General features: G+C 60.7%; 50 protein-coding genes and 4 riboswitches (2 of these 54 cut by a window edge). Of the genes, 18 read left to right on the top strand and 32 right to left on the bottom strand.

The window, feature by feature from the left end; translation table 11 throughout:
* The 6 genes in view from H663_RS22770 to H663_RS22745 are tightly spaced (at most 18 nt apart) and all read right to left on the bottom strand, a layout consistent with a single transcriptional unit that may run on beyond the window.
* Positions 1–376, bottom strand: the beginning of a protein-coding gene (locus tag H663_RS22770) for a carbohydrate ABC transporter permease (protein WP_053175958.1). Its footprint begins 449 nt before the window's first position; 376 of the gene's 825 nt are visible here — the first part of the coding sequence; it begins with the start codon at positions 374–376; its stop codon lies off the left edge, out of view.
* Positions 373–1,251, bottom strand: coding sequence for a carbohydrate ABC transporter permease (locus tag H663_RS22765; protein WP_053175959.1), 879 nt, complete (start codon positions 1,249–1,251; stop codon positions 373–375). The genes H663_RS22770 and H663_RS22765 overlap by 4 nt, the downstream gene beginning before the upstream one ends.
* 18 nt (positions 1,252–1,269) lie before the next feature.
* A complete protein-coding gene (locus H663_RS22760; protein WP_053176941.1) occupies positions 1,270–2,613 on the bottom strand; it encodes an ABC transporter substrate-binding protein in 1,344 nt (447 codons plus the stop codon).
* Positions 2,613–3,734: an ABC transporter ATP-binding protein gene (locus tag H663_RS22755; protein ID WP_053175961.1), complete on the bottom strand. Its 1,122-nt coding sequence runs from the start codon at positions 3,732–3,734 to the stop codon at positions 2,613–2,615. The genes H663_RS22760 and H663_RS22755 overlap by 1 nt, the downstream gene beginning before the upstream one ends.
* On the bottom strand, positions 3,721–4,446 hold the full coding sequence (locus H663_RS22750) for a cytochrome b561 domain-containing protein (protein ID WP_240620321.1): 726 nt from the start codon (positions 4,444–4,446) through the stop codon (positions 3,721–3,723). The genes H663_RS22755 and H663_RS22750 overlap by 14 nt, the downstream gene beginning before the upstream one ends.
* Entirely contained in the window at positions 4,443–5,366 is a 924-nt protein-coding gene (locus tag H663_RS22745; RefSeq protein WP_053175963.1) for an SMP-30/gluconolactonase/LRE family protein, read from the bottom strand. Before H663_RS22745 ends, H663_RS22750 begins: the two co-directional genes overlap by 4 nt.
* A gap of 195 nt (positions 5,367–5,561) precedes the next feature.
* Here H663_RS22745 and H663_RS22740 point away from each other — a divergent pair, with 195 nt between their 5' ends.
* Complete coding sequence (locus tag H663_RS22740; protein ID WP_240620319.1) at positions 5,562–6,635, top strand: LacI family DNA-binding transcriptional regulator; 1,074 nt, start codon at positions 5,562–5,564, stop codon at positions 6,633–6,635.
* Between the two features lie 736 nt (positions 6,636–7,371).
* Here H663_RS22740 and H663_RS22735 read toward each other — a convergent pair.
* On the bottom strand, positions 7,372–8,061 hold the full coding sequence (locus H663_RS22735; protein ID WP_053175964.1) for a substrate-binding domain-containing protein: 690 nt from the start codon (positions 8,059–8,061) through the stop codon (positions 7,372–7,374).
* Between the two features lie 143 nt (positions 8,062–8,204).
* Between H663_RS22735 and tsaD the strand changes: the two genes are divergently transcribed.
* Positions 8,205–9,248: a tRNA (adenosine(37)-N6)-threonylcarbamoyltransferase complex transferase subunit TsaD gene (tsaD, locus tag H663_RS22730; protein ID WP_053175966.1), complete on the top strand. Its 1,044-nt coding sequence runs from the start codon at positions 8,205–8,207 to the stop codon at positions 9,246–9,248.
* A 55-nt stretch (positions 9,249–9,303) separates the two neighbouring features.
* Here tsaD and H663_RS22725 read toward each other — a convergent pair whose 3' ends face one another.
* Both H663_RS22725 and H663_RS22720 read right to left on the bottom strand, forming a co-directional pair.
* The gene (locus H663_RS22725; RefSeq protein ID WP_133239948.1) at positions 9,304–9,783 is read right to left on the bottom strand and encodes a hypothetical protein; all 480 of its coding nucleotides are present in this window, start codon (positions 9,781–9,783) and stop codon (positions 9,304–9,306) included.
* Between the two features lie 58 nt (positions 9,784–9,841).
* The gene (locus tag H663_RS22720) at positions 9,842–10,603 is read right to left on the bottom strand and encodes an SDR family NAD(P)-dependent oxidoreductase (RefSeq protein ID WP_053175970.1); all 762 of its coding nucleotides are present in this window, start codon (positions 10,601–10,603) and stop codon (positions 9,842–9,844) included.
* Positions 10,604–10,791: 188 nt separating this feature from the next.
* Between H663_RS22720 and H663_RS22715 the strand changes: the two genes are divergently transcribed.
* From H663_RS22715 to H663_RS22700, 4 genes are all read left to right on the top strand, one after another.
* Entirely contained in the window at positions 10,792–11,901 is a 1,110-nt protein-coding gene (locus H663_RS22715; RefSeq protein ID WP_053176945.1) for an NAD(P)/FAD-dependent oxidoreductase, read from the top strand.
* 49 nt (positions 11,902–11,950) lie between these two features.
* Positions 11,951–12,793, top strand: a complete 843-nt coding sequence (locus H663_RS22710) for an acyl-CoA thioesterase (protein WP_053175972.1) — start codon at positions 11,951–11,953, stop codon at positions 12,791–12,793.
* Between the two features lie 70 nt (positions 12,794–12,863).
* On the top strand, positions 12,864–13,163 hold the full coding sequence (locus tag H663_RS22705; RefSeq protein ID WP_053175974.1) for a BrnT family toxin: 300 nt from the start codon (positions 12,864–12,866) through the stop codon (positions 13,161–13,163).
* On the top strand, positions 13,153–13,443 hold the full coding sequence (locus H663_RS22700) for a BrnA antitoxin family protein (RefSeq protein WP_053175976.1): 291 nt from the start codon (positions 13,153–13,155) through the stop codon (positions 13,441–13,443). The genes H663_RS22705 and H663_RS22700 overlap by 11 nt, the downstream gene beginning before the upstream one ends.
* A gap of 24 nt (positions 13,444–13,467) precedes the next feature.
* Here H663_RS22700 and H663_RS22695 read toward each other — a convergent pair whose 3' ends face one another.
* A complete protein-coding gene (locus H663_RS22695; protein ID WP_053175978.1) occupies positions 13,468–14,511 on the bottom strand; it encodes a quinone-dependent dihydroorotate dehydrogenase in 1,044 nt (347 codons plus the stop codon).
* Positions 14,512–14,613: 102 nt separating this feature from the next.
* On the opposite strand from H663_RS22695, the gene rpiA reads away from it, so the two are divergent.
* Entirely contained in the window at positions 14,614–15,285 is a 672-nt protein-coding gene (gene rpiA / locus H663_RS22690; RefSeq protein ID WP_053175980.1) for a ribose-5-phosphate isomerase RpiA, read from the top strand.
* A 369-nt stretch (positions 15,286–15,654) separates the two neighbouring features.
* On the opposite strand, the gene H663_RS22685 is transcribed toward rpiA, so the two are convergent.
* The 6 genes from H663_RS22685 to H663_RS22660 form a co-directional block, all read right to left on the bottom strand.
* A complete protein-coding gene (locus H663_RS22685) occupies positions 15,655–17,190 on the bottom strand; it encodes an AMP-binding protein (RefSeq protein ID WP_053176946.1) in 1,536 nt (511 codons plus the stop codon).
* A gap of 517 nt (positions 17,191–17,707) precedes the next feature.
* Positions 17,708–18,865 carry a bifunctional diaminohydroxyphosphoribosylaminopyrimidine deaminase/5-amino-6-(5-phosphoribosylamino)uracil reductase RibD gene (gene ribD / locus H663_RS22680; RefSeq protein WP_240620317.1) on the bottom strand — a complete coding sequence of 386 codons (1,158 nt, stop codon included), beginning with the start codon at positions 18,863–18,865 and terminating at the stop codon, positions 17,708–17,710.
* A 49-nt stretch (positions 18,866–18,914) separates the two neighbouring features.
* Positions 18,915–19,340 carry a type IV pilus modification PilV family protein gene (locus tag H663_RS22675; protein WP_053175982.1) on the bottom strand — a complete coding sequence of 142 codons (426 nt, stop codon included), beginning with the start codon at positions 19,338–19,340 and terminating at the stop codon, positions 18,915–18,917.
* Positions 19,337–20,557 carry a hypothetical protein gene (locus tag H663_RS22670; protein WP_053175984.1) on the bottom strand — a complete coding sequence of 407 codons (1,221 nt, stop codon included), beginning with the start codon at positions 20,555–20,557 and terminating at the stop codon, positions 19,337–19,339. Before H663_RS22670 ends, H663_RS22675 begins: the two co-directional genes overlap by 4 nt.
* Entirely contained in the window at positions 20,554–21,201 is a 648-nt protein-coding gene (locus tag H663_RS22665; protein WP_240620315.1) for a PilW family protein, read from the bottom strand. The genes H663_RS22670 and H663_RS22665 overlap by 4 nt, the downstream gene beginning before the upstream one ends.
* A gap of 9 nt (positions 21,202–21,210) precedes the next feature.
* On the bottom strand, positions 21,211–21,672 hold the full coding sequence (locus H663_RS22660; RefSeq protein WP_053175986.1) for a type IV pilin protein: 462 nt from the start codon (positions 21,670–21,672) through the stop codon (positions 21,211–21,213).
* A gap of 122 nt (positions 21,673–21,794) precedes the next feature.
* On the opposite strand from H663_RS22660, the gene H663_RS22655 reads away from it, so the two are divergent.
* Positions 21,795–22,385, top strand: a complete 591-nt coding sequence (locus H663_RS22655; protein WP_053176950.1) for a GspH/FimT family pseudopilin — start codon at positions 21,795–21,797, stop codon at positions 22,383–22,385.
* A gap of 194 nt (positions 22,386–22,579) precedes the next feature.
* On the opposite strand, the gene nrdR is transcribed toward H663_RS22655, so the two are convergent.
* The 3 genes from nrdR to H663_RS22640 all read right to left on the bottom strand — a co-directional run bounded on the left by nrdR (position 22,580) and on the right by H663_RS22640 (position 25,317).
* The gene (nrdR, locus tag H663_RS22650; protein ID WP_053175988.1) at positions 22,580–23,026 is read right to left on the bottom strand and encodes a transcriptional regulator NrdR; all 447 of its coding nucleotides are present in this window, start codon (positions 23,024–23,026) and stop codon (positions 22,580–22,582) included.
* A 10-nt stretch (positions 23,027–23,036) separates the two neighbouring features.
* Positions 23,037–24,281, bottom strand: a complete 1,245-nt coding sequence (glyA, locus tag H663_RS22645; protein WP_053175990.1) for a serine hydroxymethyltransferase — start codon at positions 24,279–24,281, stop codon at positions 23,037–23,039.
* 268 nt (positions 24,282–24,549) lie between these two features.
* Complete coding sequence (locus H663_RS22640) at positions 24,550–25,317, bottom strand: lytic transglycosylase domain-containing protein (RefSeq protein WP_053175992.1); 768 nt, start codon at positions 25,315–25,317, stop codon at positions 24,550–24,552.
* A gap of 394 nt (positions 25,318–25,711) precedes the next feature.
* Here H663_RS22640 and H663_RS22635 point away from each other — a divergent pair, with 394 nt between their 5' ends.
* Positions 25,712–28,471, top strand: a complete 2,760-nt coding sequence (locus tag H663_RS22635) for a DUF349 domain-containing protein (RefSeq protein ID WP_053176952.1) — start codon at positions 25,712–25,714, stop codon at positions 28,469–28,471.
* 155 nt (positions 28,472–28,626) lie between these two features.
* Here H663_RS22635 and H663_RS22630 read toward each other — a convergent pair whose 3' ends face one another.
* The 11 genes from H663_RS22630 to H663_RS22580 form a co-directional block, all read right to left on the bottom strand.
* A complete protein-coding gene (locus H663_RS22630) occupies positions 28,627–29,109 on the bottom strand; it encodes a GNAT family N-acetyltransferase (protein WP_053175994.1) in 483 nt (160 codons plus the stop codon).
* Between the two features lie 91 nt (positions 29,110–29,200).
* The gene (locus H663_RS22625) at positions 29,201–30,256 is read right to left on the bottom strand and encodes a threonine aldolase family protein (protein ID WP_053176954.1); all 1,056 of its coding nucleotides are present in this window, start codon (positions 30,254–30,256) and stop codon (positions 29,201–29,203) included.
* A 40-nt stretch (positions 30,257–30,296) separates the two neighbouring features.
* Positions 30,297–31,688, bottom strand: a complete 1,392-nt coding sequence (locus H663_RS22620; protein ID WP_053175996.1) for an L-serine ammonia-lyase — start codon at positions 31,686–31,688, stop codon at positions 30,297–30,299.
* A gap of 26 nt (positions 31,689–31,714) precedes the next feature.
* On the bottom strand, positions 31,715–32,980 hold the full coding sequence (locus tag H663_RS22615; RefSeq protein WP_053175998.1) for a D-amino acid dehydrogenase: 1,266 nt from the start codon (positions 32,978–32,980) through the stop codon (positions 31,715–31,717).
* Positions 32,981–33,043: 63 nt separating this feature from the next.
* Positions 33,044–33,145: riboswitch (glycine riboswitch) on the bottom strand.
* 10 nt (positions 33,146–33,155) lie between these two features.
* A riboswitch (glycine riboswitch) is annotated at positions 33,156–33,246 on the bottom strand.
* Positions 33,247–33,559: 313 nt separating this feature from the next.
* Complete coding sequence (gcvP, locus tag H663_RS22610; RefSeq protein WP_053176000.1) at positions 33,560–36,466, bottom strand: aminomethyl-transferring glycine dehydrogenase; 2,907 nt, start codon at positions 36,464–36,466, stop codon at positions 33,560–33,562.
* A 111-nt stretch (positions 36,467–36,577) separates the two neighbouring features.
* Complete coding sequence (gene gcvH, locus H663_RS22605; protein ID WP_053176002.1) at positions 36,578–36,943, bottom strand: glycine cleavage system protein GcvH; 366 nt, start codon at positions 36,941–36,943, stop codon at positions 36,578–36,580.
* Between the two features lie 104 nt (positions 36,944–37,047).
* The gene (gene gcvT, locus H663_RS22600; RefSeq protein WP_420844029.1) at positions 37,048–38,223 is read right to left on the bottom strand and encodes a glycine cleavage system aminomethyltransferase GcvT; all 1,176 of its coding nucleotides are present in this window, start codon (positions 38,221–38,223) and stop codon (positions 37,048–37,050) included.
* 9 nt (positions 38,224–38,232) lie between these two features.
* A riboswitch (glycine riboswitch) is annotated at positions 38,233–38,365 on the bottom strand.
* Positions 38,366–38,376: 11 nt separating this feature from the next.
* Positions 38,377–38,493, bottom strand: a riboswitch (glycine riboswitch).
* A 9-nt stretch (positions 38,494–38,502) separates the two neighbouring features.
* Positions 38,503–39,780 (bottom strand): TRAP transporter large permease, encoded by a 1,278-nt coding sequence (locus H663_RS22595; protein WP_053176004.1) that lies wholly within the window; start codon positions 39,778–39,780, stop codon positions 38,503–38,505.
* Entirely contained in the window at positions 39,777–40,271 is a 495-nt protein-coding gene (locus tag H663_RS22590) for a TRAP transporter small permease (RefSeq protein ID WP_053176006.1), read from the bottom strand. The genes H663_RS22595 and H663_RS22590 overlap by 4 nt, the downstream gene beginning before the upstream one ends.
* A gap of 72 nt (positions 40,272–40,343) precedes the next feature.
* A complete protein-coding gene (locus tag H663_RS22585) occupies positions 40,344–41,315 on the bottom strand; it encodes a TRAP transporter substrate-binding protein (RefSeq protein WP_053176009.1) in 972 nt (323 codons plus the stop codon).
* Between the two features lie 194 nt (positions 41,316–41,509).
* The gene (locus H663_RS22580) at positions 41,510–43,201 is read right to left on the bottom strand and encodes an electron transfer flavoprotein-ubiquinone oxidoreductase (protein ID WP_053176013.1); all 1,692 of its coding nucleotides are present in this window, start codon (positions 43,199–43,201) and stop codon (positions 41,510–41,512) included.
* 151 nt (positions 43,202–43,352) lie between these two features.
* On the opposite strand from H663_RS22580, the gene H663_RS22575 reads away from it, so the two are divergent.
* A complete protein-coding gene (locus tag H663_RS22575) occupies positions 43,353–44,135 on the top strand; it encodes an SDR family oxidoreductase (protein ID WP_053176015.1) in 783 nt (260 codons plus the stop codon).
* A gap of 10 nt (positions 44,136–44,145) precedes the next feature.
* Positions 44,146–44,568 carry an acyl-CoA thioesterase gene (locus tag H663_RS22570; RefSeq protein WP_053176017.1) on the top strand — a complete coding sequence of 141 codons (423 nt, stop codon included), beginning with the start codon at positions 44,146–44,148 and terminating at the stop codon, positions 44,566–44,568.
* Positions 44,569–44,613: 45 nt separating this feature from the next.
* Here H663_RS22570 and H663_RS22565 read toward each other — a convergent pair whose 3' ends face one another.
* Entirely contained in the window at positions 44,614–45,519 is a 906-nt protein-coding gene (locus H663_RS22565) for a metal-dependent hydrolase (protein ID WP_053176019.1), read from the bottom strand.
* 238 nt (positions 45,520–45,757) lie between these two features.
* Between H663_RS22565 and H663_RS22560 the strand changes: the two genes are divergently transcribed.
* From H663_RS22560 to H663_RS22545, 4 genes are all read left to right on the top strand, one after another.
* Entirely contained in the window at positions 45,758–46,279 is a 522-nt protein-coding gene (locus H663_RS22560; protein WP_240620312.1) for a TetR/AcrR family transcriptional regulator, read from the top strand.
* A gap of 157 nt (positions 46,280–46,436) precedes the next feature.
* Positions 46,437–47,678 carry a TolC family protein gene (locus H663_RS22555; protein WP_165803846.1) on the top strand — a complete coding sequence of 414 codons (1,242 nt, stop codon included), beginning with the start codon at positions 46,437–46,439 and terminating at the stop codon, positions 47,676–47,678.
* Positions 47,671–49,860: a type I secretion system permease/ATPase gene (locus tag H663_RS22550; RefSeq protein WP_083451322.1), complete on the top strand. Its 2,190-nt coding sequence runs from the start codon at positions 47,671–47,673 to the stop codon at positions 49,858–49,860. Before H663_RS22555 ends, H663_RS22550 begins: the two co-directional genes overlap by 8 nt.
* On the top strand, positions 49,857–51,065 hold the full coding sequence (locus tag H663_RS22545; RefSeq protein WP_053176023.1) for an HlyD family type I secretion periplasmic adaptor subunit: 1,209 nt from the start codon (positions 49,857–49,859) through the stop codon (positions 51,063–51,065). Before H663_RS22550 ends, H663_RS22545 begins: the two co-directional genes overlap by 4 nt.
* A gap of 39 nt (positions 51,066–51,104) precedes the next feature.
* On the opposite strand, the gene H663_RS22540 is transcribed toward H663_RS22545, so the two are convergent.
* Complete coding sequence (locus H663_RS22540; protein WP_053176024.1) at positions 51,105–51,695, bottom strand: peroxidase-related enzyme; 591 nt, start codon at positions 51,693–51,695, stop codon at positions 51,105–51,107.
* Between the two features lie 62 nt (positions 51,696–51,757).
* Here H663_RS22540 and H663_RS22535 point away from each other — a divergent pair, with 62 nt between their 5' ends.
* The 3 genes from H663_RS22535 to recB all read left to right on the top strand — a co-directional run.
* The gene (locus H663_RS22535) at positions 51,758–52,183 is read left to right on the top strand and encodes a carboxymuconolactone decarboxylase family protein (RefSeq protein ID WP_083451323.1); all 426 of its coding nucleotides are present in this window, start codon (positions 51,758–51,760) and stop codon (positions 52,181–52,183) included.
* A 758-nt stretch (positions 52,184–52,941) separates the two neighbouring features.
* Positions 52,942–56,682 carry an exodeoxyribonuclease V subunit gamma gene (gene recC / locus H663_RS22530; RefSeq protein WP_053176027.1) on the top strand — a complete coding sequence of 1,247 codons (3,741 nt, stop codon included), beginning with the start codon at positions 52,942–52,944 and terminating at the stop codon, positions 56,680–56,682.
* Positions 56,679–57,334: the 5' portion of an exodeoxyribonuclease V subunit beta gene (gene recB / locus H663_RS22525; protein WP_053176029.1), read on the top strand. 3,124 nt of this gene lie beyond the right edge of the window; the window shows 656 of its 3,780 coding nt (coding positions 1–656); its start codon is at positions 56,679–56,681; its stop codon lies off the right edge, out of view. Before recC ends, recB begins: the two co-directional genes overlap by 4 nt.

Genomic DNA, 57,334 nt, shown 5'->3' with positions numbered 1-57,334 from the left:
GGAATACGGGAATGGCCAGTACAGCCAGCGGCACCGTGCGCAGCAAAAGCGTGGTGTAGGCCACCGCCTGACGGCCCGGAAATCGGAACCTGGCCAGACCATAGGCGGCCATGCAGCCAAGCACGAGGGTGATCACGGTGGACACGATGCCGACAAACAGGCTGTTGCCCAGGTAGCGGTCGAGCTTGTCTTCTTCGATCACGGCCCGGTAGTTTTCCAGCGTGGGCATGAAGATGAAGTTCAGCGGCTCGGCAAAGATGTCCACTTGCTGGCGCAAGCTGGTGGCAAAAATCACCCATATGGGTGCCAGGCACAACAAAGCCAGAAAAATCAGAACGGTGTAGTGGGAGGTGGTCATCCACCATGAGCGCTTCATTGGGGCTCTCCTTTCATGGGGTTGGAAAGACGCAAAGCGCCCAGACTGAGTACCGTGACCACCAGCAACAGCAAGATGCTGATGGCAGCGGCCACACCCAGTTGCTGGCCCACAAAGGCGGTTTTGTAAATGTGCAGGGCCAGGATTTCGGTGCTGTCACCCGGGCCGCCAAAGGTCAGCACATAGATCACCTCCAAAACCCTGAAGGCATCAATGAGGCGCATCATCAAGGTGATGGCAATGACATGCATGACCATGGGCAGCTTGACCCACAGGGTTTGCTGCCACCAGCTGGCACCGTCGATGCGGGCGGCTTCTATGACGGAATGGTCCACCCCGGCCAAGGCCGCGATCATCATGATGAAGACAAAGGGCGTCCACTGCCAGATGTCAGCGATGACGATGGCCATGAAGGCCAATTGGGGGTCGGCCAGCCAGGTTTGCGCGCTCAGGCCCAGCAGTTTGAGCACGGCATTGGCCAGGCCAAATTGGGCGTCAAAAATGTAGCGCCAGGTCAAGCCCACGGCGATGGGGGCGATCATCATGGGCAAGATGAACAGGGTTCTGAAAAATGACATGCCCTTGACGGGTTTTTCCAGAGCCAGGGCCAGCGCAATGCCCAGCAGCATTTCTGCCGTGACGCAGACGGCCGCAAACAGCAAGGTGGTCAGCAAGCTGTTCCAGACCCTCGGGTTAGCGAAGGCCTGGATCACGTTGTCCCAGCCCACCCACTGGGCAGATGCCCAGGGTGTGCCCATGGACCAGTCATAACCGGCCAGCTGGAAAGCGCTCAGCACAGGGTAGAGGCAGGCCGCTGCCATGACGAGCACAGCGGGGCCAATGTAGAGGGCTGCAATCCAGCGGGAGGTTTTCATGTCAAGGGCTTGGGGCGATCAGATTTTGTAACCGGCTTGGCGCATGATCGCGGTGACCTGCGGAACCATGTCGTTGAGGGCTGCTTCAGCAGTCTTTTTGCCGGTGAGGGCTTCACTCAAGCCCACGCCCAGCGCCTGCACGTTGATGGTGTCCCACACCGGGATGATGGGGCGCCAGTCGGGTGCGCTGTATTTCAGCGCTTCCTGGAAGGTGATGAACTCGGGGTACTTGCGCACCGCATCCTGGTCGCGCAGGGTGCTGTTGCGCATGGGGGCGCCGCCCGCCATCGTCACGGCTTTGTCCTGCGCTTTGCTGGTGAGCCATTGCATGAGCAAAAAACTCGCTTCGGGGTTTTTGGCATTTTTGGGAATGGCCAAGCCCAGGCCACCGCTTTGCGAGGCGCGGCGCATGCCTTTAGGGTGCAAGGCCCAGCTGACGTTGCCCACCACTTTGCTTTTGCTCGGGTCGTTGACCAGGCCAGCAATGGAGGTGCTGTCCAGGTACATGGCGGCCTGTCCTTGCAAAAAGGCGGTGTTGCTCTCGCCCTGACCGTAGCCGGGAATGCCTGCGGGTCCGGTGGCCACAACTTCTTGCAAGAACTTTAGGGCTTCGACGCCGAACTTGTCGTTGAAACGGGGATTCCACTTGTCATCAAAGACGCTGCCGCCCAGCGGGTTCAGGTGCAGCAGCCAGGCATGCACCACCTGGTGCCCGGCTTGTCCGCGGCTGGCCAAAGCGCCAATGCCTTCCTTGTCCTTGAGGATGCGCAAAATCTTGCGGAAGTCTTCGTAGTTTTCTGGCACCGTGAGGTTGTGCTTGGCAAAGATGTCACGGCGGTACGCCAGAACGCTGGTTTCAGCGCCATAGGGGATGCCATACAGTTTGGCACCAGGCCCTGCCAAATAGCCTTTGGGTCCGCCGACCAGGCCCAGATTTTCGAGGTAGATGGGGACGATGTCCTTCATGTCGTAGGCGGGGTCGGCCAATGCCGGATTGGCAAAGAAGGGGTCCAGAGGCTGGATCAGATTCTTGGCCACATATTCGCCTTTCCACATGACGACGTAGCAGCCCAGGTCGAAGTCGCCAGTGGGCTTGGACATCTCCAGCAGTTGCTTTTCTTTCATGCGGCCGATGGCCAATTTGTCGACCTCGACCTTGATGCCGGTTTCTTTCGTGAACTGCGGCAAGATCTTGATCATCGCGTCGTAGTGCGGGTGCGCTGGCGTGCTGAACACCACGGTTTTGCCCGCGTATTTGGCGTAGCGGTTTTGCGCTTGCACGCCGCTGAAGGGCAGGGCAGCGCCAAAAACGGTGATGGCACCTGCTTTGAGTGCGTCGCGTCGGCTTGGGTATGAACTCATCATTTGTCTCCTGTGTTGTGAAGGGAAGGGGAACTGCTGGGTTTCAAAGAAAGCCCGTTGCTGGCGTTGAAGACATGCAAGGAAGCGGGCTCGACATTCAGGTGCAAGGGCTGGTGCAGCGCGGCTTTGGCATTGCCTGGCAGCACCGCGCACACGCGTTGCCCCGAAGGCAGGCGGCCCACCACCTGGCTTTCCGTGCCCAGGTATTCCACGACCTCGACGTTCATGCGCAGCGTGCCACCTTGCGGTGTGGGGCTCAACATTTGTGGGCGAATGCCGACGGTGAGCGGCGTGTCTGCCGTCAGGGCTTGCGCTAGCAGCCATGCGGGTGCAGGCACAGAAAAGTCCTGCATTTGCAGCATGGTTTGACCTTCGACGCTGTGCAGGCGGGCCTCAAAAAAGTTCATGGTGGGGGTGCCGATGAAGCCTGCGACAAAGAGATTGGCAGGGTGGTTGAACACCTCGCTGGGCGTGCCGACTTGCTGAATGCGGCCTTTGTCGAAGATCACGATGCGGCTGGCCAGCGTCATGGCTTCGACCTGATCGTGGGTCACATACAGCGTGGTTTTGGCCAGGCGCTGGTGCAGCAGGGCCAACTCTGCCCGCATGTGGCCCCTGAGTTTGGCGTCCAGGTTGGACAAGGGCTCATCGAACAAAAAGACCTGGGGTTCACGCACGATGGCGCGGCCAATGGCCACGCGTTGGCGTTGGCCGCCGGACAGTTCTTTGGGCTTGCGCTTGAGCAGGTGTTCAATGTTGAGGATCTTGGCCGCAGAGGCCACTTTGGCGTCGATGTCTGCCTGGGGGCGGCCTGCCAGGCGAAGGGCAAATGACAGGTTTTGCGCCACATCCATGTGGGGGTAGAGCGCATAGTTCTGGAACACCATGGCAATGTCGCGGGCCATGGGGTGGGCGTTGGTGACGTCTTTGCCGCCAATGATGATTTGGCCTTGGGTGACTTCTTCCAGGCCGGCCACCATGCGCAGCGTGGTGCTTTTGCCGCAGCCCGATTCGCCCAGCAGCACGACAAATTCGCCCGCCTGGACAGACAGGTTGAGTTCACTGACGACAGTGACCTCGCCAAAACGTTTGACGAGGTTGCGAAGTTCAAGATTGGCCATGTTTTTGTGGTTCAAAGGGTCGTCGAATGCCCCAGCCGATGGGGGGCAGGTGATTGCCGGGGTGACGGGGGTCCGGCCCCCAGATCGCTTGGTAGGTGTCGATGCAGCGGCCCTGCTTTTGCCATTGCCAGGCCAGGCCCAGCAAGCTCAGCCACCACAGCCCCAGCACCAGCGGCATCCAGCGCGGTGCATCGGCCAGCAGCAGGCCTGCAACCATCACACCCATGGCGGCCAGCACGCAGGCCCAGCCGAGCCACTTGTGCAGGCGCTCAAACCAGATCCTGTGCGGCGTCATGTCGTAATGGTCACCCCTGAGCTGCAAGGCCGTGGGGCCGCCTTTGCTGCCGCGCAGGAGCCCACCCATGATTTGCAGCCAGCCCAGCAGCATCAACAGCCAGCCCGCTGTGCCGTGCACATGGGCCAAGGGACTCGGTGAGGCTTGATTCCAAATGACATAAATCCCCACACTGGCCAGCGCCATGCCTGTCCATTGCAGTGCGCGGTGACCATGCCACCACCCCTTGTTGTCCAGTACGGCCGGCCAGTTTTGTGAAGGCAGCACTTTGAAATACCGGGCCAGCAAAGCACCGCCGGGCAGCAAGATGCCCCAAGCCAGCACCATCAGCCGGGCATGCCAATACACCCCCGGCTCAATGGCGTGGACGGATGCACCGCTGAGCGGCAGGGTCAGCCAGTGCCAGACTTCACTCATGCCGTGGCTCCCCGGGTGTTGAGCCTGATGCGGTACAGGGATGTGCTCGCGCAGATGAACAGTTCATCGCCGCCAGGCCCGCCAAAGCACAGATTGCCCACTTTTTCGGGCACCGGGATGCGGCCCAAGCGGGTGCCGTCCGGGTGAAAAATTTGCACACTGTCTTCGCTGCTGGTGTAGACAAAACCGTGTCGATCGACCCGAAAGCCATCGGCCAGACCGGGCGTGATGACGGCAAAGATGCGGGGATTGCGCAGCCAGGTGCCGTCCACGACATCCAGGGCCACGATGTGGTGGTGACCTGTGCCATCTTGGCGCAAGGCGGCCGAGGTGTCGCTCACATACAGCACGCGCTCATCGGGCGAGAAAGCCAAGCCATTGGGCTCCTCCAGCCAGTCGCTGGCGATGCTCAGGTTTTGCGTTTGTGGGCAGTAGCGGTAGACGTGGTTGGCACCGATCTCGGACGGGGCTTTGTGGCCTTCCCGGTCCGAGAGGATGCCGTAGGGCGGATCGGTGAACCAGATTGAGCCATCCGATTTCACCACCAGATCGTTAGGAGAGTTCAATCGTTGGCCATGGTAGTTGTCCACCACCACCTCGTCCCCAAGTGGCTCGCCCTGCGCGCCCAGCCGTGTGCGGATGATGGCGCGCTGACCATGCGAGGCGTGGAGCAAGTCGCCGCCCTGATCGAGCACATGCCCGTTGGTGAACTCTGCACTGTCTCGCCAAACCCGCAGGCCATGCTGGGCGTGCCAGGACAAGATGCGGTTGTTGGGAATGTCGCTCCAGATCAGCTCGCCGCTTCGGGGGAGCCAGGCGGGGCCTTCGCTCCAGACCGCCCCGCTGCACAATTGTTCAAGGGCACCGCTGCCTTGGGCCATCTGGGCGATTCGGGCGTCGAAAACTTGCAGCGATGTCATGCGTTCAAAGTGGATTCAGGAAAGAACGCCTATCATCGTTGAAAATTGAGTTACCGGTAACTCGTATTTACCCTAGAAAAGTATTCATAAATTTCAATCAAAAGACCATTTCGGATCATTATTGATGCGGATGTGCATGAATAATGACGTTACCGGTATCGTTACATCGGTTCACCGCAGGCACAGGAGTAGGTTTTGAGCAAACACAATTCGCGCCCAGCAGACCCATTGACCCCTGATGGCCAGGGGCAGGTCACCATGGCTGACATTGCGGCTCGACTGGGGGTGTCCAAAATGACCGTGTCCAGGGCGCTGAGTCGGTCCACGCGTCGACGCAGCGATGCCAGCGAAGACTTGCGGCAACGCATTTTGAACACCTGCCAGGAGATGGGCTATGTGATGGACCAAACGGCCCGCACGTTTTCCTCCAAGCGTTCGGGCTTTATTGCCACCCTCATCCCGGCTCTGAACAATTCCAACTTTTCGGACACCGCCCATGGACTGACCTCCGCCGTCGAATCTGCGGGCATGCAGGTGTTGATGGGCTACACGGACTACGACATGCCGACCGAAGAGCAATTGATTCGAACCCTGCTCATGAGGCGGCCTGAAGGCATCGTCGTGACGGGGGGGAGCCACACACCTCTGGCCAAAAAATTGCTTGAGTCCTCCGGTGTGCCCGTGGTGGAAACCTGGGATTTGCTGACCCAGCCCATTGCGCACAACGTGGGCTTTTCCAACGCCCAGGCGGTCGGTGAACTGGTGCGTGCACTGCATGCCAAGGGCTATCGACGCATGGGGTTTTTGGGCGGCTTGCCGCAAAGCGATGCACGGGGAGCGGACCGCAGGCAGGGCTTTTTGGAAGCGATGGCTCAGTTGGACCTGGACGCGACACGCACCCTGGCCATTGGCAGCGCCCCTGTCTCCATGGAGGCGGGTGCCCAAGGGGTGGTGCAAATGCTGTCCCGTTGGCCCGAGCTGGAGGCCGTCATTTGCGTGTCAGACCACGTCGCATTTGGTGCCTTGTCTGAATGTCAGCGCCGGGGCTGGTCAGTGCCCGGCAGATTGGCGATTGCCGGATTTGGTGGCTTTGAGATTGCACAGGCGTGTCACCCGCAAATCACGACCGTGGCGGTCGACAGCGCAGGCATTGGAAAAGTGGCTGGGCAGTTGCTGCTCAAAGCCATAGCGCTGTCCAGATCCGGGCAAAAACTGGCGCCCGAAACCGTGGTCATGCCTTACCGCATTGAACTTCGAGGCAGCACTTGACCGACGCGAATGCGGCGTCAAGCCTGCAAGCCATGCTTTGTATTGATCCGGCACGCTGAGATTTGAAATGCGTGAGAACTGTCATCTGGTAGGTCGGTACTCGCAGAGTTTGATGTTATTGGTTTCGGCACAGGCCCACGTCGGAGTCTTCGACCGCCGACCTACAACATCCTTGAGCTTTGATCTCGTAGGTCGGTACTCGCAGAGTCCGACATGATGGGTTTCGGCACAGGCCCATGTCGGGGTCTTCGACCGCCGACCTGCAACATCTTTGAGGCATGTCAACTCGTAGGTCGGTACTCGCAGAGTCCGACGTTATCGGTTTCGGCGCAGGCCCACGTCGGGGTCTTCGACCGCCGACCTGCAACATCGTTGAGCTTTGATCTCGTAGGTCGGTACTCGAAGAGTCCGACGTTATAGGTTTCGGCACATGCCCACGTCGGGGTCTTCGACCGCCGACCTACAGCATCTTTGATGTATTGATCTCGTAGGTCGGTACTCGCAGAGTCCGACGTTATGGGTTTTGGCACAGGCCCACGTCGGAGTCTTCGACCGACGACCTACAACATCTTTGATGTTTTCATCTCGTAGGTCGGTACTCGAAGAGTCCGACGTTATGGGTTGCTGCACAGACCCACGTCGGGGGCTTTGACCGCCGAAAACATCTTTGAGCATTGAAAACTTCACTGGGCCGAATCAATAAAGATCGCGCTTGCCCTGTCAAAGTCAGGCCTGTTCAGGCCGCCTGCATGCCGTGGCGGCGTTTGGTCTCGCTGCAAGCGGGAGACGCCCAAAACGCCAGCATGGTCCGCACCACCTGTGCGTGCAGGCTGGTCGCCGCCACGCTGCCCGAAAACGTGGTGGTGATCTGCACCGCATCGGGCAGGGGGCCCAGCACGGTGATGCCGGGCACGCCCAGCATTTCGCTCAGTTGCTGAAAGCCCAGCGCCACCTCGCCCTGGGCGATCAAGCTGCCCACCGGCACGCCGGGCTTGGCCTGCACGATGCGGTCTTTGATTTGGTCTGCAATGCCCCAGGCCTCGAACTGCTTGGCCAGTTGCACACCGCTTGGGCCCGTTGAATAGCCCAGCGTGCGCGCTGCCAGGATGGCCGCCTTCAGGGCCGCTTCGGTCGAGATGTCAGGGTGTTCGGCCCCCGCAGGCACAGCCACGGCCACGCCCGAGTGCACCAAATCAACCCGGCTGCCCGTCAGCACATGGCCACTGGCGACCAGCTTGTCGATGGCGTCGCTGGCCAGCACCACCGCGTCAAAGGCTTCGCCGGCTTGCACACGCTTTGCCGCATCGACCCCGCCCACCGATTCAAGCTGGACTTGAACATCGGGAGCCTGCGCCTTGAAAAGCGCCACCAAATCGGCCAGCAGCGGCTTGGTGGCCATGGAGGAAATCAGACGGAGAATGGTCATGGTGAAGCTCTGTGAAATGCGAAGGGCTGCAGGAGCAATGCACCGTGCCGATGGATTGCGAAATGTCGCGACGAGCGTGTCGCATTTACAGAGATTATGGCCAAGCGCGGGCCTGCTCCCCATGCCCGCTTAAACTCGCTGCTATGCAAATTTTGGGTATCGAATCATCTTGCGACGAAACCGGTGTGGCCCTGGTGGAAACCACCGGCAGCGACATGCCGCGTTTGTTGTCGCACGCGCTCTACAGCCAGATCGAGATGCACCAGGCCTATGGCGGCGTGGTGCCCGAGCTGGCCAGCCGGGACCACATCCGCCGGGTCTTGCCGCTCACGCGCCAAGTGCTGGCCGAGGCGGGGGGCACTTTGGCCGATATCGACGTGGTGGCCTACACACGGGGCCCGGGGCTGGCCGGGGCTTTGCTTGTGGGCTCGGGCGTGGCCTGTGCGCTGGCTGCGTCTTTGGGCAAGCCGGTGCTGGGCGTGCACCACCTGGAAGGGCATTTGCTCTCGCCGTTTTTGAGCGCCGACCCGCCTGAGTTCCCCTTCATCGCCTTGCTGGTGTCAGGTGGGCACACGCAACTGATGCGTGTGGACGGTGTGGGCCGTTACGAATTGCTGGGCGAAACCATTGACGACGCCGCAGGCGAAGCCTTTGACAAATCGGCCAAGCTCATGGGCCTGCCTTACCCCGGTGGCCCGGGGCTGTCGCGCCTGGCCGAGCAGGGCAACCCGACGGCCTACAAGCTGCCGCGCCCTTTGCTGCACAGCGGCGATCTGGACTTTTCGTTCGCGGGCCTCAAAACGGCTGTGCTCACCCAGAGTCAGAAAATCGGCCCTGCAGCCCACACCGAAGGCGCGCCCGAGCGGGCCGACCTGGCCGCATCGACCCAGGCCGCGATTGTGGAAGTGCTGGTCAAAAAGTCGATGACTGCCCTCAAAACCAGCGGTATGAAACGCCTGGTCGTGGCTGGCGGCGTGGGGGCCAACCGCGAACTGCGGGCGCAATTGAATGCCGCCTGCGCCAAAGCCAAGGTGCGCGTGCATTACCCGGAGCTGCATTTGTGCACGGACAACGGCGCCATGATCGCCATGGCAGCCGCCATGCGCCTTCAGTCTGGCGTGCAAAAGGCGCAAGCGCACTACAGTTTTGATGTGAAACCTCGCTGGCCTTTGCACGAGTTAGGGTGATGCATCCGTCCGCCTGCGAACCGCTGCATGACGGTGAGCGTTTGTCGTCTGCGCTTTACTGGTACTGTTGAAACGCCTCTTCGGGGGATAAGCGTTCGACAAAATGTGTGCAATTTTTCCAGGCCTCTTGCAGGCGCTGTGTGACCTGAATCTGGGCAGACGACCAAGCCTGGATGTTTTGTCTTTCGAGATCGGGGCTGATGCTCACCGGCGTTTCAATGCAGCGTGTTTCATAAGCTTCGGGGCGGAACTCGGTGCACTCCGTGAGATTGCCCACTTTTTTGCAAGTGGTGGTCACGGGGCCATATACCCTGACGGGATGGCATTGTTTGTGAATTTTGTAGCCCCGCCCCAAATCCATCTGAGAGGACTGAATGGCACCAGCCAATTGACGCTGTTCTGCCGACAGTTGCTGGATGTCGTTTTTGCGTTCACACACTCGGCGAGCGCGTTCAGTTGCAGACATTTTTCGGAAGTCATCCACGGTGGTGCAGGCCGATAGCGTCAAAACCAATAAAAGGGTGAAAGCTCGCATGTTCATCATTCAAGGCCCAAGGTGCCATCTTCGCTGATAAAGCTGAAGTTTATGCCGTTCAGCGAATCATCATCCCGCCATCGGCTACGATGGTTTGCCCTGTCACGTACTGCCCAGCGGGGCTTGCCAAAAACACCGCGATACCGCCAATGTCATCCGCCTCACCCATGCGGCGCAAAGGCGCTTGGCTGTTGTATTTGGCGCTCAGCACCGGGTCTTCGTGCAGCGCCTTGGCAAAGTCAGTCTTGATCAAGCCCGGCGCGATGCAGTTCACGCGGATGTTGTCCGGACCCCATTCCACCGCCAGGTTGCGAGCGAGCTGCATATCGGCTGCTTTGGACAGGTTGTAGGCCCCGATGATGGCCGAGCCGTGCAGGCCACCGATCGACGACACGATCACGATGGCGCCGTCCTGCTTGGTCTTCATGTCGGGGTAGACCATGTTGCACAGCCAGGTGTTGGCCAGCACGTTGTTGCGCATGACCTTGTCGAACACTTCGTCGCTCATACCCGTGGTGGGGCCGTAGTAGGGGTTGGTGGCCGCATTGCACACGAGGATGTCGATCACCCCCCAAGTCTCACGGGTCTTCGCGATCAGGTTTTGCAGCTGCTCCTTGCTGGAGATGCTGGCGGCAATCGCCATGGCTTCGCCGCCAGCGGCCTGAATCTCTTTGACCACCACTTCGCAGGCGTCCTGCTTGCGGCTGGAGACGACGACTTTGGCTCCTTGCTTGGCCAGCTGAAGTGCGATGGATCTGCCAATGCCCCGGCTGGAGCCCGTGACGACGGCGACTTTGCCTGTGAGATTGAACAGCGACATGAAACGGTCTCCTTGTTGAATGCTTGGCAGTCTGCCCGTGCGTGGGGCTCGTGTCTGTCTTGCGGGTGTCAGCTTGACTGCCTGTGTAGGGGCAGCTCTGCTGGCGAAACGGGGTGTGGTGGTTCACGGGCTTTTCGCTTGCAGGCAAGCTCCTTCAGAACACCGATCTCTGAGCCACAATGCTGCCCATGGAACAAATCGAAGCTGTTGTGATCGGGGCCGGGGTGGTCGGCCTGGCTGTGGGGCGGGCGCTGGCGCTCTCGGGCCGCGAGGTGCTGGTGCTCGAATCGGAAAACGCCATCGGCACCGGCACCAGCTCGCGCAACAGCGAGGTCATCCACGCGGGGATTTATTACCCGGCAGGCTCCTTCAAGGCGCGGCTGTGCGTGCAAGGCAAGGGGCAGCTCTACGCTTACTGCGCCGAGCGTGGGCTGGCGCACCAGCGCCTGGGCAAGCTGATCGTGGCCACCAGCCCCAAGCAAGTGCTGGCGCTTGACGGCATCATGGCCAAGGCCGCCGCCAATGGCGTGCACGACCTGCAAAAACTCAGCGCATCCGAAGCCCGAGCACTGGAGCCCGCACTCTCCTGCGAAGCCGCGCTGCTCTCGCCCAGCACGGGCGTGGTGGACAGCCACGGGCTGATGCTCGCACTGCAAGGCGACATGGAAAACGCGGGCGGCCTGCTGGCGCTGGTCTCGCCTGTGCAGCATATCGGTGTGCGTCAAGGCACCGCCACGCACCCGATCCGCGTGACCACACAAGACGGCACCGAGCTGGCGTGCAAGGTGCTGGTCAATGCGGCAGGATTGAATGCCGTGGCGCTGGCGCGGGGAATGGATGGGCTGGACCACAGCATGTTGCCGCAAGCCCATTACGCCAAAGGCAATTACTTCACGCTGGCAGGCCGGGCCCCGTTTTCGCGCTTGATCTACCCCGTGCCCGAAGCGGCCGGGCTGGGGGTGCACCTCACGCTCGATCTGGGCGGTCAGGCCAAGTTTGGGCCTGACGTGCAGTGGGCCGATGACCCCGCTGACCTGCAAGTCGACCCGCGCCGGGGTGACGCTTTTTATGCCGAGGTGCGCAAATACTGGCCCGCTTTGCAAGATGGTGCGCTGCAGCCCGGTTATGCGGGCATGCGCCCCAAGATCAACGCACCGCACGAAGCGGCAGCCGACTTCATGATCCAAGGCCCCACCGAGCACGGTGTGCCCGGTCTGGTGAACTTGCTGGGCATCGAGTCACCGGGATTGACGAGTTCTCTGGCGATTGCCGATGAGGTTTGCGCCCGGCTTCTTTGAGCCCTTTTGAGACAGCACAACGCGTCTTGGTGCGCCTATCATCAGGCGCATGATCACGTCCAACAGCAACTGCATGCACCCATTCGACGAAGCCATCGTCCTGCGCGTTTCAGAGCGTCAGGACGCGCCCCGCGAATTCATCGGCTCGACCCATCCAGCCTATGCCAACATGGTGGGGCCCTTTGGTGGCACCACCGCTGCGCAGTTGCTCCAGTCCGCCATGCTGCACCCTGAGCGCCTGGGCGAGCCGGTGGCGCTCACGGTCAATTTTGCGGCCCCGGTGGCCGATGGTGAGATCCGATTTGTGGCGCGGCCCGTGCGCACCAACCGCTCGACCCAGCACTGGATCATCGAAGCCCATCAGACGGAAGGCGTGGTGGCGACCGCCACTGCAGTGTTTGCCGTGCGACGCGAGACTTGGTCTGATGTCGAAGCGGTGATGCCCGCCAACCTGCCAACGGCAGACGCTGTGCCCCGCATGCCTGTCAAAGGCCTGCCCGCCTTTCCGCAGCGCTACGACATGCGCTTTATCGAAGGGGCGCTCCCAACGGCCTTTGACGAACAAGAGCAGAGCCATTCGCGTTCTACCCTGTGGGTGCGCGACGAGCCCGAACGGGCCTTGGACTTCGCCTCGCTGGCAGCCTTGAGCGACACCTTTTTTCCGCGCATCTACATCCGCCGCCGCCGCCGAGCGATGATCGGCACCGTGTCCCTCACCACCTATTTCCACGCCGACAGCGCCTTGCTGACGCAGGTGGGCTCGCGCCATGTGCTGGGCGTGGCCAAGGCGCTCAACTACCGCCACGGCTACTTTGACCAGACTGGTGAGTTGTGGAGCCCCGAGGGCCAGCTTCTGGCAAGCACGCACCAGCTGGTGTATTTCAAGGATTGATCGAGAGGGGCAGTTCACCTTAGGCGTCAAAAGCCTTGACCTTCTTATTAAACGCATCTACATTAATTCAATGGATGCCAAGCTGATTTGGGATGAAACCAAAAGGCAAATCAACCTGCGCAAGCACGGTCTTGACTTTGCCTTGGCAGGGGCGGTTCTGGATTCCCGCTATCGACTGGATATCCCGGTGCTTCGCGGCGCAGAGCCACGAACCTTGTCCATGTCATATGCCATGGGATTTTTGGCTGTTTTGACGGTGGTGCACACGGCCCGTGATGGGTCTTGTCGAATCATCAGTTTCCGCCGTGCCAGCCGTGAAGAAAGAGAGGCTTACCTTGTCTGGATCGAAAACGAATGCGATGAGCCGTAAAGACGTGATCAAGGCATTGAAGGTCAGCGAGCGCGAGGCCCCTTATGTGTGGGATGGCCAGGATGAGGACGAACGCCCCGCAACGACTGAAGAGTTGGCGCACGGCCTGGCATTGGCCCGCAAACGCGGCAGGCCAGCAGGCAGTGGCGTCAAGGAGCAGGTGGCCATCCGCTTAGACAAGGACATCCTGGAAGCGTTTCGCGCCCAAGGGCAGGGGTGGCAAACGCGCATCAACCAGGCCTTGAGGCGCTATCTGGCGGAACACCCGGCGCAGCCATGAGGCCCGCCAAGGCCTTCATTGATTTCAGCGCTTCATCTGCTGCAGCGCACTCGCCACTTCGGTGACCAGCGCTGGGCCTTTGTAGATCAGCCCGGTGTAGATTTGCACCACGTCGGCCCCCGCTTCGATTTTTGAAATTGCGTCGTGCCCGCTCAGGATGCCGCCCACGCCGATGATGGGGAAGTCCTTGCCCAAGGCTGCTCTTAGCTGATGAATCACTCGATTGCTGCCTTTGAGCACAGGCGAACCTGATAGGCCCCCCATTTCTTCGGCATGTGCCAAGCCGCTCACCGCGTCACGCGCCAGCGTGGTGTTGGTGGCGATCACGCCGTCCATGCCGTGCTTTTGCAAGGTGGCGGCGATCACGCCGACTTGCGTTTCGTCCAGATCGGGGGCGATTTTGAGGAACATGGGCACGCGGCGGCCATGCTCTGCCGCCAGTTCTTCGCGCCGCGCCACCAGGGCACCCAGCAGGCCGTCGAGCGCTTCGTCGCTTTGCAGGGCGCGCAGGTTCTTGGTGTTGGGGCTGGAGATGTTCACCGTCACATAGTCGGCGTGTGGGTAGACGCCTGCCAGCGCGATCAAGTAATCGTCGGTGGCGTTTTCAATCGGGGTGGCGGCGTTTTTGCCGATGTTGAGACCCAGCAGGCGACCCTGCTGACGGAACTTGGAACGCTTGACGTTGGCGATGAAGGCGTCCAGCCCGTCATTGTTGAAGCCGAGGCGGTTGATCAGCGCGTTGGCTTCGGGCAGGCGGAACATGCGCGGCTTGGGGTTGCCCGGCTGCGCCTTGGGCGTGACGGTGCCGACTTCGACAAAGCCAAAACCCATGGCCCCCAGACCGTCGATGCAGCGGGCGTTTTTGTCGAGCCCTGCGGCCAGGCCCACTCGGTTGGGGAACTGCAGGCCCGCCAAAGTGATGGGTTGGGCCACAAAGGGCTGGCGGTAGAGGCGGTCAAGCGGGGTGTTCTGGGTGCGGGCCAGGCCTGAGAGGGTCAGTTCGTGAGCCTCTTCGGGGTCCATCCGGAACAAAACAGGGCGGGTCAGGCAATATGGGATCAGGGACATTGGATAATTCCGGGCTGGTGCAGGGGCGCTGCGTGGGGATCGGTTGCTCCGATTGTCGCAAACCCCGGCCTGCAATTTTGACTTTCCAACCGAGCCCCTTTCATGACCCAAGACGAACTCAAAGCCCTGGTGGGCCAAGCCGCCCTGAAATACGTTGTCCCTGGCGAAATCGTCGGCGTGGGCACGGGCTCCACGGTCAATAAATTCATCGACGCCCTGGCCACCATGAAGGACCAGATCAAGGGCGCGGTGTCCAGCTCCGAGGCCTCCACCGTGCGCCTCAAGGCACTGGGCATTCCGGTGTTTGACAGCAACGAGGTCGAGAGCCTGTCGGTCTACATCGACGGCGCAGACGAAATCGACCACCAGGGCCACATGGTCAAGGGCGGCGGCGCGGCGCTCACCCGCGAAAAAATCGTGGCTGCTCAGAGCCAACAGTTTGTCTGCATCGCGGACGAGAGCAAGCTGGTGGATGCCTTGGGTAACTTTCCCTTGCCGGTCGAAGTCATCCCCATGGCCACGGCCCGGGTCATGCGCCAGTTCGCGGCCATGGGCGGCAGTGCGGTGGTTCGCGTGAAAGACGGTCAGCCGCTGGTCACCGACAACGGCCAGCACATCGTCGATGTGAAGGGCCTGAAGATCACCAACCCGGTGGCGTTTGAAAATACCGTCAGCCAGTGGCCTGGTGTGGTGACGGTGGGGGTGTTTGCGCTGCAAAAGGCACAAGTGTGTTTGCTGGGCACGTCCACTGGCGTGAAAACCTTGAACTTTTGAACGGTCACTGCGCTTTCTGTGCCAGTGTCGACCCTGAAGCCAGCGACCTACTGGGACGTCATCGTAGGTCGGTCGCTTTAGCCCCGACACAGGGCCTTTGGCGAAGGCAAAACGTCGGCGCTGAAGCTTCCAACCTATTGATCCGGCCCTCTGAAGTCTGCAGGGTGACTTCAATCTTGCACCTTGTGGGACCTCGCCTTGTTGGCAACCAGACGCTGGTGGACCACTGGCTTTTCCCTTGGCTGGCAAGCTCTCACAAAATCCTTCCAACGGGCAACGCACGGCTCAGACTTCATCGGGCCGAATCAATAAGGGGATGCATTCGTCGCTCGGTGGCACCAGAGCTGGCATGGACTTTGAAAGACCCTCTCAGGCCAGCCGCTGGCGCAGCTCGGTTTTGAGCACTTTGCCGTAATTGTTCTTGGGCAGACTGTCCACCACCACGTAGCGTTTGGGGCGCTTGAAGCGGGCGATCTCTTGCAGGCACAGCGCGTCCAGTGCAGCGGTGTCTAGCGTGTGGCTCGCTTGCGGCACCACAAACGCCACTACCACCTCGCCCCATTCAGGGTCCGGTGCACCGACCACAGCCACTTCAGCCACGCCCGGTGCGTGCAGCAGCACCTCTTCGATTTCGCGAGGATAGATGTTGGAGCCACCGCTGATGATCATGTCTTTGCTGCGGTCTTTCAGGGTCAAAAAGCCATCGGCGTCCAGACAGCCCATGTCGCCGGTGAAAAGCCAGCCGTTCTGGATGGCTTGGGCCGTGGCCTCGGGGTTGCGCCAGTAGCCGGCCATCACGCTGTCGCCCTGAATCAGCACTTCGCCAATCTCGCCCAGTGGCAAGTCGCGGCCTTGCGTGTCGGTCACGCGGATGTTCACCGGGGTTTGCGCCACGCCAATCGAGGCCAGTCGCTGCAGGTGGCGAGGGTGCTGGGTGTCTTGCAGGTGGTGGCGCGACAGGGCCGTGCCCACCATGGGGCTTTCGCCTTGGCCGTAAATCTGCACAAAGCGCGGGCCCATCACGCGCAGCGCTCGCTGAATGTCTGCCGCATACATGGGCGCACCGCCGTACACCACGGTCTTGAAGGATTGGCCACAAGCTTGTTCAGACAAGCCCGCTGCTTCGGCATGGTCCACCAGTCGCTTGACGATGGTGGGCGCGGCAAACATCGACAGCGGCCCGACTTGTTGGCCCAAGGCAAACAACTCGGCTGGATCGAATCCGCCCGAAGGCGGCACCATGTGCTGAGCCCCGGCCATCAGGTGCGGAATGGCGTAAATGCCCGCGCCATGCGACATGGGGGCTGCATAGGCAATGGTGTCTTGCGGGCTGACGGCGTCGACATCGCAGAAATACCCCAGCCCCATGGTCATCAGGTTGCGGTGCGTGATCATCACGCCCTTGGGGCGGCCGGTGGTGCCGCTGGTGTAGAAGAGCCAGGCCAGGTCATCGGCTTGCCGCTCGGTGATCGGGGTGTCGATGGGTTGTTCGGGCAGATGCCAGAAGGCATCGGCCTCGGCGCTGTCCACGTCGATCACGCGCTCCAGATCCGAGAGGTTTTCGCCGGTGTCGCGGGTGATGTCGGCCGTCACAAAGGCCCAGCGGGCCTGGGCGTTGTCGATGATCCATTGTGCTTCGCGCACATGCAGTTTGGCGTTGATGGGCACGACGGCCAGCCCCGCCCACCAGGCGGCAAACACCACTTCCAGATAGCGCACATGGTTGCGCATGAACAGCGCCACCCGGTCACCGGGTTGCAAGCCTGCGGCTTGAAACTGCGCCGCCAAGTGTTGGCAGCGATGGGCCCACTGCGCATGGGTGGCCACACATGGGGTGCCGCAGAAGATGGCCGGGCGCTCGGGGGCCATGCGGGCTTGGCGTTGCAGCAAGTGGGCGAGGTTCAATTCCATGTCTCCAGCAAAAGTGCCGCTATTTTGACCCTGAGTGCCGCATGCAGTTTGTCGCTTGGACGTCTTGATCACTGACGTGCCAAGCCCTCATGTCGGAGCTGACGCTTCCGACGAGGCTTGGGGCTCTTGTAGGTCGGTGGTCGAAGACCCCGACGCATGTTGGCAAACTGACAAGGCATGAATCAGGCACGTGGACGGCTCGGCAAACGTCGGACTCTTCGAGTGCCGACCTACGGGGATGCTTTGGTAGGTCGGTGGTCGAAGACCCCGACGGATGTAGGCAAACTGAGAAGGCATGAATCAGGTACGTGGACGGCTCGGCAAACGTCGGACTCTGCGAGTGCCGACCTACGAGGGACCTACGAGGGCTTGAGGCTCTTGTAGGTCGGTGGTCGAAGACCCCGACGGATGTGAGCAAACTGACAAGACGTGAAAGTGGATCGCAGGTGGTTTGGCAAACGTCGGACTCTGCGAGTGCCGAACTGCGGGTAGGCACTTCAGGGGGCAGTTGTCAGGCGCGGCGCAAGAGCAAACGCACATCCGGGCCGATGCGGTCCACCGCGTGAAAGGCCAACTTCACCGCGTCGCTCAGTGCCGTCAGCGCTGGCAAATTGGCCATGCCTTGGCCGGGGCCGAGCAGCTGGGGCGCGATGTAGATGAGGTATTCATCCACCAGCCCTTCACGGATGAAGGAGCCGTTGAGCTTGTGTCCGGCTTCCACATGCAGCTCATTGATCTCTCGCCGGGCCAGATCGCGCAGCATGGCGGCAAGATCCACCTTGCCGCCGGGGCCGGGCATGTCGATCACGGTGGCACCCCGTGCGATCAGTGCGGCGCGTTTGCCTGCGTGTTGTGCGTCCTGGGGGGCGGTAGCGGTGTAAATCCAGATTTGGCGGGCTTGCTCGCCTGTGCCTTGGGTGTCCAGCAGTTTGGCCGTCAAAGGCATGTCCAGGCGGCTGTCCACCACCACCAGATGCGGTTGGCGAGGCACATCGAGGCCGCGCACATTCAGCAGAGGGTCGTCTTCGAGCACGGTACCGATGCCGGTCAGGATGGCGCAGACACGCGCACGCCAGGCATGGCCGTCGGCGCGGGCCTCGGGTCCGGTGATCCACTGGCTTTGGCCGTTTTGCAAGGCGGTTTGGCCGTCGAGTGAGGCGGCCACCTTCATGCGCACCCAGGGCAGGGCGCGTTCCATGCGGCTGAAAAAACCGATGTTCAGTTCACGCGCTTCAATGGCTTCGTCTGAGCCAGGGGCCAGCGTTTCGGTCTGCACGCCCGCAGCTGCCAAGCGCGCCATGCCTTGGCCTGCCACTTTCGGGTTGGGGTCGGTCATGGCCGCAACCACGCGCCCAATGCCAGCTACGGCCAGCGCATCGCAACAGGGCCCAGTGCGGCCCTGGTGTGCGCAGGGCTCCAGCGTGACCCAAGCGGTGGCGCCTTGCACGCTGTGGCCACGCTCGGCTGCGTCGCGCAGGGCCATGATTTCGGCATGCGGGCCGCCTGCCCGCTGGGTGTGGCCTTGGCCCAGCACCGCGCCGTCAGAGGCAGTGATGACGCAGCCCACACGCGGGTTGGGCGAGGTCAGCCACAGGGCCTGACGGGCCAGATTCAGGGCGGTTTGCAGGGGGTGGGGCAGGGGGGAGAGGGGAGCGATTGAAGCAGGCACGGCGGTCAAATGATGAGGGTATTCAGGCGCTGCACCTGAAAAAAATCGATTATGGCCCGGTTACCCAAGCGGGCACAGCCGAGACGCTGCTGTGCCATTCGATGCGCTTGTCGGCCGAGGCGCTTGAAAGGACTGCGCCGTTGGCACTGTTGCCGCTGGCGGCCCAGCTCACGCTCACTTGCAGGTCTTGAATCTGGCCGTTGCCTCGCGCTGTGCTGCGCGCTTGCCGGGTGTAGCGCACGCCTTGCACCAGGATTTTTTCTTCACCGGGGCAAACGCTGGCGCGGGCATGCAAGCAGTCCATGGCCTCCTGGGCCAGGTGCTGGGCCACGGTGTGTTGGCGGCTTTCGCTGGCCATGTGCAGGGTTTTGAGGGTCAATTGCGTAGCGCCCACCAGCCCGATGCCCAGCACAGCGGAGGCGATCAGGGCTTCTATCAAGGCCATGCCTTGCTGGGTGTGGGCGCAGCGTGTCATGGCGTGCCCTCGCTCCAGCTGCCGTTGACGCGTTGCACCCGAGTCGCATCCATGCCCTCTGGCCAGTTCAGGATGTAGGCATTGCGCCCGTCGGGGCGGGCCAGCAGCGTGCCAGATCGCCATTCGGGTATGCCGGACTCCACCACCAGCTGGCCTTCAATGGTCCCGGCTTGCCAGCCGCGCATTTTTTCGTCGTTGCAACCCGAGTCGATCAAGACGCTGCCGTAGATGCGCACGCCCGTGCCGATGCGCGGGCAGCGCTGGGCGCAGGCCTTGGCCGAAAACACCAGCAGGGCCGGTGTGTCTGCCGTGCCCACGCTTTGCTGCCAGTCTGCGGGGCTGTCCACCCAGTAAATCGAGCGGGGCGGCGTGGTTTGCGCCGTCAGGCCGTTGCGCTCTTGCGCGGTGGACCAAGCTTGCAGTTGTGTGTCGGTGATGTCGCCCAGCAAACTTTGCCAAGCGGCGCGGATGCAGGGGCTGCGCGGCACCGCCACCGCGGGCCCGGTTTTGCTGCCACCGCCTGGCAAGGTGTTGGTGCTCAAGGCCAGGCAGGCGTTCTTTTCGGCAGTGGAAATGCTGCCATTGCGGTTGGTGTCCACCACGAAATGCGTCAACACCGCCGGGCCTTTGGCGGTGCTGGCGCAGGCTTCGTCTTTGCTGACCAAGGGGCACACGCGCAAGCTGGCACCAGTGGCCTCACTCACGCAGCCGTTGAGCACCAGCGCCGCCTGGGCAGACAGCACCGGTGCCGCAGCCACGGTAGGCACGAAGACGCTTTCTCGCACTTGGGCCTGGCTGTTTTGTCCGCTGATGATGGCGCTGGCATGCAAGGTGAGCACATGCGGCGACAGGACCAGGTCGCGCACCGCTGTGGCGCTCAGTTGGGCTTGTGGCATGGCCGGGTGTTGTGCAGGGTTCAGGCGCGTGCACTGCCACTGCGGCCCGCTCACGCTCGCAGGGCAGGTGGACAAGGTGTTGAACAGGGCATTGACCTCCGGGCCTGTGTGGGGCAGCGTGGCCTGTGCGCTGGCCAAGGCGGCATCGGCCGCCAGTCTGGCCTGGCTGGCGCGGGCGTGGTTGTGGCTGGCCAATTGGTCCATCAACACACTGCGGGCGCTGTAAAAACTGGCCAAACTGGCCAGGATCACCAGCCCAATGGCCACCAGCAAGGTGATGGCACCGTTTTGTCGCAACAAAGGTGACCGTGTTCTTGTCATGGGCAAAACCGCGCTTTCATGACAGCGGGCAGGTCGTTGCGCAAATGCACGGTCTGAGTCAGGCTGACTTGCCGGGTGGCATCGCCCGGCCACTGAGCCGTCAAATTCATTTGAACGCTGCGGTGCAGCCAGCCTTGGTGCAGTTCGCAGCGCAACTGCCAGCTCAGCGCCGTGATTTCCAGACTGGTCTGGTCGGTGATGGCTTGCCAGTCGCCGCTGGATTGCCAGTTGCCGTTGAGCACACATGATCTTTTGACCATCAACCGTTGGTCTGACAGCCGAAAACCCATGCATTCATCATTGTCTTTTTCGCCGTTGTGGTTGCGGTCGTGGCTGAAGTCGATCCAGTCGTCTTCGATGCTGAAGTCTTCAAAACCATCGCAAAACGTGTCTGTGCAGGCCGTGGGCGAGCGTGTTTCCCAAGCCTTGGCCGAATATTGGGCTTTGCGCAGTTCCCTCGACATCCAGTCCATGGCCGAGCGCAGGTCGTGGTGCAGATGGCTGTCTTGCAGGGCCATGCGGTGGCCGCGCAGGTGGTTGGCCAGCAGCGCGCTGCCTGCGGCCAACACCACCAAACCCACCGACAGGCCCACGAGCAGGCCTGTCAAGGTTTCGCCGCGCTCGCTTTGGTGCGTCATGGGCATGCTGTTTTTTTAGCGCCGCCAGCAGCGGGCCGGGTCGCTGCCCATCTCGGGTCCGGCGCTGAACACCGCAGTCGCACTGCCTTGCCAGCTCAGGCGCAAAGGGTTGCAGTCGCGGTCTGCGGCCTGGGCCCCCAGCGCTGCAGCTTCGATGGTGTAGCTGTCGGCCGTGGCTTCGGTGATGCTGATTTGGTAGTGCCCTTGCGCAGAACGGTCACTGGTCCAGCCCAATGCGCCCAGGGTGTCGGTGTAGTTGTCGTGGGCGCTGCGCCATCGGGCCTGGTCCATTTGCAGTTGCAGCAGGGCGGCTTGTCCATCGCCGCGCCTGGCCTGGCGCTGTTGCTGCTGGTAGGCAGGCAGGGCCAGCGCTGCCAACACGCTCATCAAAGCCAGGCTGATGAGCAACTCGGTCAGGGTCCATCCCGCGCAGTGTTGTGGGTGGTGGGCGTTTGAACCCCTGCATGGCTGGGTCATGTCGAGTCTCCCTAGTTTTTGAAATTTATGTATCCTTTTGTAGCATTTTTTAATGAGGCTTGGCAAGCTGTGCGGCAGACTTGCTGCTACCTGGCTCCAGTATCCCCATGCAAGGAGAGCGCATGACACAGCCCGTTTTTTTTCGCAGCGTTCTGACTGCCAACAGGACTCAGACCGGCCAAAGCAAGGGCTTTACCTTGCTGGAGGCCTTGGTGGTGGTGGCGATTTTGGGCATTTTGGTGGCCTTGGCGGCACCGCCTCTTGCGGATTTGCGCGAGCGGCACCAGCTGCAAGCCCAGGCCGAGGGCTTTCTGGACAGCCTGATCCTGGCCCGTTCCGAAGCCTTGCGTCGGCAGCAGCGGGTGACGCTGTGCGCACGCGCCAACGACAGCACCTGCGATCCCGCTGGTGCCTGGCAGCAAGGCTGGTTGGTGTTTGCCGATGCCAACGACAACGCGCAGCGCGATGCCGGAGAGCCGGTGATCGAGGTGCATGCCGCCCTGCCTGCCGCCATGCGCTTGACGGTGACCAACACGCTCAAAGCCTATTTTTCCTATGGTTCAGAAGGGCGCAGCATGAGCACGAATGGAGCATTCATGGCCGGCAGCTGGAAGTTTTGCAGGCCCTCGGCAGAGGTGGGCTGGCAAGTGGTGAGCAATGCGTTGGGCAAGCCCCGGCTGGAAAAATACACCCCGCAGACTTGCTCTCATTGATTCGGCCCTGTGCAGTATTCAATGAAGAAAAGTTTTGTAGGTCGGCAGCTTTAGCTCCGACAAGTGCCCGCGCCTAAGCCTGCAACGTCGGAGCTAAAGCTACCGACCTACGGGCTGACGGTCCAAACAAACGAACCTCAGCTTGCCTGATCAGCAGAGGTTGGGCTGCTGGTTCGTCAGTGCAGAGGACGCTTTCAGCGGACCTCGTCTACCAGGGTCTTGAAGTCGTCGATGTCCTCAAAGCTGCGGTAGACGCTGGCAAAGCGCACATAGGCCACTTTGTCGAGTTTTTTAAGCTCACGCATGACCAGTTCACCCAAGCGGTTGGAGGCGACTTCGCGGTGGGGTTGGTTGAGCAGGTTTTCTTCGATGCGCTCGATCGCACCGTCCACTTGTTCAGTGCTCACCGGCCGTTTGCGCAGGGCCAGGTTGAGGCTGGCGCGCAGTTTTTCGCGCTGGTATTCAATGCGCCGACCGTCTTTCTTGACGATGGCTGGAAAGCTCACCTCGGGTTTTTCGTAGGTGGTGAAGCGCTTTTCGCAGGCTCCGCACTGGCGGCGACGCCGGATGAAGCCCCCATCTTCAGCCAGCCGGGTCTCCACCACTTGGGTTTCGAGGTGACCGCAGAAGGGGCATTTCATGGCTTTGGCTTTACTTGTAGACCGGGAAACGTGCGGTCAAGGCGTTGACCTTGGCGCGCACGGCGGCGATGTTGGCATCGTCCTTTGGGTTGTCCAGCACATCAGCAATCAGGTGGGCTGTGATGCGCGCTTCTTCGTCCTTGAAACCGCGCGTGGTCATTGCAGGGGTGCCGATGCGCACACCGCTGGTCACGAAGGGCTTTTCAGGGTCGTTCGGGATGGCGTTCTTGTTGATCGTCATGTGGGCTGCACCCAAAGCGGCTTCAGCCTCCTTGCCGGTGATGCCCTTGGATCGCAGATCGACCAGCATGACGTGACTTTGGGTGCCACCGCTCACAATGCGCAGGCCGCGCTGGGTCAGGGTCTCGGCCACGATCTGGGCGTTCTTGATCACCTGGGCCTGGTAGTCCTTGAACTCAGGAGCCAGCGCTTCCTTGAAGGCCACAGCTTTGGCGGCAATGACGTGCATCAGCGGGCCGCCTTGCAGACCGGGGAAGATGGCGCTGTTGATGGCTTTTTCGTGCTCGGCCTTCATCAAGATGATGCCGCCGCGCGGACCGCGCAAGCTCTTGTGGGTGGTCGATGTCACCACGTCAGCGTGGGGCACGGGGTTGGGGTAAACGCCTGCGGCAATCAGACCGGCGTAGTGCGCCATGTCCACCATGAAGATCGCGCCGACTTCCTTGGCCACTTTGGCAAAGCGGGCCCAGTCGATGTGCAGCGAATAGGCCGAAGCGCCAGCGATGATCAGCTTGGGCTTGGTTTCACGCGCTTTGGCTTCCATCGCGTCGTAGTCGATGGCTTCGTTCTTGTCCAGACCGTAGCTCACCACATTGAACCACTTGCCCGACATGTTCAGCGGCATGCCGTGGGTCAGGTGACCGCCTTCGGCCAGGCTCATGCCCATGATGGTGTCGCCTGGTTTCAGGAAAGCCAGGAAGACAGCTTCGTTGGCCGATGCGCCGCAGTGCGGCTGCACGTTGGCGGCTTCAGCGCCAAAGATCTGCTTGATGCGGTCAATGGCCAACTGCTCGGCCACATCCACAAACTCGCAGCCACCGTAGTAGCGCTTGCCGGGGTAGCCTTCGGCGTATTTGTTGGTGAGCTGCGAGCCTTGCGCGGCCATGACGGCGGGCGAGGCGTAGTTTTCGCTGGCGATCAGCTCGATGTGGTGTTCCTGGCGCGCGTTTTCGGCCTGGATGGCGGCAAAAATTTCGGGGTCGGCTTGTTCAATCAGAATGTTGCGGTCGTACATGGCAGTCCTTCAAAAAAGATGGAACCTTGGCTTAAACAGGGGTGTTGTTGACAAGGGCTGCCCAGGCGAACGGCTGAAAACCCTGGTCTGGGCCCTGTCTAGGGCCGGTTCCGGGTTGCGCGCTTCCCAGTGGTTTGGGGTGGGTCTTCATTCAAGAGTCACCGCGGTCCACGTCAGAGTGTGCTGCCAGAAGGGTGTCTTCAGTGCAGCGCTCCTATCGCCAGTTGCGCACCCTTCAAGTGTAGCCGAGCCGATTGGCCTCAGACTTTTACAGGGGGTGTGGGCCTGACCGTGTAGCGATGGACGCGGTGGTCAGACCCCGGGTCAGGCGCTCCAGTTGCTTTTGTTCGGTCAGGACGCGATCGATGTACTGGTTGTCGTTCAGTTGACCCGAGGCCATTGCATAGCCTTGCAAAGCTTCTTCCACCGTATCGGATTTTTGTAACAGTTCTTGCAAAAGCCGGGAGCCCACGCGCAAATTGGTGAGCGGGTCAAAGGCGGCCAAACGCCCACCAAAGGGCTTGAGCGTTTCGCTTTGCGCCTGGGGCTCAATTTGCATCAGGCCCATGCCGCCTTGGCTGCCCGATGCGAAAGGGTTGAATTTCGACTCAATGGCCATCACGGCCAGGATCAAGGTGGGGGCAATCTGGCTGCGTTCACCCACGGCCCAGGCTTCAGACACCAAGGCCCCCATGGGTTCGGGCGAGACGCGGTATTTGCGGCTGAGCCAATAGGTCACGGCCAGTTGGTCTTTGGGCAGGTTTTTGACGGCTGTGGCGGTCGAGCGGCTGGCGGCATTGCTGACTTCGGGGATGTCCAAGGTGTCCGCTTGCCGCATTTCCAGCCAGCCCATCAAGGCCTCACTGGCCGATGCTTGCAAGCCGGGGCGGGCAAAGAATGTCAGTGTGACGGCCACCACCACCAGGCCCAGCAGCGCCAGGGTGTGACGGGTGATTTCGACAAAGCCCTCGCGGACATCACCTACACATGTTGTCAGGCTGAACCAAAGGCGGGAAAATTTTGAACTCGCTGTCAAAGCACGTCCTCTCATGCCAAGCCAAATGACTCAGTCACTGGGCTTGTAGGTTGGGGGCAGGAAGCTGCTGACAGTGCTGATGCACTTGCAGCTTGAACCAGGCGGGTGGTCTAGGGTTATCCCTAGCTAGGGATGGACTGGGCGAATTCTAGAAACATTTCATATCACGTCAAGCATATTAATTTTAAATATGTGTGATTTTTCAATATATAGAGGCCAAACTTCACATAAATCAGACAGAGATTGGCTTGTAGAGGCCATGAGTTGCGAGTGATGTGGAAATAAACAGCGAAAATACCGCTTTTGGCTGGATGTGCATGACGATGGCTTGTGCATCCGGTTCCATTGCTTGATGCCGTGTTCGGCATGGATTGTGTTTTAAAGCGTTTTGACCGTGACCTCATCTTCTAAGCCTCTTGACCTTGCCGCCCTTGACCAATTGACCGGGGGCGCCTTTTCGGCAGCCACTTCAGGTGAGCGCAGTGCCCGTGTGCGCGACTGGCTTCAGACCGAGCCTTCGGGCGAGCTGATGAACGAGGTGTACCGTGAGCTGTCAGCCCGTGACAAAGGCGTGGCCAAAATCCTCAAAGAAAAACTCGACGAGATCAAACGTGCCCAAGGTCAAGAAGCCTTGGCCATTGACTGGGCGCAAAAAGCCGAGCAGATGCTGCAAGCACCCCGCCTGAACATTGCCGATGCCCTGGCCTGGCAGCGCGATGCAGCCAAAGCCGGTGCCCCGCTTTCGCGCGAACCTTTGGCCAGCCTGAAAATTCGCTTGGCCGAAGTGGTCAAAAGCGTGGAAGACTTGCAGCACCAAGTGATGGTGCAGCGCGAAGCGGCCGTCTTGCTGGCCCAGCGCATTGAGGTTTTGTCCACCAAACACATTGCCGAGGCGCGAGTGGGCCAGACCGGATTGCAAGCCGATGTGGCCCAGTGGTTGGCCCAGTCAGTCCAATTGACCTCGCATGCCACATGGCCCAGTGTGGACCTGAAGTTCCCCCCCCAGCTGGATGCCGCCAGTAACCAGTTGCAGGCTGTCTGGGATGGCTTTTCTGCAGCGCTGGTGTCGGCGCAGCAAGCGCAAGCCGATGTGTCGGCCCCTTTGCCTCCAGTGCCCGTGTGGGCCGACGAAGTGCGCCGCTCGCGTGGCGAGGCCACGGCCTCCGCAGCGCCTGCCGAGCAGCCTGCCAAACCCGCCAAGCCCAAATTGGACCCGGCGCAACGCCAAGCGCTGCGTGATGCCGCCAATGTGGCCGTGACCGAAGTGCTCGATGCTGTTGAGAAAGAAGTAGCCGAAGGCCACGGCAAAGCGACCGCCGGTGCGGCAGCCGCCTTGCGCGCCGTGCTCAAAACCCATGGCAAGCATCTGGACGCTGCTTTGGACGAGCGTGTGCACAACGCCTTGACGGCTGCTGGTGAACTCGAAGGCTGGCAGCGCTGGCGGGCTGACCAGCTGCGCCAGGAACTGGTGACCAAGGCCGAAGCCTTGCTGGGTGCCGACAAAACCCCCGCCATGGGCGGTCGCAAGATGCAGGAAAACCTGCGCCAGCTGCGCGAAAGCTGGAAACAAACCGACCAGGGCGGCTTGCCCAACCATGCGCTGTGGAAACGTTTTGACGCGGCCTGCAACGAAGCCTACAAAACCGTGCAAGGCTGGCTGGACCAGATCAAGCAAGAGTCCGCCGCTCACCGTGCGCAGCGCGTGGCCTTGATGGAAGAGGTCAAGGCCTGGACTCTGGAACAGGCACAAAGCGATGACTGGCGCAGCCAGTTGCGCGCCTTGCACCAATTTGCCGACCGCTGGCGCAATGCGGGCCACCTGAGCGAAAAATCCTTTGGCGAAATGCAGTCGCAGTGGAAGGCCATCATCAAAGCGGCCGCCGCCCGTCTGGAAGCTGCCCAAAAAGCCAGCATCGAGCGTCGCCAAGCCCTGATCAACGAAGCCCGCGAACTGGGCGCCGCCGCTTTGCGCGTGGACGCCATCAAGGCCTTGCAGCTGCGCTGGCAGACCGAGGCGCAAGCCGTGCCGCTGGACCGCAAGACCGAACAAAAGCTGTGGGAAATTTTCCGCGCCCCCCTGGACGAGGCCTTCCAGCGCAAAGGCGCAGAGCGCCAACAAGCCGTGACCCAGCTCAGTGCCCGTGACCGGGCCGTCATTGACGCGTCAAAGGCCCTGGATGCTGCCAACGCCAGCGGCGATGCCACCCAAATCCGCGCCGCCATGGCTGCGCTGGACGCCGCACTGCGCGGCCAGGCTGAAGCGGCTGCTGCGCAAGCCAAGGCCGCTGAGGTGTCCCCTCCCGCAGCTGCGGATGAGACACCTGCCGCAGTTTCTTCGTCCGCTGAGGATGCTCCAAGCGCGGATGCCGCACAGGCACCAGCGGCGACAGAACCCGCAGCCGATGAGGCGCCCGAAGGCGACGCCGCCCAGGCCGAGCCCGCAGCGGTCGTCACCCCGCCCAAGCCCGCCAAACCGGTGGTGGCTGTGCGTGGCGATGACCGTCCCGGTCAAAAGAAAGCCGAAGCCCCTGCCGGTACTTTTGGTGGCCGTGATGGCCGCCGCGATGGCCGTCCCGGCGAACGCTCAGGCGAGCGTCCAGGGCGCATGGGTGAACGTGGCCCACGCACGGGGGATCGCGGTGACCGCGGGGACCGTTTCCCCCGTGGCGATTTCCAGGACCGGGGCGAACGCGGCCCGCGTCTGGGCGATACCGCTTTCCGTGCCCAACGCGACGCCATGGAGCGCGCCGAAATGTCCTTGCGCAAATTGGCCGCACAGGCCCATGGCGAAACCCTCACGCGCTTGATGGGCGCCTGGCAAGACCGACAAGCTGATGCACTGCCTACTGCTCAGGAACTGGGCAAGGCCGTCAACGCCACCGCCCGCCAAGCCTGGACGCAGGCCATCAGCTCAGCCGCCAAGGCGCCTGCGGCCACGGCTTTGCTGCGTCTGGAAATGGCGGCTGAAGTGCCTACGCCTGCAGACCATTTGTCAGAGCGTCGTGCCCTGCAATTGCAACTGCTGACTCAGCGCAACCAGCCCGGCCCCGCCGAAACCTGGAGCCAGGACGTGGCGCAAGTGCTGTCGGGACCGCATGACGCCGATACGGCGCGTCGTTTGCAAACCGCGCTGAAAAACCTGCTGCGCCGTTGAGGGTCAAAGGGCAAAGGCCAAGCCCGCTTGACCTTTGCCGAATGAGTCGATCAGCACTGGGAACTGGCCCTGTCCACGGGCAGTGTCCATCGAGTCTCAACAATCAGGCAAACCAGCGCTGCAAGCAGTCAACCTTCAGGCGCTGGCTCCTGTGATCAAAGCCACTTTTGCATGAAGCTGGCCTGCCCAGCGTCCGGGTCGAGAGCATAGGGCGCAAAGCCAAAACGCAGGTAGCTCGACAGGGCGCGTGCATTGCCCGTGAGCACTTCCAGCGTGAGCTTGCAGCAGCCGTGGTCTTTGACGTGTTGCTCGGCGGCCGACAGCAAAGCCTGACCGACGCCCGCGCCCCGGTGGCCCGGCAGCACGGCGATGTCGTGGATGTTCATCAGGGGCTGCGCCTTGAAAGTCGAATAGCCCTCGATGCAGTTGACCAGACCCACGGGCGCATCGCCCAGCCAGGCGATGAAGCTGGCCGCTGCCGGTCGTGCCGCCAGGTCATCGCACAGGCGTACTTTCACATCCTGGGCCAGCGCTTGGCCGCCGCCCATGGGGTCTTGGGCGTAAGCGTCCAGCAGCATCACCAAAGCGGTGCGGTGGGTGGGGTTTTGATAATCAACGGGCAGGACTTGGAGGGGCATGGCGGTCTTGTTCTCTTGATGCGCATGGGCGAGAGGTGTGTGGGCTGCTCATTGTCCACGATGCTCGCCGGGCAGGGGCCGCAGTTCTGACTCAAACGTTCAAACTGTGCATGTCGGCCAGCAAGGCGTCCACCGAGGCTTGCGTCGTGTCCCAGGCGCACATGAAGCGGCAGCCGCTGCCCGCAATGAATTGGTAGAACTTCCAGCCCTTGGCGTGCAGCGCATCGACCAGGGCTTTGGGCAAGTGGGCAAAAACGCCGTTGGCCTCGGGGGCGTGCAACACCTGGACACCTTGGATTTGCAACATGCCCTTGTACAAGCGCTGCGCCATGGCATTGGCATGGCCCGCGTTGCGCAACCAGGTGTTGTTGTCGAGCAAACCCACCCAGGGGGCCGAAATGAAGCGCATCTTGGAGGCCAATTGCCCGGCCTGCTTGACGCGCCAGGCAAAGTCTTGCGACAGCTCACGGTCAAAAAAGACCACCGCTTCGCCCACCGGCAGACCATTTTTGGTGCCCCCAAAACACAGCACATCGACCCCGGCTTTCCAGGTGATCTCGGCCGGTTTGCAGCCCAGGTGCGCCACGGCATTGGCAAATCGCGCCCCGTCCATGTGCAGTTTGAGCTTGTGTTTTTTGGCCATCCACGACAGCGCGCGAACTTCGTCCACGCTGTAGACCGTGCCCAGCTCGGTGGCTTGGGTGATGGAGGCCACTTTGGGCCGGGGGTAGTGGATGTCACTGCGTTTGGTGACCAGGGTTTCAATCGCCTCGGGTGTGAGTTTGCCGCGTTGCGCCGCGGCGGACAGGCCTTCGGCCACCAGCAACTTGGAGCCATTGGAGAAAAACTCCGGCCCCCCGCATTCATCGGTTTCGATGTGTGCCACCGGGGTGCAAATGACCGAGTGGTAGCTTTGGCACATGGCGGCGAGCGCCAGGGAATTGGCAGCGGTGCCGTTGAAGACGTAATACACGTCGCAATCAATTTCGAACAGCTCACGCAGCATGTTGCTCGAGCGCTCAGTCCAGCGGTCATCGCCATAGGCGGGCTCATGGCCGCTGTCGTTGGCCTCCAACAGGGCTTGAAGGGCTTCAGGGCAGGCCCCTGCGTAGTTGTCGCTGGCAAATTGTTGTTGTGTGGTGTTCATGGTGTTTTTCATTACAGGGGGCTTGTTGGGCGGGGCGGCTTCAACATTCAACGATGTTGACCGCCAGCCCCCCTCGGGCTGTTTCTTTGTATTTGGTTTTCATGTCGGCACCGGTCTCACGCATGGTTTTGATGACTTTGTCCAGGCTCACGAAATGGCTACCGTCGCCTCGCAAGGCCATGCGTGCAGCGTTCACCGCCTTGACCGAGGCAATCGCATTGCGTTCGATGCAGGGAATTTGCACCAGCCCGCCGACCGGGTCACAGGTCAAGCCCAGGTGGTGTTCCATGCCGATTTCGGCGGCGTTTTCCACCTGCTCGGGGGTGCCGCCCAGCACTGCGCACAATGCCCCAGCGGCCATCGAGCAGGCCACGCCCACCTCGCCTTGGCAGCCGACTTCGGCACCGCTGATGCTGGCGTTTTCTTTGTACAAAATGCCAATCGCTCCAGCGGTGAGCAAGAAATCAATCACACCCTCATCGCTGGCCCCTGGCACAAAGCGCCTGTAGTAATGCAGCACGGCGGGCACGATACCGGCTGCGCCATTGGTGGGGGCGGTGACCACGCGGCCACCAGCGGCGTTTTCTTCGTTCACCGCCAACGCATACAGGTTGATCCAGTCCAGCACGGCCAGCGGGTCGGTCAGGGCTTTTTCGGCTTGACTGCTCAGGTCTCGAAACAGCTGCGGGGCGCGGCGCTTGATTTTGAAGCCGCCCGGCAAGATGCCGTCGCGCAACTGGCCAGCCTGCACACACGCTTGCATGGTGGCCCAAATGTGCAGTAAACCTTGGTCGATCTCAGCGTCGCTGCGCCAATGACGCTCGTTGGCCCGCATCACGCCCGCCACGCTCAGGCCGTGTTCGCGGCAGCGCTGCAGCAGCGCGTCGCCACTGCCAAACGCGATGGGCAGCACGGTGGTGTCGGGGGCCAGGCGCTTTTGGCGCTTGTCGTCTTGCGCCACATCGTCGGTGATGACAAAGCCGCCGCCCACCGAGTAATAAGTGCGCTCGACCAACAGCGCGCCGTTGGCGTCCCAGGCACTCAGTTTCATGCCGTTGGCATGAAACTGCAGGGCCTGATTGCGGTAGAACAGCAGGTCGGTTTTTTCGTTCCAAGGGACAAGGTGCGTGCCCAGCAGGGGCAAGCGGCATGCGCTGCGAATGCGGGCCAAAGTGGGCTCGATCTCGTCGATGGGCACGGTTTCGGGGTCCAGGCCGCACAGGCCCAGGATCACCGCCTTGTCGCTGCCGTGGCCTTTGCCGGTGGCCCCCAGCGAGCCGTGCAGGCTGCAGCCCACACGGGCCGTGTGTTCCAGCAGCCCGTGGCTGTGCAGGTGTTGCACAAACATGCGGGCGGCCCGCATGGGCCCCACGGTGTGCGAACTGCTGGGGCCGATGCCAATTTTGAAGAGATCAAATACCGAAACAGCCATGAGAACGCTCCTGGTGGCGGGGGGTGTCAGGCTTGCGCCAGACGCGTGGGGCCTGCAGGCGACACGTTGGCGTGCGACCACGCCAACACATGCCCAGCCAGATGCTGCGCCGTGATGGCCGAGAGTGTCCAGCCCAGGTGCCCATGGCCGGTGTTGTAGAACACATTGGCCTTTTTGCCCGAGCCTACACGCGGCAGCATGTTGGGCATCATGGGGCGCAGACCAGCCCAGGGCTCGGCGCGGCGCGTGTCCACGCCGGGGAAGCATTGGTTGACCCAGTTGACCAAGGGCTTGATGCGGTCGGCGCGGATGTCCAGGTCGATGCCGTTGAACTCGGCCGTGCCCGCCACACGGAAGCGGTCTGCGCCCAATCGGCTCGTGACCAGCTTGGTCTCGTCGTCCAGCAAGCTCACCTGCGGCGCGGCGGCTTGGCTGGCGGCGTCATTCAGGCCCACGGTGATCGAGTAGCCCTTGACGGGGTAGATGTTCAGGCGGTCGCCCAACTGCGCGGCCAGGCTGCGGCCATGCACGCCCGCACAGATCACGATGCCGTCAAAATTCAGCGTCTCGGTCTGGCCCTGGTGCTGCACTTGCACCGTGGCGGTTTGGCCGTTCGATGCGACATTCAGTACCTGATGTTCAGTCAAGATTTTCACGCCCAGGCGCTCGCAGGCCTTGGCCAGGCCGAAGGTGAATTTGTGGATGTCGCCGGTGGAGTCGCTTTCGGTGAAATAGCCGCCGTAGTACTGGCCTTGCAGGGTCGGTTCGATGGCTTTCATTTCGTCGGGCGTCACGGCGCGGCGGGGCAGGCCGCCTTGGGCCAGCAGCTTGGAGACTTCGCCCGCGTGGTCAAAGCCTTTTTTGTCGCGGTAGATGTGCAAGATGCCTTCGCGCTTGTGGTCAAAGTCGATGCCCTCAGCCTTGGCCCAGGCAAAGTGGTGCTCGCGCGATTCAATGGCCAGCCGGGCCGTGGCGATGGTGTTGTCTTTGTATTTGGGAATGGCGGCCACGAACTCGGCCATCCAGCTGAGCTTGTGCCAGGTGGGGGCGGGGTTCATGAGCAGGGGCGCATCGCTTTGCAGCATCCATTTGAGGCCCTTGATGATCGTGGACGGATGGGTCCAGACTTCGGCATTGGAGGCCGACAGTTGCCCGCCATTGGCATAGGACGTTTCCATGCCGGGGTAGCGGTTTTTCTCGATCAGGGTGACCTGGATGCCCTGTTGGGCCAGGGCGTAGGCGGAGGTGACGCCGGTGATGCCGCCGCCAATGATGACCATGTGTTTTTTCATAAGGAGTTTTCTCTTCAAAACGTCTCAAACAGGTGGACACGCTGCGCACCGAATGTGCGCGGCATGACCCCCTCTGTTTGAAACCTGAGAGATTCACCTCGGATGAGGCTTGCTCCTGCGGTGGACCCCGGTGACGAATCGGGGGCGCTCTTCAGAGTTTTTGACACGGATGTGTCGACCTGCATCGGTCCTTTGGCCTGAGAGTTTCCGGGGTGGTTGCTCCTTCGGCGCTGTCTGCGGTTGACAGTCTCTCCCGATGCGGGATTTTTTGGTTTTGAATCGGTGTTCTTCCTGATTGATTCGGCCCTGTGACGTTTTCAACGCTCAAAGATGTCGTAGGTCGGTGGTTGAAGACCCCGACATGGGCCTGTGCCAAACCCATCAAGTCGGACTCTGCGAACACCGACCTGCGAAGTAAAAGGCTCGAAGATGTTGTAGGTCGGCGGTCGAAGACTCCGACATGAGCATGTGCCGAGACCCATAACGTCGGACTCTGCGAGTACCGACCTACGAGATGACACTTCTTGCACATTTTTCACACATTTCAAACTTCAGCGTGCCGGATCAATCGTGTATGGATTATGCGTAGTCGCTCAAAGGAATGCAGCTGCAAAACAGGTTGCGGTCACCGTAGACGTTGTCGACCCGGCCCACCTGTGGCCAGTACTTCACGCTGCCCGGCACGCGCTGGGCTTGCGCGGCACCGACTTCGCGGCTGTAGGGGCGGGCCCATTCGCTGCCCAGCAGGCTGTCAGCGGTGTGCGGCGCGTGTTTCAACGGGTTGTTGTCTTGTGGCCAGGTGCCGGCTTCGACTTGGCGGATTTCTTCGCGGATGGCGATCATGGCGTCGATGAAGCGGTCGATCTCTTCGAGCGTTTCGCTTTCGGTGGGCTCGACCATCAGGGTGTTGGCCACAGGGAAGCTCAGCGTGGGCGCGTGAAAGCCATAGTCCATCAAGCGTTTGGCCACGTCTTCGGCCATCACGCCGCAGGTTTCTTTGAAGTGGCGCAGGTCCAGGATGCACTCGTGGGCCACATGGCCGTTGTCACTGGCGTAGAGCGTGGGGTAGTGGGGGGCCAGGCGCTTGCTGATGTAGTTGGCCGCCAAAATGGCCGACTCGGTCGCGTGCTTCAGGCCCTCGGCACCCATCATGCGGCAGTACATCCAGCTGATGGGCAGCACCGCGGCATTGCCCAGCGGCGCAGCGCTGACAGCGCCCACACCGTTGACCGGCACACCGCTAGTGGCGTGACCCGGCAGGTAAGGCACCAGGTCTTCCACCACGCAAACGGGGCCGACGCCGGGGCCGCCACCGCCGTGCGGAATGCAGAAAGTCTTGTGCAGGTTCAGGTGGCTCACGTCACCGCCAAACTCGCCCGGTGCGGCCACGCCCACCAGGGCGTTCATGTTGGCACCGTCCACGTACACACGACCGCCGTGTTGGTGCACCAGTTCGCAGAGCTGCTTGACTTGCGTCTCGAACACGCCGTGTGTGCTGGGGTAGGTGATCATCACGGCGGCCAGATTCGCGCTGTGTTGCTCGCACTTGGCCTGCAGGTCGACCATGTCCACGTTGCCGTTCTCGTCACACTTGGTGACGACGACTTGCATGCCGACCATCTGAGCGCTGGCGGGGTTGGTGCCGTGGGCGCTGGACGGGATCAGGCAAATGTTGCGGTGGCTCTGGCCTTGGGCGCGGTGGTAGGCCTGAATGACCAAAAGACCGGCGTATTCGCCTTGCGATCCGGCATTGGGCTGCAGGCTGATGCCTTTGTAACCCGTGGCTTGGCACAGCCAGTCGCGCAGCTGCTGGTCCAGCAGTTGGTAGCCTGCCAGTTGGTCGGCCGGGGCAAAGGGGTGGACGTTAGCAAACTCGGGCCAGGTGATGGGGATCATCTCGCTGGTGGCGTTGAGCTTCATGGTGCAGCTGCCCAGTGGGATCATGCTGCGGTCCAGTGCTAGGTCCTTGTCGGACAGCTGGCGGATGTAGCGAAGCATGCCGGTCTCGGAGTGGTAACGGTTGAAGACGGGGTGCGTGAGGAAATCGCTGGTGCGGCGCAGCTCGGTCGGGATCAGCGGCTCGATGCCTTTTTCAAACGCATCGAAGCTGGGCAGTGCCTGGCCCGGGTTGGTTGATTCGGCTGCGAACACTTGCCACAGGGCGTGGATGTCATCGCGCGTGGTGGTTTCGTCCAGCGAGATCGATACGCTCTTGTCGCAAGCTTTGCGCAGGTTCATGCCGTCGTGCCGAGCCCGTTCGATGAGTGAGGCCGAGGACTCGCCGATGGCGATCCACACGGTGTCAAAGGCGGTTTCTTTGCGCAGCTTGAAGCCCAGGCTCTGCAGACCTTGCGCGAAGATCGCGGTGTAAGTCGCCACGCGGCGGGCAATGCGCTTCAAGCCCTCGGGGCCGTGGTACACGGCGTACATGCTGGCGACCACGGCGGGCAAGACCTGCGCAGTGCAGATGTTACTCGTGGCTTTTTCGCGGCGGATGTGTTGCTCGCGGGTTTGCAGCGCCAGGCGGTAAGCGGGTTTGCCGTGCACGTCCACACTCACGCCCACCAAGCGGCCGGGCAGCGAGCGTTTGTAGGCGTCTCGGCAGGCCATGAAGGCTGCGTGCGGGCCGCCTGCGCCCATGGGCATGCCCAAGCGTTGTGTGGTGCCGACCACGATGTCGGCACCCATCTCGCCTGGGGCCTTGAGCAGCGTGAGCGCCAGCAGGTCGGCGGCCACGATGAGGGCGGCGGATTGCGCATGGCTTTGGGCGGCGTAGCCGCTGAGGTCTTCCACCAGCCCGGTGCTGCAGGGGTACTGCACCAGGGATGCGAAGTGCTCGGCGTTCAGCGCAGCGGTGAAGGCGTCGGCACTTTGCGGCACCAGCACCTCAATGCCCAGCGGTTGGGCACGCGTCTGGATCACTTCGATGGTCTGCGGGTGGCAGGCGCGCGAGACTACGAAAACTTTGCTTTTGCTTTTGACCGTGCGCATCGCCAAGGTCATGGCCTCGGCGGCTGCGGTGGCTTCGTCCAGCATGGAGGCGTTGGCGATGTCCATCGCCGTCAGGTCGGTCACCATGGTCTGGAAGTTCACCAGCGCTTCCATGCGGCCTTGTGAAATCTCGGCCTGGTAGGGCGTGTAGGCGGTGTACCAAGCGGGGTTTTCCAGGATGTTGCGCAGGATCACACCCGGCGTGTGTGTGCCGTAATAGCCTTGGCCGATGAAACTCTTGAGCAGCTGGTTTTGCTGCGCCATGCTTTTGAGCTCGGCCAGCGCGGCGGCCTCGGTCACCGGGGCGGGCAAGTCCATGGCCTGGGCGCGGGCGATGCTGCGCGGCACGATGGACTCGATCAGGGCGCGGCGAGAGGCCTCGCCGATCACGCCCAGCATGTGCTGCTCGTCTGCAGCGCTGATGCCAATGTGGCGGGCGATGAATTCGGACGGGTTTTCGAGTTCAGCCAAGGGTTTAAGGGTGGACATCAGCATGCGTTTACCTGATCGTGGTGGAGTTCGTTTTATGTAGGAGCCAGCCTGCTGGCGATCAACGGTCGGTCAACCGGGCAATCGACAGCATGGCTGGCATCTGCTTGAAAAAATTCAGCCCGCAGAAAACTGCTTGTAAGCCGTCTCGTCCAACAAGGCCTCAGCCTGCGCCGGGTTCGACAGTTTGACCTTGAAGAACCAGCCTTTGCCCAGCGGGTCGGTGTTGGCCAGCGACGGGTCGCCGCGCAGTTCTTCGTTGACTTCGGTGATTTCGCCGTCCACGGGCATGTAGACGTCGGCGGCGGCCTTGACCGACTCGACCACGCCAGCCACTTCTTTGGCTGCAAAAGACTTGCCGACTTCGGGCAGGTCCACAAACACCACATCGCCCAGCGCATCCTGCGCGTGGTGCGTGATGCCGACGACGGCGGTGTCTCCGTCTATTTGCAACCATTCGTGGTCTTCGGTGTACTTGATCATGAGGGGGCTCCTTGTGTGTGTTTGGAAATTAAATCGGGGTCAGATCCCAATTGTTTGGCTTGAATCGGTGTGTGGATTTAATTGGGATCTGACCCCGATTAATTTCAACCACGGAAATAGCGGTTGGGCACGAAGGGCAGGGCGCTGACTTCCATGGGGACGGCTTTGCCGCGCACCATGGCGTTCAGGCGTGTGCCTGCTGGCGCATATTCTGCCTGCACATAGGCCAGCGCCACGGGCTGATCGGCGGTGGGGGCGAGCAGGCCGCTGGTGACTTCGCCCACTTTTTGACCGGCGTCGTTGTGCAGTTCAACATGCTCGCGCACCGGCACGCGCTCCAGGCCCACCAGACCCACACGCAGGCGCTGCGCCGGGGTTGTGCCGCCCAACTGCGCCAGGATTTTTTCGGCACCGGGGAAGCCGCCTGCCCGCGCGCCACCTGTGCGGCGCACCTTTTGCATGGCCCAGTTCAGGCCCGCCTCGACCGGGGTGGTGGTGGTGTCGATGTCGTTGCCATACAGGCACAGCCCGGCTTCCAGGCGCAGCGAGTTGCGGGCACCCAGGCCAATCGGCTTGACTTCGGGCTGGGCCAGCAGGCGGCGGGCAAAGGCCTCGGCGGCGTGGGCGGGCAGGGAGATTTCAAAACCGTCTTCGCCGGTGTAGCCGCTGCGCGTCACGAACAGGTCTGCGCCGTCCACTTCAAAGGCTGCGCCGGTCATGAACACCAGCTTTTCCACACCGGGCAACAGACGTTGCAAGGCGGTCACCGCTTGTGGGCCTTGCAGGGCCAACAAGGCGCGGTCAAATTGTGGCGTGATGGTGCAGCGGCTGCCCATGCGCTCTTGGATGTGGGCCAAATCGCCGTGTTTGCAGGCACCGTTGACGATCACAAAAATATCGCCACCTTTGGCCACATCGCGGTTCACAAACATCAGGTCGTCGATGATGCCGCCCTCGTCATTGAGCAGCAGGCCGTAGCGCTGTTTGTTCACGCCCAGGCCCATCACGTCCACGGGCATCAGGCTTTCGAAGGCGGCTGCGGCATCCGGTCCGCTCAGGCACAACTGGCCCATGTGTGAGACATCAAACAGGCCTGCGGCAGTGCGGGTGTGGTGGTGCTCGGCGACCAGGCCAGCGGGGTATTGCACCGGCATGCTGTAACCGGCAAAAGGCACCATGCGGGCGCCCAACTCAATGTGCAGTGCGTTCAAAGGGGTGGTGAGCAGGTCGGCAGCAGCGGTCACAAAAAACTCCAAGGGCAATGAAAAACCACAGCACATGCTGTGGCGCTTGCCCTCGCTGTCCGCTTTACCTGAGAGATTCGCCGGTAACCTTCAGCCCAAAAGCCGAACGTTCTGCGGGTTGCTCCTTCGGTGGATGCCGTGACACGATGGCCCGGCACCTCTCTCCAGTGAGGTAACGCCTTGATGAAAAGCGTTTTGTCAGTCCTTTTGCCTGAGCGTTCAGCAGTTTTTCAAACCGCCTGCGCCTTCGGCGGCCTGACTTGTTTCATATTGGAAGCAAGTCAGGCGCTCTCCTGACAGGGGTGGATTCTAGCTTTATTTGGCGTACACCAAATCCCGCAATGTCAAAGACAGGGCAGGCACATAGCTCACCACCATCAGGCAGACCAGAATCACCAGCACGAAGGGGATCAGGTCCTTGATCATCCGGTCCAGCGAGATTCGCGCTACCGTGCACGCTGCAAACAAGTTCACCCCAAAAGGCGGTGTGATCATGCCCAGAGCGAGGTTGACAACCATGATCAAACCAAAATGCACTGGATCGATGCCGAAGTGAACTGCCACGGGGGCGAGGATGGGGGCCAGAACAATGATGGCGGCGCTGGTCTCGATGAACATGCCGATCAAGAACAAAGCTGCATTCACGCCCAAAAGAAAATAGAACGGTGACTGGAGAATGTCCTGCAACCAATGGCCAATCGCTTCCGGCACGCCCGCGCGGGTGATCAAGAAGGCGAACAAACCCGCGTTGGCAATGATGAACATGATCACCGCGCTGGACAGCACGGACTTGCGCATGATCACAGCCAGGTCTTTCAGCTTGATTTCGCGGTAAATGAAGATGCCGACGATCAAGGCGTAAAAGACCGCCACTGCAGAAGCTTCGGTAGGCGTGAACACCCCGCCATAAATACCACCCAGAATGATGACAGGCATCAGCAGCGCCCATCCCGCTTGCCAAGATGCCTTGCCAAAGCTCAAACGGCCGTCGCCATCGTTTTTGCCCCAGCCTTTGTATTTGCAATACACCCAAACCCAGAACATCAAGGCCACGCCAATGAACAGGCCTGGCCCAAAACCGGCGATAAACAATTCACCAATCGACACTTCGGCACTGACGCCGTACAGGATCATGGGAATCGAGGGCGGGATGATCACGCCCAACTCGGCCGATGTGGCTTGCAAAGAAGCTGCATAGGTGGTGGGGTAACCGTGTTTGATGAGTGCTGGAATCAGGATAGCACCGATGGCAAACGTGGTGGCCACCGACGAGCCCGAGACGGCCGCAAAAATCATGCAGGTCAGAACGCAGGTCATTGGCAAGCCGCCTTGCACACCGCCGACGATGCTCTTGGCAAACTCCACCAAGCGGCGCGAGATGCCGCCAGTTTCCATGATGTTGCCCGCCAGGATGAAGAAGGGGATGGCGGCCAACGGAAATTTGTTGATCGAGTTGAACATCTCCTTGACGGAGATAAGCATGTTGGCATTGCCAATCTGGATGCCGACAATCGCCGACAAACCAATGGACACGGCCACCGAGATGGTGAGTGCAAAGCACAGCACCATGGTGCAAAGCATGACGACGCTCATTGTGCGGTCTCCAATTCAAGGCGCTGGGGATCGAGCCAATTGCCGATGATGCTGATCACGCTGAAACATGCGCCCACGGGTAAAGCCATGTAAGCCCAAAACATGGACACGTCTTCCAAGCCGATCATGGACTGAACCTTGCCTCTGTTGGCATAGTCCCAACCCCACCAAATGATGATGCAGACCAAGGTCAGCGCGGCCAAGGCCACAGCGGTGTCCAGGACTTTTTTCATACGGGGGCCGCTCCAGCGGTAAAGCACATCCACGCTGACCATCGCGCCCTGACGAAAGGCCATGGGGATGCCCATGAAGACCATCCAGATCAGGCTGAAGCGGATGATGACTTCGGTCCATTCAATGGGCGTCTCCAGCACAAAGCGGGTAAAAATTTGCAGCATGCCCAAACAGGCTGCCAAGGCGAGCATCAAACAGGCCACGAGCATCGAAAAAGCGGTGGTCCACTTCTCTATGCTCAGATAGAGCGAACGCATAAAAATTCCTTCACGACAAAATCAAAAACGCCCGCCCATGCAAGACAGGCGGGCGTTTTGACGAGATTCAAATCACTTGAAGTTGCGGATACGGTCCAAATTGGCTTTGCCGAACTGTTTTTCAAACTCGGCCATGGCCGGGCCCATGGTGGCCACGAACTTGGCCTTGTCCACGTTCTCGATGATGGTCATGCCTTTTTTGCGCAGCTCGGCCACACCGTTGGCATCGTCCTTGTCTACGCGGGCACGGTTGACCTTGACGGCTTCTTTGGCCGAGTCAAGGAAGATTTGCTTGTCAGCTGCGCTGAGTTTGTCGAAAGAACCCTTGTTCATCAGGATCACCACGGGCGAATAAACGTGGCCTGTGAGTGTCAGGTGCTTTTGCACTTGGTCAAAGTTGGCGGCCATGATCACCGACAGCGGGTTTTCTTGACCATCCACAGTGCCTTGTTGCAAAGCGGTGAACACTTCAGGGAAAGCCATGGGGGTGGTCACAATGCCCAAGCTCTTGTAGGCCGCGACGTGCACGGGGTTTTCCATGGTGCGCATTTTCAGACCCTTGAGGTCACCAGGCTCGTTGACCGCACGCTTGCTGTTGGTCATGTGGCGCACGCCGTTTTCACCCCAAGCAAGGGCCTTGAAGCCCTTGGCGTCAAATTTGGTCAGGAGTTCCTGGCCAATGGGGCCATCCAGCACGGCGCGTGCGTGTGCTTTGTCGCGGAAAAGGAAGGGCACGTCCAGAATTCGGGCTTCAGGCACAAAGTTGGGAACGGGCCCGGTCGATGTGGTGGCGAGTTCTTGTGTGCCCAGTTGCACGGATTCGATGGATTCGCGCTCGCCACCCAAAGAGCCCGAGTAGAAGTTCTGGATCTTGATGCGCCCATTGGTGCGCTTTTCAACCTCTTTGGACAGGGTGTCGATGGCTTCACCCTGGTGGGAGTTCTGGCCGACAGAGATGCTGTTGCGCATGGTGACTTGCGCAGAGGCCGTGGCCATGACACCTACGGCCAAACTCAGGCCCAACATCAGTTTGCTCAATTTCATTCGAAAGCTCCTCGTGGATCGGTGGACGACGACAAGTTGCGGATCAATTTGTCATACAAGTTAATTATGGTGTGATCATTGGCCATTTGGACTAGGGTTTTCGCGGGGGTGGTGATGCCTTGGTGACGGACCTGTCCCAGTGAGTCGCCCCAAAAAAAGAGGCCCTGACGGGCCTCTTGAAAGGGGTGTCGGCTTCACATGCCGGTGTAGTTGGGCCCGCCGCCACCTTCGGGTGTGACCCAGACGATGTTTTGTGTCGGGTCCTTGATGTCGCAGGTTTTGCAGTGCACGCAGTTTTGCGCATTGATCTGCAGGCGGTCGGAGTTGTCTTCGTTTTTCACGAACTCATAAACGCCAGCAGGGCAGTAGCGACTCTCAGGGCCGGCGTATTTGGCCAAGTTGATGCTGACAGGCACCGAAGCGTCTTTGAGCGTCAGGTGGGCTGGCTGGTTTTCTTCGTGGTTGGTGTTGCTGATGAACACGCTGCTCAAGCGGTCAAAGGTCAGCTTGCCGTCCGGTTTCGGGTACTCGATCTTCTCGCACTCGGCCGCGGGCTTAAGGTAGGTGTGGTCGGCCTTGTCGCGGCGCAGCGTCCAGGGAATGTGGCCGCGCAGCACGAACTGCTCGAAGCCGTTCATGAGCGTCGCCACGGTCAGGCCCTTTTTGAACCAGGTCTTGAAGTTGCGCGACTTGTTTAGCTCGGTGTAGAGCCAGCTGGCTTCAAACGCTTCGGGGTAGGCACTCAGCTCGTCGTGCTGGCGGCCCGCCACGATGGCGTCGTAAGCGGCTTCTGCGGCCAACATGCCGGTCTTGATGGCGGCGTGGCTGCCCTTGATGCGGCTCACGTTCAGGTAACCGGCGTCACAACCGACCAGGGCACCGCCCGGGAACACGGTCTTGGGCAGGCTCATCAGCCCGCCAGCGGTGATGGCTCGGGCGCCATAGCCGATGCGTTTGGCGTTGACTTCGCCTTGGTCGTTGGTGAAGTACCACTTGATGTTGTTGTGGGTTTTCCAGCGCTGGAATTCCTCGAAGGGGCTGAGCCACGGGTTGGCGTAGTCCAAGCCCACCACATAACCAATGGCGATCTTGTTGTCTTCCATGTGGTACATAAAAGCGCCGCCGTAGGTGTCGTTGTTCATGGGCCAGCCGGCGGTGTGCATCACAAAACCGGGGGTGTGGCGTGAGGGATCGATCTCCCAAACTTCCTTGATGCCGATGCCGTAGGTCTGCGGATCGCGCCCTTCGTCGAGCTTGTATTTGGCGATCAGTTGCTTGCCCAAATGGCCGCGTGAGCCTTCTGCAAACACGGTGTACTTGGCGTGCAGCTCCATGCCGAGCTGGAAGTTCTCGGTCGGCTCACCATCTTTACCCACACCCATGTTGCCGGTGGCCACACCTTTGACCGAGCCGTCGTCGTTGTAGAGCACTTCGGCAGCGGTGAAGCCGGGGAAGATTTCAACGCCCAGGTTTTCGGCCTGCTGGCCCAGCCAGCGGGTGAAGTTGGAGAGGCTGATGATGTAGTTGCCGTGGTTTTGCGCGCACTCGGGCAAGAAAATGCCGGGGGTGCGGGTGGCACCGGTCTCGCTCAAAAAGCTCCAGGCGTCGTCGGTCACGGGCTGGTTGAGCGGGGCACCCAGCTCTTTCCAGTTGGGCAAGAGTTCGCTCAGGGCCTTGGGGTCCATGATGGCGCCAGACAAGATGTGCGCACCGGGCTCGCCGCCTTTTTCCAGGACCACGACCGACACGTCAGTGCCTTTTTCAGCGGCCAATTGTTTGAGGCGAATGGCTGTGGACAGGCCACCGGGGCCGCCACCGACCACGACCACGTCGTATTCCATGGATTCGCGGGGACCGTAGGTGCTCAGGATTTCTTCGGGGCTCATGAACGTCTCTTCTTGAGAAAGGTGTCAAAACAAATGTCCAGACACAGGGGTGTCGGGCGTGTGACTCATTTTATGCGGCTCTGCCCGGCTTGCCCCGCACAATGGCGTCAACCGTTTTTGCCCGTAGGGGTTCATTATTGAAGGAGTTGTCATGGCTTATGAAATCGATTTGTCCGGCCGGGTGGCCTTGGTCACGGGGGCTTCGGGTGGTTTGGGGGCTCAATTTGCCAAAACCCTGGCCGCAGCAGGCGCGGGCGTGGTGTTGGCCAGCCGTCGCATGGAAAAACTCAAAGACCTGCGGGCCGAGATTGAGGCCGCTGGCGGCGACGCGCATGTGGTCGAGATGGACGTGACCGACCGCCACAGCATTGCAGCGGCCGTGGCGCACGCCGAGACCGAGATGGGCAGCATCGACATTTTGGTGAACAACTCGGGCGTGAGCACCACCCAGCGCATCCAGGATGTGACGGAAGAAGACTACGACTTCATCATGAACACCAATGTGCGCGGCGCGTTTTTTGTGGCGCAAGAGGTGGGCAAACGCATGCTGGCCCGGGCCAAGGGCGCGGCACCGGGCAGCTTCACAGGCGGGCGCATCATCAACATCGCCTCGATGGCCGGCCTGAAAGTCTTGCCGCAAATTGGCGTGTACTGTATGAGCAAGTCTGCCGTGATTCAGATGACCAAGGCTTTTGCGGTCGAGTGGGGTCGTTTTGGCATCAATGTGAACGTGATTTGCCCGGGCTACATCGACACCGAAATCAACCACCACCACTGGCAGACCGAGCAGGGCCAAAAACTCATCAGCATGCTGCCGCGCAAGCGCGTAGGCCAGCCGCAAGACCTGGACGCTTTGTTGATGCTGCTGGCCAGTGACCAGAGTCACTTCATCAACGGCGCAGTCGTTTCGGCCGACGACGGTTTTACCTTGTGAGGGCCTGGCCATGAAGCTGGAGCTGCCTGAGCACAAGAAACAGGTGAATGAGCTGGTCATCCCCATCCGCTGGGGCGACATGGATGCCATGGGCCACGTCAACAACACGCTGTACTTTCGCTACATGGAGACGCTGCGCATCGACTGGTTTGAGGCGATCGGTTGCCGGGTCAACCCGCAAGGGCAGGGCCCGGTGATCGTGAACGCGTTTTGCAACTTCTACAAACAGTTTGAATATCCGGGTGACATTCTGGCCAAGATGTTTGTGAGTGATCCGGGGCGCACCACGTTTGAGACTTGGTGCACGCTGGAGCGCACCGACCAGCCTGGCGTCGTGTTTGCCGCCGGGGGCGCGACCACCATTTGGGTGGATTTTCCCAATCAAAAAGCGGTGACCCTGCCCGACTGGGTACGGGCCTTGATCAGCGACTGAGCGCTGTTGCTGTTTTTTTGGGGCGCACCCCCTTGCGCGAGGGCTTTACGCCGCTTTAGAAGCTGTTGCGCCCACCGCACGCCATTGGTCGGCATGGTTTTGCAACCAGTCTTGCGACAAGGTTGCGCAGCCCACTTGCATGGGGTGAAAGTCTTTGCGGGTGTAGGCCCACAAGGGTTTGGCCACGCGCCAGACCAAGCCGTGGCGGCCCAGGAAAAATTTGCCAGCCGACCACCAGGTCGAAGGTTTGAACAAGGTCTTGTCATGCCAGAGGTTGTTCACCGTTTGGCGCAGCACGTCGGTGGTGAATTGCACCGTGACATACCAGAACCAGCGCATGCGCCAAGTGTGGTTGCCGCCCAAGCGTTGGTAAATGTCAAAGGCCACGCATTTGTGCTCGGACTCTTCGGCCGAGTGCCAACGCCACAGGGTTTTGAGGGGCTCTTCAGCTCCGGCGAACCAGTCGCCTGGTTGGTCGATGCGCTCGAGCGTCAGGTCGCCAAAAATCGAGGTGTAGTGCTCGAATGCGGCGGTGATGGCCAATTCGTGCAGATAGCCCTTGTCGCTGTTGTTGAAAAATTCTTCTCGGCCTTTTTTCAAGCGCCGCTCGGCGCGAGGGCCCCAGTGGTTGACCAGGCCTTGCTTTTTAAGGTGGGCGTTGTAGAGGCCGTGCAGGTGGCGGTGCGTGGCCTCTTGTCCGATAAAGCCTTTGGCGACGCTTTTGAGGTCGGCATTTTCGGGGGTGTCGGGCAAGGCTTTGACGCCGTTTTTGACCGCATCGATGAAGGACTGCTCCCCCACCGGAAAGCTCATCGACAGGGCATTGGCATACGCCGTCAAAAACGCATCCCCGGCATTCCAATGGCGGGAAAAGCCTCTGGACAGGTCTACAGACAGATGGCGGATGGTCAAATCGGTCGGGACTTGGGTGTCGTTGTGGGTGGCTTGCATAGAGCAGAGTCCTTGATGCGGCAGAATATGAGAATTATTCAGGTTAATTGGCCTGCTCTCAACTCGCTATCTGCTCATGTTTTCAGGAGTCACATTCATGTTGTCCAAAAATGTTCCGCCTCACTCTGAAAGCCCGAAGAAACAACGCCGCGCACCGACACAAGCACGTTCACAACAAACCATAGAGACCTTATTTCAGGCAGCTGCTCAGATTTTGGACAGAGAAGGGGAGGTCGGTTTGACCACCAACAAGGTGGCGGCGGCTGCCGGTTTTTCTATTGGCACTTTGTACCAGTACTTTCCCAGCAAAGAGGTGCTGGTTCAAGCCATGTCCCACAGGGGGACGGAGCTGGTCTTGCATTCGCTGGACTTGCATTTGTCCGAATTGGAGCTCAGAGCAGACGTCCAGTCATTGGATGCGCGTGTTTTGTTGGGCAAGGCCATGCGCATCGTCTTGCGGGGATTCACGCCAGGCAAGGGGCTGAGCCAGAGCATGATCCGCTTGTGCTGGAAACTTGAGCAACCTGATGAAACTGCCAGTGCGGTTCGGCAAGTGTCAGATCGCCTGGCGATTCACTTTGATCGAATCAATCACCCTTGCCTGAAGGTCCCCAACGCGGCCCAGATGTTCGTTCTGACCCGGTCCATCATTGGCACTTTGCGCAGTGCCAGTCTTGAAAAGTCACCTTTATTGAGCAGTCCGGCCCTGGAAGAAGTGCTCATTGATTTGGCCTGGGCCATGTTGGCACCGAAAACTTGACAGTGCCTGAATGAGTCACTGATTCATGCGTTTTTGACCCATCATGGACAAGGATTGATTAAATTTATAGATATGCGCAATAATTTCATTTACAATTGCTAAATATTTATTTTGATGAATTTTTATCAAATTCTGGGGGTGAGTCATGAGTGGTCATGTGAAATTGTCCAGCGTAGTGGGCTTGTGGTGTGTCGTTGCTGCATGGATGGCTCCTGTGAGTGCCAGCGAACTCAAGCTGTCAGAGGCGCTTCGCATGGCGGGCCTCAAGCATCCATCTGTTCAAGCGAAGCTGGCTGAATTGCAAGCGGCCAACAAGGACGTGGTTGCTGCGAAATGGGCTCGTTTTCCCAGCATCACTGTCCAGGGGACAACTTCCAACTCTCAGCCTGAGACGGCATTGTTGATTCAGCAGCCCTTGTGGGAAGGGGGACGAATCACGGGTCAGATCCTTTTGGCTCAGGCGACAGTCCGTCAGGCTGAGGCGGCATTGTTGGAGGCGCGGCAATCCCTTTTGCAACAAACCAGCACCACTTTTTTTGAAATATTGCGTTTGAAAGAACGATTGATCCTGGCCAAAAAAAGCGAGGCAGAACACCAAAAGCTGGTGGAGCTCATTGAACGGCGTGTCAAGTCTGAAATCAGTCCGGTAGCCGATGCCATTTTGGCCAAGGCGCGCAAACAACAGTCGACCAGTGAGCGCATTCAAGTGGAGCGTGCATTGCAAACGGCCCGCTTGACACTTGATCAATGGGTGGGACCGCAAGCCGGTGAACCCAAGTTGCCGGGAACGCTGCCTTGGCAGGTCAAGCCAGATGATCAGCTCGTCTCCAGCGCCAAAGCGTTTTCTGGGGAATTGCGACGTCTTCAAGCTTTAGAAGAAGTGGCCCTGGCACAAATTCAGATCGCCAGTGCCGCCAGCTGGCCAGGTTTGTATCTGGTCAATCGCCAAGCCTTGGGGGGCCCAGGTTATGCCATGACAGGGGCCCGTAATCAAACCTATCTCAGTTTGAATTTTTCCCCAGGTGCTGGCTTGTCTGCAGCTGCAGCTGCTGAGGCGGCAAAGGCCCGGGCCGAGACGGCCAAGCAAGGCATCGCTCTGTATGAACGCCAACTGGAGCAGCAGGTGCGCAATGGTCTTTCAGAAGCGCAGTCTTTGCAATTGCAGCGCGCCACCTCTCAAGAGCTGATCAAGGCCACCGAAGAGGTGGTCGATTCCTATCTCAGGCAGTACCAGATTGGCCGAAAAAACTGGCTGGATGTTTTGAACGCTTTGCGCGAAAGCATCCAGGCTGCCAATTCAGCGGGCGAAATCGAATACGGACTTTATGCGGTGAAGCTTCGGCTATTGCTCAGCAGCGGGCAACTCAATTTAGACAATCTGGAATCCATTTATGACTGAAGAGCATGTTTCCAGCACCCCCATGCTGGATCACCCTTTGGCCATGTTGCTGTCGCGTCTGGCCGGACTTCAAGGCCAGGCTGTACCGGTACACCGCTTTGGCATGATGGGATCGACAGACACAGGTTTGCCTGTCCATGACCTGAGCAGAATCGAGCGCATGAAAGCCTGGTGGCGTGGGCGGTTTCCCAGTGCTGAAATCACCGAATTGAGTCTGGCTCAATTGCAGCCTGACCACTTCCCTTTGTTGTGGATTTCTGCCGATGAAAAGCAGGTGCGACTGGTGCGGGGTCGTTCCGGGCGGGGTGCCTTGATCACCCAAAATGAGAGCGGAGAAACCTACGCAGTCACCGTTGACGAGGCGCAAAAAGGAACGCTGCACCGATTGACCACAGCGCCTGCCTTGCCTGGAGAGACTGGGCATCAGGCCATGTCGGCCACTGAGTGGTTTGCTTTTAGCCTCAGGCGCTACCGATTTGTTTTTTTTGAAGGTGTCGCGGCGACCTTTGTTCTGAGCACGCTGGGGTTGGTTGCGGCACTGTATTCGATGCAGGTGTATGACCGCGTCATTCCTTCCAAAGGTTATTCGACCTTGTGGGTGTTGACCATTGGCGTGGTGATTTCGATCGTTTTGGAACTCATCATCAAACAGGTCAGGGCCTACATGGTGGACAGGGCCTGCAAACTGATCGATCAGGAACTGTCGGCTGTTTTTTTTGGCAAAGCGCTGGACATACGACTGGATGCCCGTCCCGGGACGGTGGGCACATTTGCTTCGCAGATTCGGCAGTTCGAATCGGTGCGGAACTTTTTGACATCTTCGAGCCTGTTCATCATGGCCGATTTGCCGTTTGCCCTTTTGTTCATTGGCGTGATCGCCTTGTTGGCGGGGCCTGTGTCCTTGGTGCCGCTTGTCATGGTGCCCGTTTCCATACTCGCAGGCTTGGCGTTTCGCCGGTCCATGGAAAAACTGACCGCAGAGCACATGGAGGAGTCCAACCTCAAAAACGGCTTGCTGATTGAAGCGATTGATGGCATCGAGTCGGTCAAGGCGGCCAACGCCGAATGGAAAATGTTGACGCGCTGGCGGGCCATGACAGCCCATTTGGCATCCAATGAACTCAAGTTGCGCATGATGTCCTCGATGTCGAGCAACGTGACCCAATCGCTTCAGCAAATCAGCTATGTGGGCATGGTGGCCGTGGGCGCGTATGCCATCAATGCGGGCAATCTGACCATGGGCAGTTTGATTGCCTGCTCCATCATTTCAGGGCGGGCTCTGACCCCTGTGGCGCAATTGTCCAGTCTGATCGTGCAATGGGAGCATGCCCGTTTGGCCCTCAAAGCACTCAATGCCATCATGGCCATGCCCAGTGACCGGGATCCACAAGAACGGCTGGTGGTGCCTGAGCAATGCAACGGACAGTTGCGCATGGACAAAGTGGGCTTTGCCTATGCCAAAGACACGCCCACGGTGGATATTTCTGCCTTGCAAATTCGTCCTGGCGAGCGGATTGCCATATTGGGTGCCGTCGGCTCGGGTAAATCGACCTTCATCAAGTTGCTCGGTGGCCTTTACAAACCCATGACGGGTCATCTGTTTCTCGATGATGTGGATGTGACGCATCTGGCCCCGGAATATGTGCGTGAAAACATAGGGTATTTGCCTCAGGATGTCCGACTGTTCAACGGCACTTTGCGTGACAACCTCACTTTGGGCTTGCCCATGCCCAGTGACTCGCAAATCCTGCGCGCGGCGGCCATGACGGGGCTCGACGGCGTCATCCAAAGCCATCCCAAAGGTCTTGAGCTGACCATCGCCGAAGGTGGTCGTGGTTTGTCCGGCGGGCAGCGCCAATTGGTCGGACTGACCCGCATGTTGCTCGCTTGTCCCAAAGTCTTGCTGCTCGATGAACCCACCGCGTCCATGGACGGGCAGCTCGAAATCAAGGTCATGCGCCACCTGTTCCAGGAAATGCCCAAAGATGCCGTGATCGTGGTGGTCACCCACAAGCCAGCATTGCTGCCGCATGTGGACCGTGTCCTGGTCATGGATCGAGGCCGGATTGTGCTGGACGGTCCTCGCGACGAGGTGCTTGCTCGTCTGAGTCAGAACACGCCGACGCCCACCCGCTCGGCGCCAAGCGCTGAAGCCATTGCGCCCGGAGGGGTCAAAACATGAAAATTTTCTGGTTTCTTCAATCTCATGACGCGGGATCTTCTGCGGATGAACTGTCCAGCAGCCTGCGCCGCTCACGCTGGCTGTTTTGGACGATCACCTTGACGATGGCCGTGTTTGTGACCTGGGCCTACTTTGCCGAGGTGGATCAAATCACCCGTGCGCCCGGCTCGGTGATTTCCAGTGCACGTTCTCAAATCATTCAGTCACTCGATGGCGGTGTGATTGAAGACCTGTTGGTCAAAGAAGGCGATGTGGTGCAGCGTGACCAGGTCCTGGTCAAACTGGAAAAAACAAGGCAGGAGTCGGGCTTTCTGGAAACACGGGCCAAAGCGGCTGCGTTGACCGTCACAGTGGCTCGCTTGCAGGCCGAAGTGCTGGGCCGGGAACCCAAGTTTCCGCGCGAGACCTTGAAATACCCCGAGTTTGTGCAATCCCAAATGGTGTTGTTCAAAAAACGCAGTTCAGCCATCCGTGAAGAAGTGCAAGCCCTGCAGTCCATGGCACGGCTCACGCAAAGAGAATTGAACATGACCCGACCCTTGCTCAAAACAGGGGATGTGAGCATGACCGATGTGCTGCGCTTGGAGCGGCAGTTGGCTGACATTCAGGCGCAAATCACGAACCGACGCAACAAGTATTTTCAGGACGCGCAGGCCGAGCTGAGCAAGGCCCAGGAAGATCTGGCAGGCATTGAGCAAGTGATGGCCCAAAGGCAAGATCAGCTGGATCAAACCGTGCTCCACTCACCTATGCATGGTGTGGTGAAAAACGTCCGCGTGACCACCCGTGGTGGCGTGCTGCGCCCGGGTGAAGAGGTCATGCAAATTGTGCCTTTGGAGGATGACCTGGTCATTGAAGCCAAGGTCAGCCCGACCGATATCGCCTTCATCAAGCCAGGCCTCAATGCCACCATCAAAATTGATGCCTACGACTACGCCATTTACGGCACCTTGTCGGGCAAGCTGGTCTACATCAGTGCCGACACCCTCAATGAAAATTTGAACGTGCAGCAAGGCGAACAACCTTACTACCGGGTGCGGGTTCAAACCGAAGGTCGACGCTTCAGTGGCAATGCCGACAAAGACCTGGCCATCCAGCCGGGCATGACGGCCACCGTGGAACTCAAAACAGGCAGCAACACCGTGTTGCGCTATCTGGTCAAGCCCATCTTCAAAACCCTGACGCAATCCCTGAGTGAACGCTGATTGCGGGTTAGCGCCTGGCCGCCGCAGGCCCGGTGGGTTTCAGGCTTTGACTTTGGGCGTGCGGCCCATCAGGTAAAACTCTGGGTTGGGCATCATGCCGCTGAAGCTGGCCATGCGGTTGCTCAGCCCAAAGAAAGCCGTGATGGCCGCGATGTCCCAGATGTCCTCGTCATTGAAGCCGTGTGCGTGCAAGGCGGCAAAGTCGGCGTCTTCGACCTCGTCAGAGTGCAGGCAGACCTTCATCGCAAAGTCGAGCATGGCGCGTTGGCGCGGGCTGATGTCGGCCTTGCGGTAATTGACGGCGACCTGATCGGCCACCAGCGGTTTCTTTTCATAGATGCGCAAAATCGCGCCATGCGCCACCACGCAATACAGGCAGTGGTTGGCCGCGCTGGTGGTGGTCACGATCATCTCGCGATCGCCTTTGGAGAGGCCACTTTCGCGCCCGACCGACTCGGGCACCATCAGGGCATCGTGGTAGGCAAAAAAGGCCCGCCACTCGGCTGGGCGGCGGGCTAAAGCCAAAAAGACGTTAGGCACAAAACCGGCTTTTTCCTGCACCTCCAGCACCTTGGCTTTGATGTCATCAGGCAAGTCATGGATGTCGGGGGTAGGGTAGCGAGTGCTCATGGGGGTCTCCAGTTGGGGGGTCTTGCTTTTGATTATGCTCACAGATATTTCAGGAGCCTGTCATGTCCCCAACACCCCAACATTCCTCCACTCAACAAGCCCGCGATGCACGCCCTGACGACGCCGCTTTTCAGGCGGGTTTGACCACCCGCAGCCAGGTCATGGGGCCGGACTATGTGGACCGTGCTTTGGCTGGGGCCACCGACTTCACCGAACCCATGCAGGAGTTCATCACCCGCAACGCCTGGGGCAACGTCTGGCAGCGCCCAGGGCTGGATCTGAAAACCCGCAGCCTCATCACCGTGGCCATGCTGACTGCCTTGGGCAAACAGCATGAACTCAAGGCCCATGTACGTGGCGCCTTGAACAACGGCGTCACACCCGAAGAAATTCGTGAATTGATGCTCCACGCCACCGTGTATTGCGGTTTCCCCACCGCCATCGACGCCTTTCGCAGCGCCACAGAGGTGATCGAACCCAAGGCCTAAGAAGTCGCGGCTCCCGTCGGTGGGCACTCGCAGAGTCCGGCATTTACCAAACCGTCCACGTGCCTAATTCATGTTTTATCGGTTTGCCCACAAGCGTCGGAGTCTTCGACCACCGACCTACAAGACCCCGAAGCCCCGTAGGTCGGTACTCGCAGAGTCCGACGTCTGCCAAACCGTCCACGTGCCTAATTCATGTCTTGTCGGTTTGCCCACATCTGTCGGAGTCTTCGACCACCGACCTGCAAGAGCCCCAGTCCTCGTAGGTCGGTACTCGCAGAGTCCGACGTTTATCAAACCGTCCACGTGCCTAATTCATGTTTTATCGGTTTGCCCACATGCGTCGGAGTCTTCGACCGCCGACCTGCAAGAGCCCCAGTCCCCGTAGGTCGGCACTCGCAGAGTCCGACGTCTGCCAAACCGTCCACGTGCCTAAATCATGTCTTGTCGGTTTGCCAACATGCGTCGGAGTCTTCGACCACCGACCTGCAAGAGCCCCAGTCCCCGTAGGTCGGCACTCGCAGAGTCCGACGTTGACCAAACCGTCCACGTGCCTAATTCATGTTTTATCGGTTTGCCCACAAGCGTCGGAGTCTTCGACCACCGACCTACAAGACCCCGAAGCCCCGTAGGTCGGTACTCGCAGAGTCCGACGTTATGGGTTTCGGCACAGCCCCAAGTCGGCTCTGTTGCCGCCAACGAAGACCTGAACCTTATTGCGGCTATTCTTCTTGCTTTCCTTTGATGGCTCGCCCGTTTGCATGACTGACTCCTTGATTCCCCCCGGATTTTTGGCTTTGCACAGCCACCGCTCTGAAGTGTTGGCCGAGACTTTGTCGGGTTGGCTGGTGCGCCAGCCCTTGGCCCCGCTGGAGCAGGAGGTGGTGCTGGTGCAAAGCAACGGCATGGCCGAGTGGATCAAGATGGCGCTGGCACAGCAAGGCGGGGTGTGTGCGGCCACCAAGGTGGAGCTGCCCTCGCGCTTTTTGTGGCGCACCTACCGGCAGGTGCTGGGTGTGCAGAACGTGCCGCCCGATTCGCCGCTCGACAAATTGCCCATGACTTGGCGCTTGATGGCTTTGTTGCCCAGCTGCGTGGGGCAGGAGGTGTTCAAGCCCGTGGCCGGTTTTTTGCAGGGCGATGAACCCGACCGCTTGCTGCAACTTGCCAGCCGCCTGGCCGACTTGTTTGACCAGTACCAGATTTACCGCCCCGACTGGCTCGAAGACTGGGCCGCCGGGCGCAATGTGCTGCGCAAGCAGCCCGGGCAGGCGGTTTTGCCTGGTGCTGCCGCAGGTCAGCTGCCGCCCGACCAGCAGTGGCAAGCCGAGTTGTGGCGGTGCGTGCTGGCCACCCTGTCGGACGCTGAAAAACAGGCCACCCGGCCCGCCTTGCATCTGCGGGCCGTGGCCCACCTCCAATCCGGCCAGGCCCTGGCCAGCCCGGTGGCGCGGCGTGTTTCAGTGTTTGGCATGAGCCACATGCCCGGCCAACTGCTGGACATTCTTGCCGCCTTGGCTAGGCACAGCCAGGTGCTGCTGGCGGTGCCCAACCCTTGTCAGTACCACTGGGGCGACATCATGGACGGGCGCGACGCCCTCAAGACCGAGCGGCGGCGTCACGCCTACAAGGGTGACCAAGACCTGTCGAACACGCCATTTGAGCAGATGCATTTGCACGCGCCCGCCTTGCTGGCCGCGTGGGGGCGACAGGGTCGAGACTTTATTCGGCAGTTGGACGCGTTTGACGATGTGCAGGCTGCGCAGGCCTGCATGCCGGGCCAGCGCCTGGACCTGTTTGACGACGCGCCGGGTGCCGACGGCACGCGGCTGCTGACGCAACTGCAAAACCGCATCCGCGATCTGAAGTCTGCCCAGGACCCGGTGGATGCGCCCTTGCAAGCAGATGACCGATCGGTGGTCTTCAAAGTGGCGCACAGCCCGGTGCGCGAGCTGGAAGTGCTGCACGACCAGCTGCTGCAGTGGTTCCACGAACAGCCGGACCTGTCGCCCCGCGATGTGGTGGTCATGGTGCCCGACATCGAAACCATGGCCCCGGCCATTCGTGCGGTCTTTGGCCAATACAAGCGCAGTGACGCCCGCTTCATTCCGCACGACATTGCCGATCTGGGTGCCCAGGCCACCAGCCCCTTGATCCATGCGGTGCAGTGGCTGCTGGCCTTGCCCCAGCAGCGCGGCCGCATGAGCGAGCTGGTGGAGCTGCTTGAAGTGCCTGCGCTGGCGGCGCGCTTTGGCATCCAACCCGAACAATTACCCACACTCACACGCTGGATGGCGGGCTCGGGCATCCGCTGGGGCTTGTCGGGTGGGCACCGACAGGGCCTGGGCCTGGCCACCTGCGGTGAAGACAATTCGGCCCTGTTTGGCGTGCAGCGCATGCTCATGGGTTATGCCTGCGGGGCCGACCCCATGCCGCCAGGCGCAGCCGACATGGACCCTTACGCCGAAGTCGGCGGGCTCGATGCTGAATTGGCGGGCGCGCTGGCGCACCTGCTGCAAGCCTTGATCGATTGGTGGCAAACCAGCGCCACACCGGCCACGCCCGCCCAATGGGCCGAACGCGGCCGGGCCATGTTGGCGGCCGTGTTCAAGCCCCAGGGCGATGCTGACCGCAACGCCTTGTCGGCCCTTGACATGGCCCTGAACGACTGGGTCAAAGCCGCCGATCAGGCCAATTTTGAGCAGGCCGTGCCGCTGGCTGTGGCCCGCTCGGCCTGGCTCGAGGCACTGAAAGTGCCCAAGCTGGAGCAGCGCTTTCGTGCTGGGGGCGTGACTTTTTGCACCCTCATGCCCATGCGCGCCATACCCTTTCAGATGGTGTGCCTGCTGGGCATGAACGATGGCGACTACCCGCGCCGCAGTCCGCGTGCCGACTTCGACCTGCTGGGCCTGCCCGGCATGAGCCGTCCGGGAGACCGTTCGCGCCGCGACGACGACCGCCAGCTCATGCTCGAAGCCCTGCTGTCGGCCCGCCGCACGCTCTACGTCAGCTGGAGCGGCCGCAGCGTGCGCGACAACAGCGAACAACCCCCATCGGTGCTGGTGTCTCAGTTGCGCGACGAGATCGACGCGCTATGGGACGCGGGCAGCGCTGAGCGCCTGACCACGGTGCACCCGCTGCAACCCTTCAGCCGGGCTTATTTTGAAGCGGGCAGCGGCTTGCGCACGTATGCCAAAGAGTGGCGGGCCGCGCAGACTGGATCGCCACGCTTCGCTCGCGATGACGGGATTGGAGGGGCTCGCGATGACGGGATGGATGGTGAAGCCGACAATTTGTCATCGCGAGGAGCAGCTGTCAGTCGCGAGGAGCGAAGCGACGCGGCGGGACGTGGCGATCCAGTTTATGGGATGGGAAAGGCAATCGACGATGGGGTGAAAAAGGCAATCCATGCAGGGTTGGATGACGAAGCCGAAAATTCGTCATCGCGAGCGAAGCGTGGCGATCCAGTTTGGTTGTCACCCCCGCAGTCCGCCACCGGCACCCCCGTCATCACTTTGGCCCAACTGGCCCGCTTCCTGCGCAAGCCGGTGGGTGCTTTTTTCCGTGAACGCCTGCAGGTACATCTGGAAGACGAACGCAGCGAACTGCACGATGAAGAGCTGTTTGGTCTGGCGGGGCTGGACCTGTACCAGTTGCTCGACCACGAACTGCAGCATCTGCCGGTGGATCTGGCCAACGCGCAATTGCCCATGCATGTGCAGCACGCGGTGCAACGCCTGCGCAAGGCCGGGGCCTTGCCTTTGGCGGGCGTGGGCCTGCTCGAAGCCCAAAAACTCTCGCACAGCATGCAGACCCTGCTGACCGCCGCCCTGCGTGAGCGCGAGGGCTACCCCGATGCGGCACCGCGCGTGCTGGTCGATCTGCCGCACGCGCATGTGCACCTGCAAGACGCGCTGGGCGGTCTGTTGGCAGGCGAGGGCGGACAAGAAGGCGAACAAGACGGGGAACAGGTGGCCCTGACCCTGCGCGCCAGCAGCATCGCCCGCATCAAGGACGGCGGTGAAGCGCAGGCCTTGCCCGACAAATTGATCGATGTGTGGCTCACCTCGCTGGCCGCTGCCGCCATGGGCCGACCGACCCCCTGCGTGGTGGTGGGCCGCAACGCCGTGGTGCGTGTGCCGCCGCAAGACCCCGAAGCGGCCCGCGCCCAGTTGCAGGTGCTGCTGGACACCTGGGTCGAAGGCATGCGCTGGCCGCTGCCCTTGCCGCCTGCGCTGGCCCTGAAGTGGCTGGACAAAAAAGACAACACCAACGCGCTGCTCGACCTGTACGAAGGCAGCAGCCACCAGCGTGCCGAAGTCAGCCTTGACCCGGCGCTGGCGCGGACCTATCCCACGCTCGACACCTTGCTGGCTTCGGGCGCGTTTGAACGCCTGGCCGAGGCGGTCTATGCGCCTTTGAAAGCCTGGGCCGCCCACACCGTGGTCGAGGCTTTGCCCGATGCGCCTGCTGATACCGATACCCAGGAGGTGCAGGCATGAGCAGCGCACACGCCCTGAATGCAAACAGTTTTCCGCTGCGCGGCAGCCACCTGATCGAAGCCAGCGCAGGCACTGGCAAGACCTGGACGATTGCCGCGCTCTATGTGCGCCTGGTGCTGGGCCACGGCACACAGGCAACAGAGGGCGAAGACGGCTCAGAAGGGGGCACCGCGCCCGTGCGCCCCATGCTGCCGCAAGACGTGCTGGTGATGACCTTCACCCGCGCCGCCACGCGCGAACTGTCCGACCGCATCCGCGCCCGCCTGACCGAGGCGGCGCAGGTGTTTCGCGGCATCGCACAGACGGACGATGCTTTCCTGATTGAACTGAAAAACGAATACCCCGAGGGCCCGCTGCGCGAGCAGGCTGCTTACCGCCTGGCCTTGGCCGCGCAGGCCATGGACGATGCGGCCGTCTACACCATCGACGCCTGGTGCCAGCGCATGTTGCGTGAGCATGCTTTTGACAGCGGCAACCTGTTTGAAGAAAACCTGGTGGGCGACGAAGCCGCCTTGCGCATGGACGCCGTGCAGGACTACTGGCGTCAGCAGCTGTACCCCATGCCCCCCAACTTGGTGGCGCAGGTGCAGGGCATCTGGCGCGATGTGGACACGCTCGAAGCAGACATGCGCGCCTTGATGGGCGTGCCGCT

This window comes from Limnohabitans planktonicus II-D5 (assembly GCF_001270065.2).
GTDB classification, from domain to species: Bacteria; Pseudomonadota; Gammaproteobacteria; order Burkholderiales; family Burkholderiaceae_C; genus Limnohabitans_A; species Limnohabitans_A planktonicus.
Note: the sequence above shows the minus strand (reverse complement) of the source record. Positions and strands in the feature narration are given on the sequence as shown.

Bases quoted from the DNA above. Each gene is read 5' to 3' on its own strand.
- H663_RS22765 (WP_053175959.1), bottom strand. From the start codon at position 1,251: ATGAAAACCTCCCGCTGGATTGCAGCCCTCTACATTGGCCCCGCTGTG.
- H663_RS22760 (WP_053176941.1), bottom strand. From the start codon at position 2,613: ATGAGTTCATACCCAAGCCGACGCGACGCACTCAAAGCAGGTGCCATC.
- H663_RS22755 (WP_053175961.1), bottom strand. From the start codon at position 3,734: ATGGCCAATCTTGAACTTCGCAACCTCGTCAAACGTTTTGGCGAGGTC.
- H663_RS22750 (WP_240620321.1), bottom strand. From the start codon at position 4,446: ATGAGTGAAGTCTGGCACTGGCTGACCCTGCCGCTCAGCGGTGCATCC.
- H663_RS22745 (WP_053175963.1), bottom strand. From the start codon at position 5,366: ATGACATCGCTGCAAGTTTTCGACGCCCGAATCGCCCAGATGGCCCAA.
- H663_RS22735 (WP_053175964.1), bottom strand. From the start codon at position 8,061: ATGACCATTCTCCGTCTGATTTCCTCCATGGCCACCAAGCCGCTGCTG.
- tsaD (WP_053175966.1), top strand. From the start codon at position 8,205: ATGCAAATTTTGGGTATCGAATCATCTTGCGACGAAACCGGTGTGGCC.
- H663_RS22725 (WP_133239948.1), bottom strand. From the start codon at position 9,783: ATGCGAGCTTTCACCCTTTTATTGGTTTTGACGCTATCGGCCTGCACC.
- H663_RS22720 (WP_053175970.1), bottom strand. From the start codon at position 10,603: ATGTCGCTGTTCAATCTCACAGGCAAAGTCGCCGTCGTCACGGGCTCC.
- H663_RS22715 (WP_053176945.1), top strand. From the start codon at position 10,792: ATGGAACAAATCGAAGCTGTTGTGATCGGGGCCGGGGTGGTCGGCCTG.
- H663_RS22710 (WP_053175972.1), top strand. From the start codon at position 11,951: ATGATCACGTCCAACAGCAACTGCATGCACCCATTCGACGAAGCCATC.
- H663_RS22705 (WP_053175974.1), top strand. From the start codon at position 12,864: ATGGATGCCAAGCTGATTTGGGATGAAACCAAAAGGCAAATCAACCTG.
- H663_RS22700 (WP_053175976.1), top strand. From the start codon at position 13,153: ATGAGCCGTAAAGACGTGATCAAGGCATTGAAGGTCAGCGAGCGCGAG.
- H663_RS22695 (WP_053175978.1), bottom strand. From the start codon at position 14,511: ATGTCCCTGATCCCATATTGCCTGACCCGCCCTGTTTTGTTCCGGATG.
- rpiA (WP_053175980.1), top strand. From the start codon at position 14,614: ATGACCCAAGACGAACTCAAAGCCCTGGTGGGCCAAGCCGCCCTGAAA.
- H663_RS22675 (WP_053175982.1), bottom strand. From the start codon at position 19,340: ATGACACGCTGCGCCCACACCCAGCAAGGCATGGCCTTGATAGAAGCC.
- H663_RS22670 (WP_053175984.1), bottom strand. From the start codon at position 20,557: ATGACAAGAACACGGTCACCTTTGTTGCGACAAAACGGTGCCATCACC.
- H663_RS22665 (WP_240620315.1), bottom strand. From the start codon at position 21,201: ATGCCCATGACGCACCAAAGCGAGCGCGGCGAAACCTTGACAGGCCTG.
- H663_RS22660 (WP_053175986.1), bottom strand. From the start codon at position 21,672: ATGACCCAGCCATGCAGGGGTTCAAACGCCCACCACCCACAACACTGC.
- H663_RS22655 (WP_053176950.1), top strand. From the start codon at position 21,795: ATGACACAGCCCGTTTTTTTTCGCAGCGTTCTGACTGCCAACAGGACT.
- nrdR (WP_053175988.1), bottom strand. From the start codon at position 23,026: ATGAAATGCCCCTTCTGCGGTCACCTCGAAACCCAAGTGGTGGAGACC.
- glyA (WP_053175990.1), bottom strand. From the start codon at position 24,281: ATGTACGACCGCAACATTCTGATTGAACAAGCCGACCCCGAAATTTTT.
- H663_RS22630 (WP_053175994.1), bottom strand. From the start codon at position 29,109: ATGCCCCTCCAAGTCCTGCCCGTTGATTATCAAAACCCCACCCACCGC.
- H663_RS22625 (WP_053176954.1), bottom strand. From the start codon at position 30,256: ATGAACACCACACAACAACAATTTGCCAGCGACAACTACGCAGGGGCC.
- H663_RS22620 (WP_053175996.1), bottom strand. From the start codon at position 31,688: ATGGCTGTTTCGGTATTTGATCTCTTCAAAATTGGCATCGGCCCCAGC.
- H663_RS22615 (WP_053175998.1), bottom strand. From the start codon at position 32,980: ATGAAAAAACACATGGTCATCATTGGCGGCGGCATCACCGGCGTCACC.
- gcvP (WP_053176000.1), bottom strand. From the start codon at position 36,466: ATGCTGATGTCCACCCTTAAACCCTTGGCTGAACTCGAAAACCCGTCC.
- gcvH (WP_053176002.1), bottom strand. From the start codon at position 36,943: ATGATCAAGTACACCGAAGACCACGAATGGTTGCAAATAGACGGAGAC.
- gcvT (WP_420844029.1), bottom strand. From the start codon at position 38,223: ATGTGCTGTGGTTTTTCATTGCCCTTGGAGTTTTTTGTGACCGCTGCT.
- H663_RS22595 (WP_053176004.1), bottom strand. From the start codon at position 39,780: ATGAGCGTCGTCATGCTTTGCACCATGGTGCTGTGCTTTGCACTCACC.
- H663_RS22590 (WP_053176006.1), bottom strand. From the start codon at position 40,271: ATGCGTTCGCTCTATCTGAGCATAGAGAAGTGGACCACCGCTTTTTCG.
- H663_RS22585 (WP_053176009.1), bottom strand. From the start codon at position 41,315: ATGAAATTGAGCAAACTGATGTTGGGCCTGAGTTTGGCCGTAGGTGTC.
- H663_RS22580 (WP_053176013.1), bottom strand. From the start codon at position 43,201: ATGAGCCCCGAAGAAATCCTGAGCACCTACGGTCCCCGCGAATCCATG.
- H663_RS22575 (WP_053176015.1), top strand. From the start codon at position 43,353: ATGGCTTATGAAATCGATTTGTCCGGCCGGGTGGCCTTGGTCACGGGG.
- H663_RS22570 (WP_053176017.1), top strand. From the start codon at position 44,146: ATGAAGCTGGAGCTGCCTGAGCACAAGAAACAGGTGAATGAGCTGGTC.
- H663_RS22565 (WP_053176019.1), bottom strand. From the start codon at position 45,519: ATGCAAGCCACCCACAACGACACCCAAGTCCCGACCGATTTGACCATC.
- H663_RS22550 (WP_083451322.1), top strand. From the start codon at position 47,671: ATGACTGAAGAGCATGTTTCCAGCACCCCCATGCTGGATCACCCTTTG.
- H663_RS22545 (WP_053176023.1), top strand. From the start codon at position 49,857: ATGAAAATTTTCTGGTTTCTTCAATCTCATGACGCGGGATCTTCTGCG.
- H663_RS22540 (WP_053176024.1), bottom strand. From the start codon at position 51,695: ATGAGCACTCGCTACCCTACCCCCGACATCCATGACTTGCCTGATGAC.
- H663_RS22535 (WP_083451323.1), top strand. From the start codon at position 51,758: ATGTCCCCAACACCCCAACATTCCTCCACTCAACAAGCCCGCGATGCA.
- recC (WP_053176027.1), top strand. From the start codon at position 52,942: ATGACTGACTCCTTGATTCCCCCCGGATTTTTGGCTTTGCACAGCCAC.